Raw genomic sequence first — 57,499 nt, 5'->3', positions numbered from 1 at the left:
TTCAGGCGCTGGTGCATCAGTTTCATTTCGGTGCGCATCTCGACCCGCAGCTTGGCGTCGAGGTTGGACAGCGGTTCGTCGAACAGGTAGATCTTCGGCCGCCGCGCCAGGGCCCGGCCCATGGCCACGCGCTGTTGCTGGCCGCCGGACAGCTGGCCGGGCTTGCGGCTGAGCAGGTGTTCGATCTGCAGCAGCTTGGCCACCCGCGCCACTTCCTCGTCGATCTCTGCGGCCGGCATCTTGCGGATCTTCAGGCCGAAGGCGATGTTGTCGCGCACGCTCATGGTCGGGTACAGCGCGTAGGACTGGAACACCATGGCGATGTCACGGTCCTTCGGGCTCATGCCGCTGATGTCGGCGTCGTCCACCAGGATCGCCCCGCCGCTGATGTTTTCCAGGCCGGCGATGCAGTTCATCAGGGTGGATTTACCGCAGCCCGAGGGCCCCACGAGAATCAGGAACTCACCGTCATCGATCTTCAGTTCGATGTTCTTCAGGGTGTCCGGCAAGCCGCTGCCATAGGTCTTGTTGACGTTGCGTAATTCGAGAGTTGCCATCTTTTACCCCTTGACCGCGCCGGACGTCAGCCCACGCAGGAAATACTTGCCAGCGAATATGTAGACCAGCAGTGTCGGCAGCCCGGCGATCATCGCCGCCGCCATATCAACGTTGTATTCCTTGGTCCCGGTGCTGGTGTTGACCAGGTTGTTCAAGGCCACGGTGATCGGTTGCGCATCGCCGCTGGCGAACACCACGCCGAACAGGAAATCGTTCCAGATCTGGGTGAACTGCCAGATCAGGCAGACCATGACGATCGGCACCGACATCGGCAGCAGGATCTTGCCGAAGATGGTGAAGAAGCCCGCGCCGTCCAGGCGCGCGGCCTTGACCAGGGCATCCGGAATGCTCACGTAGTAGTTGCGGAAGAACAACGTGGTGAACGCCAGCCCGTAGACCACGTGCACCAGCACCAGGCCGCTGGTGGTGTTGGCCAGGCCGAACTTGCCGAGGGTGAAGGACGCCGGCAGCAGCACGGTCTGGAACGGCAGGAAGCAGCCGAACAGCAGCAGGCCGAAGAACAGCTGCGAACCACGGAAGCGCCACATCGACAGCACGTAGCCGTTCATGGCACCGACGAAGGTCGAGATGATCACCGCCGGCACGGTGATCTTCACCGAGTTCCAGAAGTAGCCGCCCACGGTGCCCCAGGCCTTGATCCAGCCGATGCCGTCGATCACGGCCGGCCAGCTCAGCAGGTTGCCGGTGCGGATGTCTTCCGGGGTCTTGAAGCTGGTGAGCAGCATCACCACCAGCGGCACCAGGTACACCGCCGCGGCCAGCAGCAGGGTGGCGTAGATGGCGATGCGGCTGAAGTTCAGCGCAGGTTTTCCGAGCTGGTTAGTCATGGCGTTTGCCTCGCAGTTCGGAGTACAGGTACGGCACCAGGATGGTCAGCACCGCGCCCAGCATCAGCATGGCGCTGGCCGAACCTATGCCCATCTGGCCACGGCTGAAGGTGAAGGAATACATGAACATCGCTGGCAGGTCGGACGAATAGCCAGGGCCGCCGGCGGTCATTGCCGCCACCAGGTCGAAGCTCTTGATCGCGATGTGCGCGAGGATCATGAAGGCGCTGAAGAACACTGGGCGCAGGCTCGGCAGAACGATCTTCAGGTAGATGGTCGGCAGGCTCGCGCCATCGACCTGGGCGGCGCGGATGATCGACTGGTCAACGCCGCGCAAGCCGGCGAGGAACATCGCCATGACAAAGCCGGAGGCCTGCCACACGGCGGCGATCACCAGGCAGTACACCACGCGGTCCTGATCCACCAGCCAGTCCAGGCGAAAGCCTTCCCAGCCCCAGTCACGCAGCATCTTGTCCAGGCCCAGGCCGGGGTTGAGCAGCCATTTCCAGGCGGTGCCGGTGACGATCATCGACAGCGCCATCGGGTACAGGTAGACGGTGCGGATAAAGCCTTCCCTGCGGATGCGCTGGTCCAGCAGCACCGCCAGGAACACGCCGAGCACCAGGCTGATGCCGATGAACATGCCGCCGAACAGCGCCAGGTTCTTGCTCGCCACCCACCAGCGGTCGTTGTCCATCAGGCGCATGTATTGCTGCAGGCCGACCCACTTGTAGCTCGGCATGAAGCTGGAATTGGTGAAGGACAGAATGAATGTCCAGATGATGTAACCGTAAAAACCGACCAGGACGATCAGCATGCTTGGCGCCAGGACCAACTTGGGGAGCCAGCGCTGCAGCGCGTCGAACGGTGAGGCTTTGCTGAAAACCGCCACAGAGCTCATCGGGATAATCCAATTGAAGAAGTGAGGTCCGACACGCCCCCTGTAGGAGCGAGCTTGCTCGCGATAGCGATCCGACTGCCGACACCTCTGTCGAATGTCATGCAGTCATCGCGAGCAAGCTCGCTCCTACAGGGGAAAGAGCCGTCAGATAAATCGCCGCAGGCAGGCCTGCGGCATTCGGAGTTACTGAGCGGCCTTGACCGCCGACGCCAGCTGCGCACTGGCCTTGGCCGGGTCCGCGTCCTTGTCGTTCATGAAGTTGGTCACCACATCGAAGATCGCACCCTGCACGGCCAGGGAGGTGGCCATGTTGTGCGCCATGCTCGGTTGCAGGCCGCCGGTCTTGTCGTCGGCCAGGAAGTCCTTGGCCGCCGCCTGGGCGCAGGAGTCGAAGCCTTGCGCGGCCATGTCGTTGAGCATGTCGGTGCGCACCGGGATCGAACCCTTGTTGATGCTGAAGACCTTCTGGAAGTCCTTGCCCAGGGCCACCTTGGCCAGGTCCTGCTGCGCGGCGATATCGCCTTTGCGATCGGCCTTGAGCTTGAACACCGCCAGGGAGTCGATGTTGTAGGTGAAGGCTTTGTCGGTGCCCGGGAAGGCCACGCACTGGTAGTCCTTGCCGGCGACTTTCTTCGCCGCGGTCCACTCGCTCTTGGCCCAGTCGCCCATCATCTGCATGCCGGCCTTGCCATTGATGACGTCGGCGGCAGCGATGTTCCAGTCACGCCCGGCGCGGTTCGGGTCCATGTAGCCGGTGACTTTCTTCAGCTCGGTGAAGGCCTTGGTCATCTCCGGGCCGGCGAGGGTCTTCTGGTCCAGGTCGACCAGGGCTTTCTTGTAGCCATCGGCGCCCATGACCGAGAGCACCACGTCTTCGAACACGGTGCTGTCCTGCCATGGCTGGCCGCCATGGGCCAGGGCGATGAAGCCGGCGGCCTTGAGCTTGTCGCCGGCGGCATAGAATTCTTCGAGGGTGGTCGGGGCCTTGTCGATCCCGGCCTTCTTGAAGACTTCCGGGTTGATCCACAGCCAGTTGACGCGGTGGATGTTCACCGGCACGGCGACATAGTCACCTTCGTACTTCACGGTGTCGGAGACTTTCTTGGAAAGCAGGCCGTCCCAGTTTTCCGACTTGGCCACGTCTTTCAGCGCGTCGGTGCTGAGCAGGCCGGTGCTGCCCCACTCCTGGATGTCCGGGCCCTTGATCTGGGCAACGCCCGGCGGGTTGCCGGAAACGGCGCGGCTTTTCAGCACGGTCATGGCCGTGGCACCGCCACCGCCGGCGACTGCGCCGTCTTTCCAGGTAAAACCGTCTTTTTCGACTTGGGCCTTGAGCACATCGACCGCCGCTTTTTCACCGCCGGAAGTCCACCAATGGACAACTTCCACGGAACCTTTGGCATCGGCGGCAACGGAAACGAGAGGGAATGCACTGAGGGGAAACAACGAGGCAACGGAAATGACAGCAGCTAGACGAGAAATCGCATTCATCTGAGGTGTACCTTTCTTGTTGTTATGCATGCAAGTCTGGTGCTTGCGCTGCATAGGATTCTAAACAGGGGACCCACCCGCGCAGGTAACGAAGGGATGCGCGAATGTCACCACATGGTTACACAATGCCCAGTCTAGACACTTCGGCCAAGGCCGATGCCATGCTCGGTGCCAGGGGCAGGCGCGGAATCAGCACCGCCTGCCAGGCGTGATACAGGTCCGGCTTGCCGGCCCAGATCTCGGCGCTGGGCCTGTTGCTGCTGTCCAGCTCGTGGTGCCAGCTGCCGTGCAGCGGGTCGATAAAATGCTCGGCAGTGAACTCCCAGAAGCGCCGATACCAGGTTTCGTACTGCGCCTCCCCGGTGCGTTGCAGCAAGGCACTGGCCGCCGCCGCGGCCTCGGCGTGGGTCCAGTGCAGGCGCTGGCGCACCACGGGGCGCTGCTGCCAGTCCAGGGTGTAGACGATGCCCGGCGCGCCATCGACGTCCCAGGCATCACGGCAGGCATTCTCGAAGAGTTTCTGGGCATCCAGCAGCAGCCAGCCGGGGCTGAGCATGCCGGCCTGGCAACGCGCGGCTTCCAGGTGCAGCAGCAGGCGGGCCCACTCGAAGGCGTGCCCAGGGGTGGTGCCATAGGGGCGGAAACCGTCGGCCGGATGCTCCTGGTTGTAATCCGGCAGCGGCTGCCACTGCCGGTCGAAATGCTCGATGACCCGGTAATCACCGGCGGCGGCATGCTCATGGATGACCCGCTCGACAATGTGCAGGGCACGGTTGAGCCAGCGCGGGTCCTGGGTGACATCGGCCAGGGCGAGGAACGCCTCGGTGGCGTGCATGTTGCTGTTGGCGCCGCGATAGGCCTCCTCGCTGCTCCAGTCGCGGTTGAAGGACTCGCGCATCGCGCCCTCCTCCTCACTCCAGAAATGCGTTTCGATGACCCGGATCGCCTCCGCCAGCAAGGCCTCGGCGCCGGGGCGCGCGGCCACCACCGCGGAACTCGCCGCCAGGGCGACGAAGGCATGCAGGTAGGCGGCCTTGCCGCTATTGCCGTCGCCCTGTCCAGGGCTGGCGAACCAGCCGCCGTACTGGCCATCGCGCAGCGCACCGTTGAGCGCGGCGATGCCGTGGTCCACCAGCGCGGCGTAGCCGGGAATGCCCTGGATATGGGCCATGGCGAAACTGTGGGTCATGCGCGCGGTGTTCATGGTGCCGGCGCGGGCACCGCTCGGCAGGCGCCCGTGCTCGTCCAGGTCGCCGAAGCCTTCGGGCAGCCGTGCCGCGCGGGCGAACCCCAGCAGGCGCTGGCCTTCGGCGGCCAGCCATTGATGATGGGCAGGAGCGTTCAGCCAGCTGCTGAACGTCAGTGGAATAGTGTTCATGGCGAACCTGTTGTTGTTCTTATCAAGGCCTTGAGTCTAAACAACGGGTTCGCGCGGGCAGGTAACGAAGGTCACAGGAAATGTCACCAAGCCGTGACAAACAACCTTGTAGCCGCTGCCGCAGGCTGCGCTCGAGACCGCAGGGCTCGCAAAACCGGCGCCTCGGTCATACGGCCAAGCGCGGCATAACGTTTTACGACCGCTACGCGGCCGGGCGCAGGCTTCGCCAGCGGCTACGAAAGCATCAATCCATGGAGCGCGGCAGGTACAGGGTTACGCGCAAACCGCCTTCGCGCAGGTTCTGCAGGCTCACCTCGCCGCCATGGCTGTGGGCGATGTTGCGCGCGATGCCCAGGCCCAGGCCGTAGCCCTGCTGCTGGCCGGACAGGCGAAAGTGCGGCTCGAACACCTGCTCCAGGCGCTGCTCCGGCACGCCCGGGCCTTCGTCGTCGACATGCAGGATGAACGCATTGGCATCGTCGTCGATGTGCAGGTGGGCGTTCTGCCCGTACTTCAGCGCGTTGTCGATCAGGTTGCCCATGCAGCGCTTGAGCGCCAGGGGCTTGCCCGGATAAGGCGCCAGCGCCCGCCCCTGCTGGGTCACGCGGCCGTTGCCGTTGGGCGCCAGGTAAGGCTCCACCAGGCAGTCGAGCACCTGGTTGAGGTCCACCGGCTCGATGTTCTCGTGGATATCGGTGTCCTTGACGCATTGCAGCGCGCCCTTGACCAGCAATTCCAGCTCATCCAGGTCGCGGCCGAACTTGGTTTGCAACTGCTCGTCCTCCAGCAGTTCGACCCGCAGCCGCAGCCGGGTGATGGGCGTGCGCAGGTCGTGGGAAATCGCACTGAACAACTGGCTGCGCTCGGTCAGGTAACGGCTGATGCGCTCGCGCATGGCATTGAAGGCCCGGCCGACCTCCACCACTTCGCTGCCGCCACCTTCGGCCACCGGCTGCACATCGGCGCCCAGGGACATGTCCCGCGCGGCCCGCGCCAGGCGCTTGAGCGGCCGGCTCTGCCAATGCACCAGCAGGCCGATGAACAGCAGCAGGAAACCGCTGGTGAGCACGATGAACCACACCTGCTGCGCCGGCAGCCCCTGCTCTTCGAGGCTGGTGTAGGGCTCGGGCAACAGCGAGGCGATGTACAGCCACTCCCCCGGCGCCATCTGGATCTGGGTGACCAGCACCGGCGGGTTCACCGGTTCCAGGGTCAGGGCGTAGTGGGCCCAGGAACGCGGCAACTCATCGAGTTTCAAGCCGCCGTTGAAAATCCGCAGGTCCTCGGGGCTGACGAAGGTCACCGAGATGTAGGCGTCGTTGCCCAGGGACTGGCGCAGCACTTCCTCCACCGCCTTGAGCACCGCCTGCTTGCGTGGCGTGATGGGCAGCACTTCCATGCCCAGCGGCTTGTCGTTGAGGGTCACGACAAAACGGGTGCCGCCCATGCTGCGCAACTGGTCGAGCACCAGCGGCCGGTACGCCACCGGCAGCGAGCGAAAGTAGCTGACGCTGGCGGTCATCGAATGGGCCAGGCTGCGGGCGCTGGTGACCAGGCCTTCGAGCTGGGTGGCGCGCAATTGCGACACCCAGATCACGCTGGACAAGGTTTGCGCGAACAACACCGCCAGCAGCGTCAGCAGCAACATCCGGCCCAGCAGCGAACGCGGCACCGGCACCCGCGCCAGCAGCTTGCGCGGCCACTCAGTGAGCATTGCCGGCAACCACATTGGCTGCCAACTGGTAACCGCTGCCGCGCACGGTACGGATCAGCCGCGGCGGTTTCTCGGTGTCGCGCAGGCGCTGGCGCAGGCGGCTGACCGCCATGTCGACGATACGGTCCAGGGGCATCAGTTCTCGGCCGCGGGTGGCATTGCCGATGGTGTCGCGGTCGAGGATTTCCTGGGGGTGGTCGAGGAACAGCTTGAGCAGGGCGAAGTCGGCGCCGGAGAGAATCACTTCCTCGCCGTCGTTGTGGAACAGCCGGTGGCTGACCATGTCCAGGCGCCACTCGTCGAAGCACAGCACCTCGCCGCCGGTACGCTCCTGGCCGAACTGCGCACGGCGCAACAGGGCCTTGATCCGCGCCTGCAACTCGCGAGGGCTGAAGGGCTTGCCCAGGTAATCGTCGGCCCCCAGCTCCAGGCCGATCACCCGGTCGGCTTCGTCGGAGCTGGCGGTGAGCATGATGATCGGCACCTGGCCGACCCGCGGATGCTGGCGAATCCAACGGCACAGGCTGAAGCCGTCTTCGTCCGGCAGCATCACGTCGAGAATCACCAGGTCGCTCGGCGCCTCGTTCAGCGCCTGGCGAAAACCGGCGCCGTTGGGCGTGCTGCGGACCTGGAAGCCGGCGCGACTGAGGTAGGTCTCCAACAGCTCGCGGATTTCCTGATCGTCATCAACCAACAAGATCGACTTACTGACTGAACTCACGCGGGCCGTCCTTTGTTGTTATGGATGGGGCCGGATTATGCCTTACCGATCAACGAAACGTAGATACCAAGGCTCTGTAGCCGCTGCCGAGCCCGCGAGGCTGCGATCGACCTGGGCGGCATTCCGACGAAGCGGGCGCAGGGATTTAAAGATCGCTGAAGGCCTTCGGCCTTATCGCAGCCTCGCAGGCTCGGCAGCGGCTACGGATGTAGCGCACTGGATCAGGCGAACGCCTGCTCCAGCGCCACTCCGGCACCGGTCAGGCCCGAGTACGGCGCCGTCACCAGCCACACCGGGATGCCCTTGAAGTAATCGCTCATGCAGCCCTTGTCGGCAAAACAACGGGCAAAACCGCTTTCGACGAAAAAGTCGGCAAACCGCGGGATCACCCCGCCGACGATGTACACGCCACCGCGCCCACCCGTGGTCAACACGTTGTTGCCCGCCACCCGTCCCAGCCAGCAGCAGAACTGCTCGAGCACTTCCAGGGCGATGGGGTCGCCGGCCAGGCCCGCGGCGGTGATGGCTTCCGGGGTCTCGAGCAGCGGCTCGTGCCCGTCCACCGCGCAGATCGCCCGGTACACCCGGGGCAAGCCGCCGCCGCTGAGCGCGGTCTCGGCGCTGACGTGGCCGATCTCGCTGTAGATGTGCTGCCACAACTGGGTTTCCCGCGGGCTGCTCAACGGCAGGTCGACATGCCCGCCCTCGCCCGGCAAGGCGGCCCAGCGGCCTTCGCCCAGATCCAGCAGGGTGCCGACGCCCAGGCCGGTGCCCGGCCCGATCACCACCGCCGGGCGCAACGGCTCGGCGGTGCCTTCGCAAACCACCCGGAACTCGCCGGGCTGCAAGCGGGTCATGCCCAGGGCCATGGCCGAGAAGTCATTGACCAGCAGCAGTTCGTCGACCTGCAAGGTCTGGCAGAAGGCCTTGCGGCTCAGGCGCCAGTGGTTGTTGGTAAAGCGAAATTCGTCGCCGCCGACCGGGCCGGCCACCGACAGGCACACCGCGCCGATCGCACCCGGCGCCAGGCCGAGGCCGCCCAGGTAGACGCCGATGGCTTCTTCCGGGCTGGCGTGGTCCGCCGTCGCCAGCACCTGGATCGATTCCAGGCGCTGGTCTTTCCACAACGCAAAACGCGCATTGGTTCCACCAATGTCACCGACCAGCGCTAACTTCACTTAAGGTTCTCCAGGGCAGAGGTAAAGGCGCTGGCGCCCTGCTCCGCCGAGCTGAAGGCCATGCGCATGAAACCGAACAATTCGCGGCCGCTGCCGACGTTGTTACCCAGCAGGCCCTTGGCCGGCTCGCGGGCAGCGAATTCATCGGCGTCTACCTTAAGCTCCAGCGTGCCCTTTACGCCATCCACGCGAATGATGTCGCCGTCGCGTACTCGCGCCAGCGCGCCGCCGACCTGGGCTTCCGGGCTGACGTGAATCGCCGCCGGGATCTTGCCCGAGGCCCCGGACATGCGCCCGTCGGTGACCAGCGCGACCTTGAAGCCGCGGTCCTGCAACACGCCGAGGAACGGCGTCATCTTGTGCAGTTCCGGCATGCCGTTGGAGCGCGGGCCCTGGAAGCGCATTACCGCCACAAAGTCTTTTTCCAGCTCGCCGGCCTTGAACGCATCGGCCAGGTCCTGCTGGTCCTGGAACACCACCGCCGGCGCTTCGACGATCTGGTGCTGCAGCGCCACGGCGGAGACTTTCATCACCCCGCGACCGAGGTTGCCTTCCATCACCCGCAGGCCGCCTTCCGGCGAGAACGCGCGGGCCACCGGGCGCAGGATGTTTTCGTCGAGGCTTTCGATCGGGCCGTCGCGCCACACCAGCTTGCCGTTGTCCAGGAACGGTTCCTGGGTGTAGCGGCTCAGGCCACGGCCGGCCACGGTATTGACGTCTTCGTGGAGCAGGCCGGCTTCCAGCAGTTCGCGGATCAGGAACGCCATGCCGCCCGCGGCCTGGAAGTGGTTGATGTCGGCCTTGCCGTTCGGATAGACGTGGGACAGGGTCGGCACCACCTCGGAGAGGTCGGCCATGTCCTGCCAGGTCAGCTGGATGCCCGCGGCCTGGGCGATCGCCGGCATGTGCAGGGTGTGGTTGGTCGAACCGCCGGTGGCGTGCAGGGCGACGATGGAGTTGACCAGCGAACGCTCGTCGACGATCTCGCCGATCGGCGTGAAGTTGCCGCTCTGCGCGGTCAGGCGGGTGACCTGCTGCGCCGCCTCATGGGTCAGGGCGTCGCGCAGTGGCGTGTAGGGGTTGACGAAGGACGCGCCCGGCAAGTGCAGGCCCATGACTTCCATCAGCAGCTGGTTGGTGTTGGCGGTGCCGTAGAAGGTGCAGGTGCCCGGGCTGTGGTAGGACTTCATCTCCGATTCCAGCAGCTCTTCGCGGGTCGCCTTGCCCTCGGCGTAACGCTGGCGCACGTCGGCCTTTTCCTTGTTGGAAATGCCCGACGGCATCGGCCCGCCCGGGACGAAGATGGTCGGCAGGTGGCCGAAGCGCAACGCGCCCATCATCAGGCCCGGGACGATCTTGTCGCAGATGCCGAGCATCAGCGCGGCGTCGAACATGTTGTGGGACAAGGCCACCGCGGTGGACAGCGCGATCACCTCGCGGCTCGGCAGGCTCAGCTCCATGCCGGCCTCGCCCTGGGTCACGCCATCGCACATGGCGGGGGTGCCGCCGGCGAACTGGCCGACCGAGCCCATCTCGCGCAGGGCCTTCTTGATCTGTTCGGGAAAGTGCTCATACGGCTGGTGCGCCGAGAGCATGTCGTTATATGACGAAACAATTGCCACGTTGGCGGCATTCATCATGCGCAGGCTGTGCTTGTCTTCCGAGCCGCAGCCGGCAACGCCGTGGGCGAAGTTCGCACACTGCAGCTTGCCCCGTTGCGGGCCATCGCTGGCGGCGCCGCGGATCAGGGCGAGGTAAGCCTCGCGAGTGGCGCGACTGCGGGCGACAAGCCGTTCGGTGACCTCAAGAACGCGGGGATGCATGTGTAGAACTCCAGGCTAACGGATGTGGCGACCTGTTTGTCTATGCTGGTCAAAACGCCCGCGGCACAGGGGATGGCAGAGGGTTTCTTGACCATTTGGACCAGTTGATTCAGGTCACTCGTTGTAGATAAAACAAAATATTGCCATCAAAAAGGCTTGTTTTCTATTTTTTTGCGAATAATCTTGTAATTCCAACAACAAAACTACGGCAGGCGCTTTTCTAATGACTCTACGAATCGCAATCAATGGTTTTGGCCGCATCGGCCGCAACGTCCTGCGCGCACTTTATACCCAAGGCTATCGTCAGGATCTGCAGATCGTCGCCATCAACGATCTGGGTGATAGCTCGATCAATGCCCACCTGCTCAAATACGACACCGTCCACGGCACCTTCGATGCCGAGGTGCAGCACGATCAGGAAAGCCTGACCGTCAACGGCGACCGGATCGCCGTCAGCGCCATCCGCAATCCGGCCGAACTGCCCTGGGCCGCCGAGAAGATTGACGTAGTATTCGAATGCACCGGCCTGTTCACCGACCGTGCCAAGGCCGCCGCCCATCTCAGCGCCGGCGCCCGCAAAGTGATTATTTCCGCCCCGGCCAAAGGCGCCGACGCCACCGTGGTGTATGGCGTGAACCACGACATTCTGCGCCAGTCGCACCAGATCATTTCCAACGCTTCGTGCACCACCAATTGCCTGGCGCCGGTGGCCCAGGTGCTGAACCGCGAGCTGGGCATCGAAAGCGGGCTGATGACCACCATCCACGCCTACACCAACGACCAGAACCTGACCGACGTCTACCACAGCGATCCGTACCGCGCCCGCTCGGCCACCCAGAACATGATCCCGAGCAAGACCGGCGCGGCCGAAGCCGTGGGCCTGGTGCTGCCGGAGCTGGCGGGCAAGCTGACCGGCATGGCGGTGCGCGTCCCGGTGATCAACGTATCGCTGGTGGACCTGACCGTGCAGCTCAAGCGCAACACCACCGCCGAGGAGGTCAACGCCCTGCTCAAGAGCGCCAGCCAGCACTCGAAGATCCTCGGCTACAACAGCCTGCCGCTGGTTTCCAGCGACTTCAACCACAACCCACTGTCGTCGATCTTCGACGCCAATCACACCAAGGTCAGCGGCGGCAAGCTGCTCAAGGTCCTGGCCTGGTACGACAACGAGTGGGGCTTCTCCAACCGCATGCTGGATAACTGCCTGGCCCTGTGCAGCGCCGAGTAAACCCACGGCCTGCGGTGCGGGAGCTGCCGCAGGCTGCGATCTTTTGATCTTCACATTCGAGGTTCAAGCGCGCAAAGATCGCAGCCTCGGCAGCTCCTGCAGACTCTCTCCCTCCCGGAGCCACCACCGATGATCGGTATCAGCTTCACCCAGGCCAGCATGGCGGCGCGCAAGCGCATCGCCCTGGTGGCCCACGACCATTGCAAGAGTTTCCTCCTCGACTGGGCCGAGCGGCAGAAAGACCGGCTCGCCGAGCACGACCTGCTGGCCACCGGCACCACCGGCCAGTTGCTGCACCAGCGCCTCGGCCTGCCGGTGGAAAGCATGATCAGCGGCCCCCTGGGCGGCGACCAGCAACTCGGCGCGCGGATCGCCGAGCAGCGGGTGGACATGCTGGTGTTCTTCTGGGACTCCTTCGAACCCCAGCCCCACGATCCGGACATCAAGGCCCTGCTACGGGTCGCGGCGGTCTGGAACATTCCCGTGGCCTGCAACGAATGCAGCGCCGACTACCTGCTCAGCAGCCCGCTGATGGAGCAGGCGCACAGCTACCGGATTCCGGACTACCCGGCCTACCTCTCCGGGCGTCGATGATTCACTCAGGGCTTGACCTTCGACGTAGATGATAAGCATTATCATCTGCTGAAAAAATCAGCCAGGTCCTGTTGTGAGCCAATCCCGCTTCAATCACGTCTTTCTCACCCAGCGCGTTTCGCTGCTGCGCACGCTGGAGCGGATGGTCAACAACCACAGCACCGCCGAGGACCTGCTGCAGGAAACCTACCTGCGGGTGACCCGGGCCCTGAGCGAACGGGCCATCGAGCACCTCGAACCCTTCGTCTTCCAGACCGCCCGCAACCTGGCGCTCGACCATCTGCGCGCGCGACGCATCCAGGCCCGCACCCTGCTCGAAGACGTGCCGGTGGACGTGGTCGAAAGCGTGGCCGCGCCCCTGAGCAGCGCCGAGGATGCCGCCCATGCCGAACAGTTGCTGGAACGCCTGAACACGAGCCTTGCCCAACTCAGCCCGCGCCAACAGCAGATCTTCATCCTCAGCCGCCTGCACGGCCACAGCTACCTGGAAATCGCCGAGAAACTCGAAGTCTCCCAAAGCACGGTACAAAAGGAACTGAAGCTGATCATGGCCATCTGCATCGGCGTCGCCGAGCGCTTGAACGGTCATTGAGGCCCAGCCGGGCGGGCGTCAGCCGCAGCCCTTTGCTACCCTTGACCGCCCTGCGCTCTCCATCTAAAAAACAGCCGTGCACAGACACAGCCGAGGAACACCCGTGACGGACATCCACCGCACCCAGCCGACCGCCCAGGACGGGGAAACAGCCACTCGCCGTACTGCGGATCAGGCCATGGACCAGGCCCTGGACTGGCTGATCCTGCTGGAGAACCCGAGCCCCGAGCAGACCCGGCAATTCCATGACTGGCTGAACGCCTCGCCCCTGCACAGCGCAGCCTTCGACAAGGCCCAGGCGATCTGGAACGGCCCGCAAGTGGTGCGCTGCGCGCAAAACCTGGACACGCAAAAAACCAAGCTCAGCCTGCTGTCGCGCCTGCGTCCGCACTGGCGCCCCCTGGCAACCGCGGCGGTGCTGATCCTCGGCCTGTTCAGTTTCAGCAACCTGCCCCTGCGCCTGCAGGCCGATCACCTGACCGTGGTCGGCGAGCGCCAGCGTCTGCAATTGGAGGACGGCTCGAAAGTCCTGCTCAACACCAACTCGGCCTTCTCCAGCAGCATCGACGAGCGCCAGCGCGTGGCCCGCCTGTACCAGGGCGAAGCCTTCTTCGAGATCCCCGCCAGCCGCGACCAGCCGCTGGAACTCGACGCCGGCCCGGTACGCGCCAGCGTGCGCAACACCGCCTTCGCCGTGCGTTACCTGGACGGCGTGGCCCAGGTGCGGGTGCAGCGCGGCGATGTCGACCTGCGCGCCACCCACGACGATGCCCGGGTGCGCCTGTCGGCCGGCGAAAGCATCCGCATCGGCCCCAACGGTTTCGACCGCCCGGCCAAGCTCGACCTCGACAAGGACCTGGCCTGGGTCCAGGGCCGGCTGGTGTTCGAGAACTGCCCGCTGAACCAGGTGCTGGCCGAGTTGCGCCGGTATTACCCGGGCTGGATCGTCAACAACAACGAGCGCCTGGCCGATGTCGCGGTCACCGGCAATTACCGCCTCGACCAGCCGCTGGACGTGGTGCGTTCCCTGGCTCACATCACCTCGGCGCGCCTGCAGGAATTCCCGGCGCTGGTCATCCTCAACTAAAGCGCATTTATTTTTACGCGATCGCTGTCGGTCGTTCGTCTCGTTATAGCCAATGCAATTGATTCGCATTAATCATGAGAATCAGCACCTATAAAGATTCGTGCGACACGGAGCGCTATCGATGTCCTCTCGCCTCAACAGCCGGTCCTCTTCATCCTCCCGCCAGGCCCGCCTGCAGAACTGCACGCTGTCCCTGCTGACCGCCGCCATCCTGCTGGCCGGGGCCGCGCCAGTCATGGCCGCCACCGCCGGGGCCAAGACCCTGCCAGCACGCAACATGGGCGACTACAGCTTCGCCATCGACCAGCAACCGCTGGTGTCGGCGCTGAATGCCTTTACCGCCGTCACCGGCTGGCAGGTCGGCCTGCCGGCGGAACTGGGCGAAGGCATCGCTTCCCCGGGCGTGCGCGGTTCGCTGCCACCGGAAAAAGCCCTGGACCGCCTGCTGATGGGCACCAACCTGAGCTACCGCAAGCTGGGCGCCAACAACATCGTCCTGGAAAAACGCGCCAGCGGCGGCGCCCTGAACCTGCAACAGGTGACCATCAGCGCCACGCGCCAGGAACAGGACGTCAGCAGCGTGCCCAGCACCGTGACCGTGCATGACCGCCAGGACCTGGACCGCAACAACGTCAACACCATCAAGGATCTGGTGCGCTACGAGCCGGGCGTTTCGGTCGGCGGCGCCGGCCAGCGCGGCGGCGGCATCAGCGGCTACAACATCCGCGGCATCGACGGCGACCGTATCCTGACCCAGGTCGACGGCGTGGAGATTCCCAACGGCTTCTTCAACGGCCCCTATGCCAAGACCCAGCGCAATTACGTCGACCCGGAAATCATCAAGCGCGTGGAGATCCTCCGCGGCCCGGCCTCGGTGCTGTACGGCAGCAACGCCATCGGCGGCGCGGTCAGCTACTTCACCCTCGACCCGGACGACATCATCAAGCCAGGCCAGGACGTCGGCGCCCGCCTGAAGACCGGCTACAGCTCGGCCGACGACAGCTGGCTGAAATCCGCCACTGTGGCTGGACGCAGTGGTCAGTTCGACGGCCTGCTGCACTTCAGCCAGCGCGACGGCCACGAAACCGACTCCTACGGCAGTCACAACGGCACCGGCCTGGCGCGCACCGCCGCCAACCCGGAAGACGTGCGCACCAGCAACGTGCTGGCCAAGGCCGGCTGGAACTATGCCGACGACGCGCGCCTGGGCCTGACCTACGAGAAGTACAAGGACGACCGCGACACCAACCAGAAGAGCGCCGTGGGCGGCCCGTTCAACGCCGGTCAGCCGCTGGGCATGTACCGCTCGCGCACCGGTAACGACACCATCACCCGCGAACGCTTCGGCCTGGACAACAACTTCGCCCTCGACAGCCTGCTGGCCGACCACGTGAAGTGGAGCCTGAACTACCAGATCGCCAAGACCGACCAGAGCACCCTGGAAAACTACTTCCCGTTCAGCCGCAACGTCATGCGCAGCCGCGAAACCCTCTACCAGGAAAAGCAGTGGGTCTTCGACGCCCAGGCCGACAAGGCCTTCGCCATCGGTGAAACCGAGCACCTGCTGACCTACGGCACCACGATCAAGCAGGAAAAGGTCACCGGCTCGCGCAGCGGCAGCGGCACCTGCCTGGCGGTCGGTCGCGGTTGCACGGCGGTCGGCGCCATCAGCCCGTCCGACGTGCTGAAGAAGTCCAGCGACTTCCCCGACCCGACCATCAACACCTACAGCCTGTTCGCCCAGGACCAGATCAGCTGGAACCAGTGGACCTTCCTGCCGGGCCTGCGCTACGACTACACCCAGCTCAAGCCGCACATCACCCAGGAGTTCCTCAACACCGTGGCCGCCGATGGCAATGGTGAAGTGAGCGACCAGAACAAGACCTGGCACCGGGTATCGCCCAAGTTCGGCCTGACCTACGCCCTGAGCGACCAGTACACCTGGTACGGCCAGTACGCCGAAGGTTTCCGCACCCCGACCGCCAAGGCGCTGTACGGCCGCTTCGAGAACACCACCACCGGTTACCGCGTGGCGCCGAACTCGAACCTCAAGCCGGAGAAAAGCCAGAGCTATGAAACCGGCCTGCGCGGCAACTTCGAGTCCGGCAATTTCGACGTGGCGGTGTTCTATAACAAGTACCGCGACTTCATCAACGAAGACGCGGTGACCCCGGGCTACGACGAACTGACGTTCCAGAGCAACAACATCAAGCACGCCACCATCAAGGGCGTGGAAGTCAAAGGCCGGCTCAACCTCGACGCCCTAGGCACGCCGCAGGGCCTGTACACCCAGGGTTCGGTGGCCTATGCCTACGGTCGCAACAACGACACCGGCGAACCCTTGAACGCGGTCAACCCGCTGACCGGCGTGTTCGGCCTGGGCTACGACCAGGATAACTACGGCGCCCTGCTCAGCTGGACCCTGGTGAAGAAGAAAGACCGCGTCGACAGCAGCAGCTTCAAGACCCCGGACGGCACCAGCAGCCAGTTCAAGACCCCGGGCTACGGCGTGCTCGACCTGACCGGCTTCTACAAGGTCAGCGACGACGTCACCGTCAGCGCCGGCATCTACAACCTGGCCGACAAGAAGTACTGGCTGTGGGATGACGTGCGCGGCTACGACAGCGTCGGCGAAGCCGCCGTGCTCAGCCCGGCCAACCTCGACCGCCTGACCCAGCCGGGTCGCAACTTCGCGGTCAACCTGATCTGGGACATCTGATCCGGTCTGCCTCACTGCGCTTTTCGATGGGGCGCAGTGAGGATTTTTTACTGTGCCGCGTCTTCTTGTTCGTCTAGTTAGCAAGTGCTTCTCATTTCAAGCCGCTCTTATTTTTAAGCAGCTCTCATTTCCATTGACCAAGGACATCGTCATGACCACCCAGGATTCCCCACAGCGCCCGAGCCTGCGCTCCCAGCGCCTGAACCAGATCACCCACGAACCCCATGCCAGGCTCGACGCCCTGGTCAAGGCCCACGCGCCGTTCGAAAGCGCCAGCAGCTTTGCCCGTTTCGTCGTCGCCCAGTATCTGTTCCAGTCGGAACTGGTCGCCCTGTACAACGACCCGGCGCTGATCGCCATCGTCCCGGACCTGGCAGAACGTTGCCGCGCCGAAGCGGCCAAGGCCGACCTGGCGGACCTGGAGACCGAAGTCCCGGCCCCGGTGGCGGGCGCGGTGCAGAACCCGAGCAAGGCCGAAGCCCTGGGCTGGCTGTTCGTCTCCGAGGGCTCCAAGCTCGGCGCGGCGTTCCTGATCAAGCGCGCGGTGGGCCTGGGCCTCGGCGAAACCTTCGGTGCCCGGCACCTGGGCGAGCCGGCCGGTGGTCGCGCCGAAGGCTGGAAAACCTTCACCCGCATCCTCGACGGTCTGGCATTCAGCGCCGAAGAAGAAGCCGCGGCGGAAAAAGGCGCGCTGGATGCCTTCAACCGCTTTACCGTGCTACTGGAAAAGGCCTACGACACGGCGCCTGAACTGGCCTGATTTTTTCGCCGGCACCCTCGTTCCTGTATTGAAGGCGTAGACTCACGCCCGCTGCAGGAACGAACCCGCTGGCGTCAGCCGTTATTCCCACCCCTTGTGGATTGAGCCCCATGCTCGTCACCTCATCATCGAACCCATGACCGGCACAACCCGATCTCCGTCCAAGGCCTCCCGCCTGTTCTTCGGCTGCCTGGCTTACATCAGCCTGGCCATCGGCCTGATCGCCATCGTCGTCCCCGGCCTGCCGACCACCGAGTTCGTGCTCCTCGCCGCCTGGGCCGCGACCAAGAGCTCGCCACGCCTGAGCGCCTGGATGGAAAACCATCGCCTGTTCGGCCCCATCCTGAGCAACTGGCGCAACGGCCGGATCGTCAGCCGCCGGGCCAAGGTCAGCGCCACTGTCAGCATGTTGCTGTGCGCCGGCCTGATGCTGAGCCTGCTCAACCATCACTGGACCCTGTACCTGGCGCTGGCCGGCATGGGCCTGGGCAACCTGTGGATCTGGTCGCGCCCGGAGGCTCTGGCCCAGGCCTCTTGATTCCTCTGCAAGAGCAGCCGGTCGACGTTCGGCTGCTCGCGACATGCCCTCCAGCGAAATCTCCCTCCTCCTCGTTTATGTCAAACACATGACCGCTCGTCGGCTTTTTCTCAGACAAATGCCGCCCAAGCCGATGTTCCGGGCATGGCGCTGAATGGACTTGGCGACCGGAGTCATCCGACTCACCGCTCCCCCCTATCCATTCGCGAGATCGCCCCATGTTCGACTCTCTGTCCATTCGCCTGAAAATCGTGCTGTTGTCCGGACTCTGCCTGCTCGGCGTGGTGGGCCTGATCGTCGGGATGAACATCTACCAGACCAACCAGAACGATCAGTTGGTCAGCAGCTCCAGCTCGCGAATGCTCACCGACAGCGTGCAGAACCTGCTGCAGGCCCGGGCCGCCGAGCAGGCGGTGCGGGTACAGAAAACCTTTGGCGAGAGCCTGCTGGTGATCACCGCCCTGGCCGACCAGATCAACGACCTGCGGGCCATGGCCGGCAAGCGTTCGCTGGAGGCCGCGACGCTGCGTGAAGAGCTCAACCACAGCCTGAAAACCGCCTTCGAACGCAACACCAAGGTGCTGGGCATCTGGCTCGCCTACGAGCCCAACGCCCTCGACGGCAAGGACAGCGAGTTCGCCAACGACGCCGGCCACGCCTCCAACGAAGCCGGGCGCTTCGCCAGTTACTGGAGCCGTGCCGGCGGCACCGGGCTGAACACGGTGATGGTCGAAGAGGACATGAACAAGACCACCCTGAGCGTCAGCGGCACCCCCTATAACAGCTGGTACACCTGCCCGCGCGACAGCAAGCGCACCTGCCTGCTCGACCCGTACGCCGATACCGTGGGCGGCAAGCTGATGCTGATGACCACCATTTCCCTGCCGCTGATCGTCGACGGCAAAGTCATAGGCGTGGTCGGCGTGGACATCGCCCTGGATGCCCTGCAGGCCGCGGCCGCCGACTCCCAGCGCGGGCTGTTCGACGGTGCCGGGCACATGCTGATCGTCGCCGGCAGCGGCATCCTCGCCGCCTACAGCAACGATGCGGCCAAGGTCGGCAAAGGCATCGCCGACACCCTCGGCGCCGAAGGCAGGGATGTCCTGCAACTGCTGGCTGGCAATACCCCGAAAATCCTCAAGCAGGGCGACCTGATCCGCGCCGTGTATCCGGTCAGCCCGATCGCCGATGCCCGCCCCTGGGGCGTGGTGATCGACCTGCCGGAGCAGGTGCTGCTGGCCGACACCGTGAAACTCCAGGGCGTGCTCGACGATGCCCAGGCCCAGGGCACCCTGGTGTCGCTGCTGGTGGCGGCGGTCGCCGGCGTGATCGGCCTGTTGCTGATCTGGCTGACCGCCTCCGGCGTGACCCGGCCGATCAACAGCGTGGCGCAGATGCTCAAGGAAATCGCCAGCGGCGACGGTGACCTGACCCAGCGCCTGAAGTACAGCAAGCAAGACGAACTGGGCGAGCTGGTGGGCTGGTTCAACCGCTTCCTCGACAAGCTGCAACCGACCATCGCGCAGATCAAGCAGAGCATCACCGACGCCCGCGGCACCGCCGACCAGTCCTCGGAGATCGCCCGCCAGACCAGCGAAGGCATGCAGGTACAGTTCCGCGAAATCGACCAGGTGGCCACCGCCTCCAACGAAATGAGCGCCACCGCCCACGACGTCGCCAACAGTGCCTCGAACGCCGCCAATGCCGCCCGTGGCGCCGACCAGTCGGCCAAGGACGGCATGACTATCATCGAGCGCAGCACCCGCGACATCAGCACCCTGGCCGAGGAGGTCAGCAAGGCGGTGGTCGAGGTCGAGGCCCTGGCGGTCAACAGCGAGCAGATCGGCTCGGTGCTGGAAGTGATCCGCAGCATTGCCGAGCAGACCAACCTGCTGGCCCTCAACGCCGCCATCGAAGCGGCGCGCGCCGGGGAAAGCGGCCGCGGCTTTGCCGTGGTCGCCGACGAGGTGCGCAACCTGGCCAAGCGCACCCAGGACTCGGTGGAAGAGATCCGCCTGGTGATCGAGCGCATCCAGAGCGGCACCCGGGGCGTGGTGGCGACCATGCATTCGAGCCAGGCCCAGGCCCAGAGCAACGCCGGGCAGATCCAGCAAGCGGTGCAGGCCCTGGGCAAGATCAGCGACGCGGTCACGGTGATCAGCGACATGAACCTGCAGATCGCCAGCGCCGCCGAACAGCAGAGCGCGGTGGCCGAAGAGGTCAACCGCAACGTCTCGGCGATCCGCAGCGTGACCGAATCCCTCACCGAACAGGCCACCGAATCGGCCCAGGTCAGCAGCCAGCTCAACGCCCTGACCACCCAGCAGATGAAGCTGATGGACCAGTTCCGCGTTTGACCTTGCCCCTGATTCTGTAGGAGCGAAGCTTGCTCGCGATGGTCGCCAACGATGACGCGCACTCACTGGCTCAACGCGGCGCTCTCCGGTTCATCGCGAGCAAGCTTCGCTCCTAAGGGGCGGGGGCTGCGGCGCTTCACTTTTTTGATCTATGCTGCCCCCTCTCTTGCGGAGGGCCTGCAATGACCGATGTGCTGTCGTCTGTTCAAGCCGCGCTGGGCTTGCCTCGTACCCCGATTGCCATGACCTCGAGCGGCGCCCTGCCCTCGGCCTTCGCCGTGACCGAACTGGCCAGCGCCAGCATCGCCGCGGCCGGCCAGGCGGCGGCCGAGCTGTTGCTCAGCCAGACCGGGCGCCTGCCCACCCTGAGCGTCGACCAACGCCTGGCCTCCTTCTGGTTCGCCACCTCCCTGCGCCCGCTGGGCTGGAGCGTGCCGCCGCTGTGGGACCCGGTCGCCGGCGACTACGCCACCCAGGACGGCTGGATTCGCCTGCACACCAACGCGCCGCATCATCGGCGGGCAGCCGAACAGGTGCTCGGCCGGGTCGCGGATCGTCCGGCCATGGCCGCCAAGGTCGCACAGTGGAACAAGAGCGACCTGGAGCAGGCGGTGGTCGCCGCCGGAGGCTGCGCCGCCGAGATGCGCGGCTGGAGCGAGTGGCAAGCCCATCCCCAGGGGCAGGCCGTGAATGCCGAGCCCCTGGTGCATTACCAGACCTGCAACGCCAGCGCCGCCCAGCCCTGGCGCGGATCGCTGGCCCGGCCCCTGGCCGGGATCAAGGTGCTGGACCTGACCCGGGTGCTGGCCGGGCCCATCGCCAGCCGTTTTCTCGCCGGGCTGGGCGCCGACGTGCTGCGCATTGACCCGCCGGACTGGAACGAGCCCGGCGTAGTCCCGGAAGTCACCCTGGGCAAACGCTGCGCCCGGCTGAACCTGCACGATGTCGCCGATCGCCTGGTCTTCGAAGGCCTGTTGGGGGAAGCCGATCTGCTGCTGCACGGCTACCGCGCCGATGCCCTGGAACGCCTCGGCTACGGGGCCGCCGAACGCCAGCGCTGCGCCCCGGGGCTGATCGATGTGTGCCTGAACGCCTATGGCTGGAGCGGCCCCTGGCAGAACCGCCGCGGCTTCGACAGCCTGGTGCAGATGAGCAGCGGCATTGCCGAGGCCGGCCAGCGCTGGCAGCAGGCGGATAAACCCGTGCCACTACCGGTGCAGGCCCTGGACCATGCTACCGGCTACCTGATGGCCGCCGCCGCGATCCGCGCCCTGACCGAACGACTGCAAACCGGGGCCGCCGGCAGCGCACGGCTGTCACTGGCGCGGACCGCCAAGCTGTTGATCGAGCACTCCAATGGCAGCGCTGAGCCCGCCTTGCGCGGCGAAGACCAGGACGATCAAGGACTGCTGGTAGAGCAGACACCCTGGGGCCCGGCCCATCGCCTGCAAGTACCCTTGCAGATCAGCGGCACGCCCCTGCAATGGGCTTACCCCGCCAGCGACCTGGGCGCCCATCGCCCGAAATGGTGAGCCTGTAACGCGTACCCCTGTAGCCGCTGCCGAGCCTGCGAGGCTGCGATCGGCCGCAAAGCGGACGTAAAGCCGCGCATTACGTCATTCATACCGCGTGCGCAGGGTTGGCGAGGACTGCGTCCTCGATCGCAGCCTCGCAGGCTCGGCAGCGGCTACAGAAACGGGGATCAGGGGGCTACAGCGCCGTCCACAAATGCTGCGCCGCGTAGCCGCGCCATGGCCGCCAGGCCTCGGCGCGGGCCAGCAACTGGCTGGCGCTGACCGGTCCGCCTTCGAGCGCCGCCAGGGCGTTGAGCAGGCCCACGTCCGCCGCGGGAAAGGCGTCCGCTTCACGGAACTGGCGCAGGGCCACGTAATGCGCGGTCCAGTCGCCGACACCCCACAGCGCCCGCAAGGCCGACAGGCTGTGTTCGAGGCTGGCCTTGGGGGCAAACAGCTGCGGATCGTCGAGCAGCGCCTGCGCCACGCCGGACAGGGTTCGGCCCCGACTGCGCGGCATGCCCAGGCTCGCCAGATCGGCGCCCGCCATCCGCCCCGGCTCGGGGAACACATGGCTCAACCCCGCTGGCGCCTCCTTGCAGCTCAATGGCTGGCCATACTGCGCCACCAGCTTGCCCGCCAAGCGGATGGCCGCCACCACAGTGATCTGCTGCCCCAGCACCGCGCGCACCGCCAGCTCGAAACCGTCCCAGGCACCGGGTACGCGCAGCCCCGGCCGCGAGGCGATCAAGCGGGCCATCAACGGGTCGGCGGACAGTTGCCGATGGATCGGCGCCAGGTCGGTGTCCAGGTCCAGCAGACGGCGGATGCGCGCAACGATCCGCGCGTGGGCCTGCGGATCGGGAAAGTGCAGGGTCAGCGCCAGCGCATCGCTGTCGCCCGGGCTCACACTGAACCAGCCGTGTACGCCATCGAGGCTGATGCTGCGCGAGTAGCGGTCGCCACTGACGGTCTCCAGCCCCTCGATGGCCCGCGCCCGGAGAAAGGCCAGCATCGCCGGCCAGTCATAGGGCGGCTGGTAAACCAGCCTCACAGCGACAGCACACCGCTGTACAGGCCATAGGCGGCCAGGCTGGCCCCGGCGACCACGCAAGCGAAAATGCCCTTCTCGATACCGGTGAACAACGGCTCGCCCTGCTCGCGCTTGGCCTTGGCGAACAGGATCACCCCGGGGGCATACAGCAGGGCCGACAGCAGCAGGTACTTGACCCCACCGGCGTACAACAGCCAGACCGCGTAACACAGGGCCACGCCACCGATGCACAGGTCTTTCATGCGCTCGGCCGAGGCCCGCTCGTAGGTTTCGCCGCGGCCGCTGAGCAACACCGCATAGGCCGCCGACCACAGGTAAGGCACCAGGATCATCGACGACGCGAGGTAGATCAGGCTGGTGTAGGTCCCGGCGGAGAACAGGGTAATCAGCAGGAACACCTGGATCATGCTGTTGGTCAGCCACAGGGCGTTGACCGGCACATGGTTGGCGTTCTCCTTTTTCAGGAAGGCCGGCATGGTCCGGTCGCGGGCCGTGGCGAACAGGATCTCGGCACACAGCAGCGCCCACGACAGCAAGGCACCGAGCAGGGAAACCGCCAGGCCGACGCTGATCAGCAACGCGCCCCAGGGACCGACGATGCGCTCCAGCACCGCCGCCAGCGACGGGTTCTGCAAGGTCGCCAGTTCCGGCTGGCTCATGATCCCCAGGGACAGCACGTTGACCAGCACCAGCAGGGCCAGCACGCCGATAAAGCCGATCACCGTGGCCCGGCCGACGTCCGCACGCTTCTCGGCCCGGGCCGAATAGACACTGGCGCCTTCGATGCCGATGAACACGAAGACCGTGACCAGCATCATGTTGCGCACCTGGTCCATCACCCCGCCGAAGTTCGGGTTGCCACGGCCCCAGATGTCGCGGGTGAAGATGTCCGCCTTGAACGCCACCGCGGCAATCACGATGAACATCACCAGCGGCACGATCTTGGCCACGGTGGTCAGCAGGTTGATGAACGCCGCTTCCTTGATCCCGCGCAGCACCAGAAAGTGCACCGCCCACAACAGGACCGAGGCGCAGGCGATGGCCACCGGGGTGTTGCCCTGGCCAAACACCGGGAAGAAATAACCCAGGGTGCTGAACAGCAGCACGAAGTAGCCGACGTTGCCCAGCCAGGCACTGATCCAGTAGCCCCAGGCGGACGAAAAACCCATGTAGTCGCCAAACCCGGCCTTGGCGTAGGCGTACACCCCAGAGTCGAGTTCAGGCTTGCGGTTGGCCAGGGTCTGGAACACGAAGGCCAGGGTCAGCATGCCCACGGCGGTGATCGCCCAACCGATAAGGATCGCCCCGGCGTCGGCCCGGGCCGCCATGTTCTGCGGCAAGGAAAAGATCCCGCCGCCAATCATCGAACCCACCACCAGGGCGATCAAGGCGCCGAGTCGCAGTTTTTGTGTGGTTTGTGGCATGCCTACCTCTGCGTCCGGTCCAATTGTCCGACAACAAACTATATGAAATTAATTAACTTCCACAGATTGGAAACGGACTAAAAGAGTCAATTATTGATCTTTTGTGGATCAAGCGATGTGACGAAGATCAGAACATGTTGAATAGTTTGGCTTTTTATTATGCATAAAACCTAAATGCCATCAGCGCGCCGGGCAGCCTTATAACTTTTTAATGAGTTGCGCATTCTTGAAAGCGGGCTAGCTTCAATCTGGCGCCAATGAGAAGACCTTTCATCCGGAACCCGAGGCCTTATGGAATGGCGCTTTCAGGCTTCCCACCGGTTTCCGCAAAGACAGCTTAAGTCGTTCATTCACAATGGAATGTAGCAATGACCTGATCTAAATCAGCTGTTCGGATTTCTCGCAGATTTACTCTGACATCTCTCTTCTCCTGCAATGGAGTCACGCAATGTCTGACACTCCCGGAAAACTACGGCTTGGTGCGTTAGTCGCCTTGGTAGTCGGCTCGATGATTGGCGGCGGGATCTTTTCCTTGCCACAAAACATGGCGGCAAGTGCCGATGTAGGCGCTGTTCTTATTGGCTGGGCTATTACCGCTGTCGGTATGTTGACACTGGCTTTCGTGTTCCAGACCCTGGCCAACCGCAAGCCTGATCTGGACGGTGGTGTCTACGCCTATGCCAAGGCCGGTTTCGGCGATTACATGGGCTTTTCTTCGGCCTGGGGCTACTGGATCAGCGCCTGGCTGGGCAACGTCGGCTACTTCGTGCTGCTGTTCAGTACCCTGGGCTATTTCTTCCCGATCTTCGGCGAGGGCAATACTCCGGCCGCGGTGATCGGCGCCTCGCTGCTGCTGTGGGCCGTGCACTTTCTGGTGCTGCGCGGGATCAAGGAAGCGGCGTTCATCAACCTGGTGACCACGGTCGCCAAGGTGGTGCCGCTGCTGCTGTTCGTGCTGATCGCCCTGTTCGCCTTCAAGCTGGACATCTTCACCGCGGACATCTGGGGCGTGAAGAACCCTGACCTGGGCAGCGTGATGAACCAGGTGCGCAACATGATGCTGGTCACCGTGTGGGTGTTCATCGGCATCGAAGGCGCGAGCATCTTCTCCGCCCGCGCGGAAAAACGCTCGGACGTGGGCAAGGCCACCGTGATCGGCTTCATCACCGTGCTGCTGTTCCTGGTGCTGGTGAACGTGCTGTCGCTGGGCATCATGACCCAGCCGGAGCTGGCGAAGCTGCAGAACCCGTCGATGGCGGCGGTGCTCGAGCATGTGGTCGGCCACTGGGGCGCGGTGTTGATCAGCGTCGGCCTGATCATCTCGCTGCTGGGGGCACTGCTGTCGTGGGTGCTGCTGTGCGCGGAGATCATGTTCGCCGCGGCCAAGGACCACACCATGCCGGAGTTCCTGCGCAAGGAGAACGCCAACCACGTGCCGGTCAACGCCCTGTGGCTGACCAACGCCATGGTGCAGATCTTCCTGGTCATCACCCTGTTCTCGGCCAGTACCTACCTGTCGCTGATCTACCTCGCCACCTCGATGATCCTGGTGCCCTACCTGTGGTCGGCGGCCTATGCCGTGCTGCTGGCGGTGCGCAGCGAAACCTACGAAGCGGCCCTGGCCGAACGCAAGAAAGACCTGCTGATCGGCTCCATCGCCCTGTTCTACGCGATCTGGCTGCTGTACGCCGGCGGGGTCAAGTACCTGCTGCTCTCCGCCCTGCTCTACGCCCCCGGCGCGATCCTGTTCGCCAAGGCCAAGCGGGAGTTGGGCAAACCGATTTTCACCAACGTCGAGAAGCTGATTTTCGCCGCAGTGGTCATAGGCGCCCTGTTGGCCGCCTACGGGCTCTACGACGGCTTCCTGACCCTGTAACCGCACGATTGTTTCTACCTCTGGAGGATCACGGTAATGACCACGGAAAAAGTTAAGTACGGCGTCCATTCCGAAGCCGGCAAACTGCGCAAAGTCATGGTTTGCTCCCCAGGCCTGGCCCATCAGCGGCTGACCCCGAACAACTGCGATGAACTGCTGTTCGATGATGTGATCTGGGTCAACCAGGCCAAGCGCGACCATTTCGACTTCGTCACCAAAATGCGCGAGCGTGGGATCGAAGTCCTGGAAATGCACAACCTGCTGACCGATACGGTGCACAACCCCGAAGCCCTGAAGTGGATTCTGGATCGCAAGATCACCCCCGACACCGTCGGTGTCGGCCTGACCAACGAAGTGCGCAGCTGGCTCGAAAGCCTGGAGCCACGCAAGCTGGCCGAATTCCTGATCGGCGGCGTGGCCGGCGAGGACCTGCCGGAAAGCGAAGGCGCCAGCGTGATCAAGATGTACCGCGACTACCTGGGCCACTCCAGCTTCTTGCTGCCGCCGCTGCCCAACACCCAGTTCACCCGCGACACCACCTGCTGGATCTACGGCGGCGTGACGCTCAACCCGATGTACTGGCCGGCCCGGCGCCAGGAAACCCTGCTGGCCAGCGCCATCTACAAATTCCACCCCGAGTTCGCCAACGCCGACTTCGAAGTCTGGTACGGCGACCCGGACAAGGATCACGGCCAGGCCACCCTCGAAGGCGGCGACGTCATGCCGATCGGCAATGGCGTGGTGCTGATCGGCATGGGCGAGCGGACCTCGCGCCAGGCCATCGGCCAGCTTGCGCAATCCCTGTTCGCCAAGGGCGCGGTGGAAAAAGTCGTGGTCGCCGGCCTGCCGAAATCCCGCGCGGCGATGCACCTGGACACCGTGTTCAGCTTCTGCGACCGCGACCTGGTCACAGTCTTCCCGGAAGTGGTCAAGGAGATCGTGCCGTTCGTCATCCGCCCCGACACCAGCAAGCCCTATGGCATGGACGTGCGACGGGAGAACAAATCGTTCATCGAGGTGGTGGCCGAGTCCCTGAACCTCAAGCAACTGCGCGTGGTGGAAACCGGCGGCAACAGCTTCGCCGCCGAACGCGAGCAGTGGGACGACGGCAACAACGTGGTGGCCCTGGAACCGGGCGTGGTCATCGGCTATGACCGCAACACCTACACCAACACCCTGCTGCGCAAGGCCGGCGTGGAAGTGATCACCATCAGCGCCAGCGAACTCGGCCGCGGCCGTGGCGGCGGCCACTGCATGACCTGCCCGATCGTGCGCGACCCGATCGATTACTAAACGACTTTCCCCCGGCCGCACCTCTGCGGTGCTGGCCGGGCCGATTACAGAATCCCTGGAGAATCATCATGGCGTTCAATATCCACAACCGTAACCTGCTCAGCCTCGAACACCACACCGAGCGCGAGCTGCGCTACCTGCTCGACCTGTCCCGCGACCTCAAGCGCGCCAAGTACACCGGCACCGAGCAGCAGCACCTCAAGGGCAACAACATCGCCCTGATCTTCGAGAAAACCTCGACCCGTACCCGCTGCGCCTTCGAGGTCGCCGCCTATGACCAGGGCGCCAACGTCACCTACATCGACCCGAACTCGTCGCAAATCGGCCACAAGGAAAGCATGAAGGACACCGCCCGCGTGCTCGGGCGCATGTACGACGCCATCGAGTACCGCGGCTTCAAGCAGGAAATCGTCGAAGAACTGGCGAAGTTCGCCGGCGTGCCAGTGTTCAACGGCCTGACCGACGAATACCACCCGACCCAGATGATCGCCGACGTGCTGACCATGCGTGAGCACGCCGACAAGCCGATCCACGACATCAGCTACGCCTACCTGGGCGATGCCCGCAATAACATGGGCAACTCCCTGCTGCTGGTGGGCGCCAAGCTCGGCATGGACGTGCGCATCTGCGCGCCAAAGGCCCTGTGGCCCCATGACGACCTGGTCAGCCGCTGCAAGCAGTACGCGCAAGAAAGCGGTGCCCGCATCACCCTGACCGAAGACCCGAAAGCCGCGGTCAAGGGCGTCGACTTCATCCACACCGACGTCTGGGTATCGATGGGCGAGCCGGTGGAAGCCTGGGCCGAACGTATCCAGCAACTGCTGCCGTACCAGGTCAACGCCGAGCTGATGAAGGCCACCGGCAACCCACGGACCAAGTTCATGCACTGCCTGCCGGCGTTCCACAACAGCGATACCAAGGTCGGCAAGCAGATCGCCGAGCAGTATCCGCACCTGGCCAACGGCATCGAAGTGACTGACGACGTGTTCGAGTCGCCGGCCTGCATCGCCTTCGAGCAAGCGGAAAACCGCATGCACACCATCAAGGCGATCCTGGTCTCGACCCTGGCCGACCTGTAACCCCGACGTCCGTGGCCGACCGCCTGGCGGTCGGCCCTCGACCTGTAGGCGCGAGGCTCGCCCGCGAAGGCGTCCAACCTGACACCCCACCATCGCAGGCAAGCCACGCGCCCACGGGATCACCGAATTCTGGAAGGAATGCATTATGCGTATCGTCGTCGCACTGGGCGGCAACGCCCTGCTCCGCCGGGGCGAACCCATGACCGCGGACAATCAACGCGCCAATATCCGCATCGCCACCGAACAGATCGCCAAGATCCATCCCGGCAACCAGCTGGTGATCGCCCACGGCAATGGTCCGCAGGTCGGCCTGCTGTCGCTGCAGGCGGCGGCCTACACCTCGGTGTCGCCTTACCCGCTGGACGTGCTCGGCGCCGAAACCGAAGGCATGATCGGCTACATCATCGAACAGGAACTGGGCAACCTGCTGGATTTCGAAGTGCCCTTCGCCACCCTGCTGACCCAGGTCGAGGTCGATGCCAAGGACCCGGCGTTCCAGAACCCGAGCAAGCCCATCGGCCCGGTCTACAGCAAGGACGAAGCAGAAAAACTGGCCAAGGAAAAAGGCTGGGCCATCGCCCCCGATGGCGACAAGTACCGCCGCGTGGTGGCTAGCCCGAAACCCAAGCGCATCTTTGAAATCCGCCCGATCAAATGGCTGCTGGAAAAGAGCAGCATCGTGATCTGCGCCGGCGGTGGCGGCATTCCAACCCTGTACGGTGAGGATGGCAAGCTCCGGGGCATCGAGGCGGTGATCGACAAGGACCTGTGCTCGGCACTGCTGGCCGAACAGCTGGAGGCCGATCTGCTGGTGATCGCCACCGACGTCAACGCGGCCTTTATCGACTGGGGCAAGCCGTCGCAGAAAGCCATTGCCCAGGCGCACCCGGACGAAATGGAAAAGCTCGGCTTCGCCGCCGGCTCCATGGGACCGAAGGTCCAGGCGGCCTGCGAGTTCGCCCGCCATACTGGAAAAGTCGCAGTGATCGGTTCACTCTCGGACATCGAAGCGATCGTCCAGGGCAAGGCCGGTACGCGCATCAGCACGGCCCAGCCGGGCATCACTTACCGATAAGAGCAACTCAGGGTGCAGGCCGCTGGCCTGCACCACTCCCCATGCCTTGTAAAGGAGAGAGCCATGGCCCAGTTCGAACCCGGTCATTTACACATCGAGCGACACGCACTGACCAAGGACGATGTCAGCTACAACATCTGTATCGACTATGAAGTCGCACAGGACCCCAAGGAAGGCAAAGGGATGCAGTTCAAGATGCATGGAACGATTCAGGGCAAGGAGCTCGATGAACCGTTCTTTCTGCCCAAGGATCAGGCTTACAACTTCGCCAGCAACGTGACGAAAATCGCCGAGAAGTATGGGATTCCCAAGGCACTGAGCAGCATCGGCTCGCTGCACAAATATTACGACGCGATGTTTGAGGATGTGCGGGTGCAGTTGAATATGAAATCCGGGGATCCAGTCAACCCCGAACACCTCGAGTAACCCCAGCCCGTGGGTCGCGGGCTTCCCCTGCCCGCTTAACCTGTAGGAGCGAGGCTTGCCCGCGATGAACTCAAGGACGCCGCGGTGTATCAGGCCAGGCTTCCCGCGTCATCGTTGAGGCTATCGCGAGCAAGCCTCGCTCCTACAGAAGCCCGTGGCCACGGCGAATTTCACCAAACAGCATCCGCCAAGGCATACTTGCCACCCTCCGTTTTCCAGAACCCTTGACCGCCCCATGCGCATCCACGTCAGCTTTATCGACCGCGTCGGTATCACCCAGGAAGTCCTGGCCCTGCTCGGTGGGCGCAACCTCAACCTGGATGCGGTGGAGATGGTGCCGCCCAACGTCTACATCGACGCCCCGACCCTCAGCCCGCAAGTGCTGGAAGAGCTACGCGACGCGCTGTTCAGCGTGCGCGGCGTGCAGGCGGTGACGGTGGTCGACATCCTGCCCGGCCAGCGCCGCCACCTGCAGCTCGACGCCCTGCTGGCGGCGATGACCGACCCGGTGCTGGCCCTGGACAGCGCCGGCAAGGTGCTGCTGGCCAACCCGGCGCTGATTGCCCTCTATGGCCGCGAGCCGGCCGGGGAAAGCGTGGCCGAGCTGTTCGACGACCCGGCGTTGCTGGAAACCTTGCTGGAACAGGGCTTTCGCTTGCCCCTGCGGGAAATCACTCTCAATGGCCAGACCCTGCTGCTGGACGCCACGCCGATCACCGACGCCGGCGCGCTGCTGACCCTGTATCAGCCCAATCGCATCGGCGAACGCCTGTCGGCCCTGCACCACGACCATGCCGAAGGCTTCGATGCCCTGCTCGGCGACTCCCCGGCCATCCGCACCCTCAAGGCCCGCGCCCAGCGCGTCGCCGCGCTGGATGCGCCGCTGCTGATCCAGGGCGAAACCGGTACCGGCAAGGAACTGGTGGCGCGAGCCTGTCACGCCATCAGTGCGCGGCACGGCGCGCCGTTTCTGGCGCTGAACTGCGCCGCCCTGCCGGAAAACCTCGCCGAGAGCGAGCTGTTCGGCTACGCCCCCGGCGCCTTCACCGGCGCCCAGCGCGGCGGCAAGCCGGGGCTGATGGAGCTGGCTAACCAGGGCACGGTGTTTCTCGACGAGATCGGCGAAATGTCGCCCTACTTGCAGGCCAAGCTGCTGCGTTTTCTCAACGACGGCAGCTTTCGCCGGGTGGGTGGCGACCGTGAGGTCAAGGTCAATGTGCGGATCCTCAGCGCCACCCATCGCGACCTGGAAAAGATGGTCGCCGAGGGCAGCTTTCGCGAAGACCTGTTCTATCGCCTCAACGTGCTGAATGTGGAAGTCCCGCCCCTGCGCGAGCGCGGCCAGGACATCCTGTTGCTGGCGCGCTACTTCATGCAGCAGGCCTGCGCGCAGATCCAGCGCCCGGTCTGCCGCCTGGCGCCCGGCACCTATCCGGCGCTGCTGGGCAACCGCTGGCCGGGCAACGTGCGCCAGTTGCAGAACGTGATCTTCCGCGCGGCGGCGATCTGCGAAAGCAGCCTGGTGGACATCGGCGACCTGGATATCGCCGGCACCTCGGTGGCGCGCCAGAACGACACCGAAGTCGAAAGCCTGGAACAGGCCGTCGAGGAGTTCGAGAAGGCATTGCTCGAAGGCCTCTACGTCAACTACCCCTCGACCCGCCAGTTGGCCAGCCGACTGCAGACCTCCCACACCGCCATCGCCCATCGCCTGCGCAAATACGGCATCCCCAACAAGCCCTGAACCTGCCGCGGCTTTTGATGTTGTAGCCGCTGCCGCAGGCTGCGATCGCTCCCGCAGGGAGCGCAAGCTCTCAAGATCGCCGAAGGCCTTCGGCCTTATCGCAGCCTGCGGCAGCGGCTACAGGTGGCGTAGTCGCATCTGAAAACGACCTCCACCTGTACTGAAAGCGCTACAGCGGAACGATAACGCTACAGCCGGTTGTAATCGGCGCTACGCAAGGCTTTGATCCCCATAGGCTTTTCCCTGGCCCTCCAGCTGTAGCGTTTTCGCTACAGCCGTTAGCTTCCGACCACCATCAATAACTCATAACTCATTGATTAATAACAACTAAAAAACATTGGCCGCATTTTTGCTAAGGGCTTATCCATTCCGCTCGGCCCTGCACGAGCATTCAATCGCGTCCACCAGACGAATCTGGCCCCTTGAGGAGTTTCCATGAGCGAGTTGCGTTTTACTGAAGATCACGAATGGCTGCGTACCGAAGCCGATGGCAGCGTTACCGTCGGCATCACGGCTTTCGCGCAAAACGCCCTGGGCGATGTGGTGTTCGTGCAATTGCCGGAACTGCAGGCCTACGACAAGGGCGCCGAAGCCGCCACCGTGGAATCGGTAAAAGCCGCCAGCGGCGTGTACATGCCCCTGGACGGGGAAGTGGTGGAAACCAACCCGGCCCTGGAAACCAGCCCCGAGCTGGTCAACGAAGACCCGCTGGGCGAAGGCTGGTTCTTCCGCTTCATTCCCGCGAACGCCGCCGCTGTCGGCCAACTGCTGGATCAGGACGCCTACGACCGCCTGATCAAAGCCAACGCCGACGCCTGAGGAACCGCCATGACTCAAGCCAACCTGAGCACCGCCAACGAATTCATCGCGCGCCACATCGGCCCGCGCCAAGGCGACGAGCAAGCCATGCTCAACAGCCTGGGCTTCGACTCCCTGGAAGCCCTGAGCGCCAGCGTGATCCCCGACAGCATCAAGGGCACCAGCGTCCTCGACCTGCCCGCCGGGCAGAGCGAAGCCGACGCACTGGCCTCGATCAAGGCCATCGCCGCCAAGAACCAGCTGTTCAAGACCTACATCGGCCAGGGCTACTACAACTGCCACACGCCGTCGCCGATCCTGCGCAACCTCCTGGAAAACCCGGCCTGGTACACCGCCTACACCCCGTACCAGCCGGAAATTTCCCAGGGCCGCCTGGAAGCGCTGCTGAACTTCCAGACCCTGATCAGCGACCTCACCGGCCTGCCGATCGCCAACGCCTCCCTGCTCGACGAAGCCACCGCCGCCGCCGAAGCCATGACCTTCTGCAAGCGCCTGAGCAAGAACAAGGGCAGCCACGCCTTCTTCGCCTCCAGCCATTGCCACCCGCAGACCCTCGACGTGCTGCGCACCCGTGCCGAGCCGCTGGGCATCGACGTGGTGGTCGGCGACGAGCGCAAGCTGACCGACGTCAGCCCGTTCTTCGGCGCGCTGCTGCAATACCCGGCGAGCAACGGCGACCTGTTCGACTACCGCGAGCTGACCGAGCGCTTCCACGCCGCCAATGCCCTGGTGGCGGTCGCCGCCGACCTGCTGGCGCTGACCGTGCTGACCCCACCAGGCGAATTCGGCGCCGACGTGGCCATCGGCAGCGCCCAGCGCTTCGGTGTGCCGCTGGGCTTCGGTGGCCCGCATGCGGCCTACTTCTCCACCAAGGACGCGTTCAAGCGCGACATGCCGGGCCGTCTGGTCGGAGTGTCCGTGGACCGTTTCGGCAAGCCGGCGCTGCGCCTGGCCATGCAGACCCGCGAGCAACATATCCGTCGCGAGAAAGCCACCAGCAACATCTGCACCGCCCAGGTGCTGCTGGCCAACATCGCCAGCATGTACGCCGTGTACCACGGCCCTCAAGGCCTGAGCCGGATTGCCCGGCGCATCCACCAGCTGACCGCGATCCTGGCCCAGGGCCTGAGCAAGCTGGGGATCAAGGTCGAGCAGGAAAACTTCTTCGACACCCTGACCCTGCACACCGGCGCACGCACCGCGGCTCTGCACGACAAGGCCCGCGCCCAGCGCATCAACCTGCGGGTGATCGACGCCGAGCGCCTGGGTCTGTCGCTGGACGAAACCACCGGCCAGGCCGATGTACAAGCGCTGTGGAGCCTGCTGGCCGACGGTCAGGCGCTGCCGGACTTCGCCGCGCTGGCCAGTACGGTACAGAGCCGTATCCCGGCGCCGCTGGTGCGTCAGTCGGCGATCCTCAGCCATCCGGTGTTCAACCGCTATCACTCGGAAACCGAGCTGATGCGCTACCTGCGCAAGCTGGCCGACAAGGACCTGGCCCTGGACCGCACCATGATCCCGCTGGGCTCGTGCACCATGAAGCTCAACGCCGCCAGCGAAATGATCCCGATCACCTGGGCCGAATTCGGCGCCCTGCACCCGTTCGCCCCAGCCGAGCAAAGCGCCGGCTACCAGCAACTGACCAGCGAGCTGGAAGCCATGCTCTGCGCCGCCACCGGCTACGACGCGGTGTCCCTGCAGCCGAACGCCGGCTCCCAGGGCGAATACGCGGGCCTGCTGGCCATTCGTGCCTATCACCAGAGCCGCGGCGACGACCGTCGCGACATCTGCCTGATCCCTTCGTCCGCCCACGGCACCAATCCGGCCACCGCCAACATGGCCGGCATGCGCGTGGTGGTCACCGCCTGCGACGCCCGTGGCAACGTCGATATCGAAGACCTGCGGGCCAAGGCCATCGAGCACCGCGAGCACCTCGCCGCGCTGATGATCACCTACCCGTCGACCCACGGCGTGTTCGAGGAAGGCATCCGCGAAATCTGCGGCATCATCCATGACAACGGCGGCCAGGTGTACATCGACGGCGCCAACATGAACGCCATGGTCGGCCTCTGCGCCCCGGGCAAGTTCGGCGGCGACGTGTCGCACCTGAACCTGCACAAGACCTTCTGCATTCCCCACGGCGGTGGCGGCCCGGGCGTCGGCCCGATCGGCGTCAAGTCGCACCTGGCGCCGTTCCTGCCTGGCCACGCGGCCATGGAACGCAAGGAAGGCGCGGTCTGCGCCGCACCGTTCGGCAGCGCGAGCATCCTGCCGATCACCTGGATGTACATCCGCATGATGGGCGGCGAAGGCCTCAAGCGTGCCTCGCAGCTGGCGATCCTCAATGCCAACTACATCTCCCGTCGCCTGGAAGAACACTACCCAGTGCTCTACACCGGCAGCAACGGCCTGGTGGCCCACGAGTGCATCCTCGACCTGCGCCCGCTCAAGGACAGCAGCGGCATCAGCGTCGACGACGTCGCCAAGCGCCTGATCGACTTTGGCTTCCACGCCCCGACCATGTCGTTCCCGGTGGCAGGCACCCTGATGATCGAGCCGACCGAAAGCGAATCCAAGGAAGAACTGGACCGCTTCTGCGACGCCATGATCCGCATCCGCGAAGAAATCCGCGCGGTGGAAAACGGCAGCCTGGACAAGGACGACAACCCGCTGAAAAACGCCCCGCACACCGCAGCGGAAATCGTTGGCGAGTGGTCGCACCCCTACAGCCGTGAACAGGCGGTGTACCCCGTGGCCTCGCTGATCGAAGGCAAGTACTGGCCTCCGGTCGGCCGCGTCGACAACGTGTTCGGCGACCGCAACCTGGTGTGCGCCTGCCCGTCGATCGAAAGCTATCAGGACGCCTAAGACGGCATCGCCGTCCATCGCGGGCAAGCCTCGCTCCTACGGTTTCTGCGTATACCTGTAGGAGCGAGGCGGCTGGCGACGAATACCGGCCAGACCGAACCGCAATACCCGCTTCCCCCGTGCGTGCCGATCAACACAATAAGAAACCGGAGAACCAACATGTCCTTGAGCGTGTTCGACCTGTTCAAGATTGGCATCGGCCCCTCCAGCTCCCACACCGTTGGCCCGATGCGCGCGGCCGCGCGCTTCGTCGAAGGCCTGCGGCGCGACGGACTGCTGGGCGCCACCACCTGCGTCAAGGTCGAGCTGTACGGCTCGCTCGGCGCCACCGGCAAGGGCCACGGCAGCGACAAGGCCGTACTCCTGGGCCTGGAAGGTGAACACCCGGATACCGTGAATACCGAAAACATCGCCGCTCGCCTGCAGGAAATACGCAGCAGCGGACGCTTGAACCTGCTCGGCGAACACCTCATCGCGTTCAACGAGAAAGAACACCTGGCCATGATCCGCAAGCCCCTGGCCTACCACCCCAACGGCATGATCTTCCGTGCCTTCGATGCCGCCGGATTGCAGATCCGCAGCCGCGAGTACTACTCGGTGGGCGGCGGCTTCGTGGTCGATGAGGACGCCGCCGGTGCCGACCGCATCGTCGAAGACACCACCAAACTGACCTTCCCCTTCAAGAGCGCCAAGGACTTGCTCGGTCACTGCACCACTTATGGGCTGTCCATCAGCCAGGTGATGCTGACCAACGAAAGTGCCTGGCGACCGGAAGCGGAAACCCGTGCCGGCCTGCTGAAGATCTGGCAAGTGATGCAGGACTGCGTGGATGCTGGCTGTCGCAACGAAGGGATCCTGCCGGGTGGCCTGAAGGTCAAGCGCCGTGCCGCCGCCCTCCACCGCCAGCTGTGCAAGCACCCCGAGGCGGCCTTGCGCGATTCCTTGTCGGTACTGGACTGGGTCAACCTGTATGCCCTGGCGGTCAACGAAGAAAACGCCAACGGCGGGCGCGTCGTCACCGCGCCCACCAATGGCGCCGCCGGCATCATCCCGGCAGTGCTGCACTACTACATGCGCTTCATCCCCGGCGCCAACGAAGACGGAGTGGTGCGTTTCCTGCTGACCGCCGCTGCCATCGGCATTCTCTACAAGGAAAACGCCTCCATCTCCGGCGCCGAAGTCGGCTGCCAGGGCGAGGTCGGCGTGGCCTGTTCGATGGCGGCCGGGGCCTTGTGCGAAGTGCTCGGCGGTACGGTGCAACAAGTGGAAAACGCCGCCGAGATCGGCATGGAACATAACCTCGGCCTGACCTGCGATCCGATCGGCGGCCTGGTGCAGGTGCCCTGCATCGAGCGCAACGCCATGGGCTCGGTCAAGGCGATCAACGCCGTGCGCATGGCCTTGCGTGGCGACGGGCAACACTTCGTCTCCCTCGACAAGGTGATCCGCACCATGCGCCAGACCGGCGCCGACATGAAAAGCAAATACAAGGAAACCGCCCGCGGCGGTTTGGCCGTCAACATCATCGAGTGCTGATGCACGCACATACGCATCTCACGTTTACCCAGGAGCTGAACATGTCCACCGAAACACTGTTGAAGACCCCGCTGCATTCGCTGCATCTCGAACTCGGCGCGCGCATGGTGCCGTTCGCCGGTTACGACATGCCCGTGCAATACCCGCTGGGCGTGATGAAAGAACACCAGCACACCCGCGAGCAGGCCGGCCTGTTCGATGTCTCGCACATGGGCCAGATCCGCCTGACCGGCGCCAAGGCCGCCCAGGCCCTGGAAACCCTGGTGCCGGTGGACATCATCGACCTGCCCGTGGGTATCCAGCGCTACGCCATGTTCACCAATGAAAACGGCGGCATCCTCGACGACCTGATGGTCGCCAACCTGGGCAACGACGAGCTGTTCCTGGTGGTCAACGCCGCCTGCAAGGACCAGGACCTGGCCCATCTGCGCCAGCACATCGGCCATTTGTGCAGCATCGAGCCGCTGTTCGAGGAGCGCGCCCTGCTCGCCCTGCAAGGCCCGGCGGCCGTCACCGTGCTGGCGCGCCTGGCGCCGGAAGTGGCGAAGATGACCTTCATGCAATTCACCCGCGTGAAGCTGCTGGGCGTGGACTGCTTTGTCAGCCGTTCGGGCTACACCGGCGAAGACGGTTTCGAAATCTCGGTACCGGCGGCCGACACCGAAACCCTGGCCCGCGCCCTGCTGGCCGAACCGGAAGTGGCCGCCATCGGCCTCGGCGCCCGGGATTCGCTGCGCCTGGAAGCCGGCCTGTGCCTGTATGGCCATGACATGAACAGCCAGACCACGCCGATCGAAGCCAGCCTGCTGTGGGCCATCTCCAAGCCACGGCGCGCCGATGGCGCGCGGGCTGGCGGCTTCCCTGGCGCGGAACAGGTGTTCGCCCAACAACTCAATGGCGTGAAGCGCAAACGCGTGGGCCTGCTGCCCCAGGAACGCACACCGGTGCGTGAAGGTGCGGAGATCGTCAACGAAGCGGGCGAGGTGATCGGCAGCGTCTGCAGCGGCGGTTTTGGCCCGACCCTGGGTGGTCCGTTGGCCATGGGTTACATCGATAGCGCTTATGTCGCACTCGATACGCCAGTTTGGGCAATTGTTCGTGGGAAAAAGGTGCCAATGCTTGTAAGCAAAATGCCATTCGTTGCACAACGCTACTATCGTGGTTGATCAACTGTTTCTATAAGTAACGCGGTTGCGTTAAAAGTGCACTAATCTGTAACGCAACCGCCATAAAATAGTGCATATCTTCGATATTGAACTTGCCTTATAACAGTTGAAAACAATTGAACGACCCTATCGAATAAGCCCAGATGCCTAGTTCCGGCAAACAGCCACCAAGCTGAGGAAAACCGGGGTTTCGCAGGGCTTGTTTTTTCTCCCATAGTTGGCGTAGAGTTTCCCCACTGTGTTTGCATGGGTCGCTTGGAATCGTGACCTGGGCAGTAGCTAACAAGTTTGCTACAACCCGTTCGACGTCTCTTACTTTCCTGCAACCCAGCCCAGTACTCCTTCATGAGAAAGAGACTGTCATTAATTTTTTAGCGTCAAAGGAAATAAGAAATGTCCCAACGTCAGAGCGGTACCGTCAAGTGGTTTAACGACGAGAAAGGTTTTGGTTTTATCACTCCAGAAAGCGGTCCGGATCTGTTCGTGCATTTCCGCGCTATTCAGGGCAACGGCTTCAAGAGCCTGAAAGAAGGCCAGAAAGTGACCTTCATCGCTGTGCAAGGCCAAAAAGGCATGCAGGCTGACGAAGTTCAAGCCGAAGGCTGATCGTCTGTAACGAAAAAGCCCCTGATGCTGACATCAGGGGCTTTTTTGTGCGCGCAATTCCGTAAAATGGCTTCTTTCTTTCGATCGAGAGGCCTGTGATGCCGAAGCACCTGCTAACCCCCCAGGGCGATTTCCCCGCCGCTGGCCTGGGCCGTCGTCTGGCAGCGATGTTCTACGATTTCCTGCTGTGCACCGCACTGCTGATCGTCACGGGCGGCGTCTACAAGTTCATCCAGTTGCAGATCCTCGGTGAAACCCGGATGCGCACCCTGACCGAATCCGGCGCGCTGGACGGCGATCCGCTCTACTCCACCGTCCTGCTGTTCGTGCTGTTCGCCTTCTTCGCCAAGTTCTGGACCCATTCCGGCCAGACCCTGGGCATGCAGGTCTGGGGCATTCGTGTGCAGAACGCCGACGGCAGCCGCATCAGCCTGTGGCAGGCCCTCCTGCGCTTCATGGTCTCGATCGCTTCCTGGCTGTGCGCCGGGCTGGGTTTCATCTGGATCCTGGTAGACAAGCAGAAGCGCAGCTGGCACGACATCTACTCTTCCAGCCAGATCGTGCGCATTCCCAAGCAGAAAAAATAATCCGCCGCACAGAAAAACGCCCCGAATCTCGGGGCGTTTTTCTGTGCGCTTGTCGAAGGCGATCAGGCATTGCCCGCCAGCTTCATCCGCGCCGCCTGAGTGAAATCCAGCATGCGCTTGAGCGGGCGAATGGCCTGGGGAATCAGTGCCGGGTCGACGAATATCTCGTTGCTGCCCTCACGCAGGCTCTGCAAGGTGCGCTCCAGGGTGTTCATGGCCATCCACGGGCAGTGGGCGCAGCTGCGGCAAGCCGCGCCGTTGCCGGCCGTTGGCGCCTCGATGAACACCTTGTCCGGGCACAGCTGCTGCATCTTGTAGAAGATGCCGCGGTCGGTCGCCACGATCAGCGTCTTGTTCGGCAAGCGTTGCGCGGCAGCAATCAGCTGGCTGGTGGAACCCACCGCATCGGCCAGCTCGATCACCGAGGTCGGCGACTCAGGGTGGACCAGAATGGCCGCATCGGGATACAGCGCCTTCATATCCTCCAGCTGCTTGGACTTGAACTCTTCGTGGACGATGCAGGCACCGTCCCACAGCAGCATATCGGCACCGGTCTGGCGTTGAATATAGGTGCCCAGATGCTTGTCCGGCCCCCAGATGATGGTTTCGCCGTTATCCATCAGGCTTTCGACGATTTCCAGGGCGCAACTGGAGGTCACGACCCAGTCGGCACGGGCTTTGACCGCTGCCGACGTGTTGGCATAGACCACCACGGTGCGTTCCGGATGCTGGTCGCAGAACGCCGAGAACTCTTCCACCGGGCACCCCAGGTCGAGGGAGCAGGTGGCTTCCAGGGTGGGCATCAGCACCCGTTTTTCGGGGTTGAGGATCTTCGCCGTCTCGCCCATGAACCTGACACCGGCGACCACCACGGTCTTGGCCGGGTGAGCGTTGCCGAAACGGGCCATTTCCAGGGAGTCGGACACACAGCCGCCGGTCTCTTCGGCCAGGGCCTGAATCACCGGGTCACAGTAGAAGTGAGCCACCAGCACGGCATCCTGAGCCTTGAGCTCGGCAGCAATCGCGGCACGGTAATGGGCTTCCTCTGCGGCCGTCAGCGGCTTGGGCTGTTTGGCGTCAAGGTGGGCCTGAACCAGAAGGCGTTCGGAAATGTGCGTCATGATCGCAAGACCTGCGGGCGCTTATGCGCGAAAGTCGAGTATACACCCGGCTCCGGACCCGTTGAGGGCACCGCCGGGAGAGTGAGTATTCATCAGGTGGTGCAGCGTTGAAACTGCGCAAGGCTACAGAATATCCCCTTGATGTAAAAGATGATTCTGACCTGTGTCACACGGCTCGCCCCGGCACGGAGCAGGTATCGGTCAAGGGGCACGAAAGCCTGCCAATTGCAGCCCCAACAGCGCAAACGCTTCAGTGACGCGCAACGCGCACTTGCACCATTTATGCGCATTGCATGCAGGCGAGTCTCGGCCTGGCGGTGAATCCCCTCGATCGACCAAGCGTTTTTTTACACTTCATAGCAATTTTACCTTTCTGCGCTAACGTCAGTTACAGAAACAGCTAACTGCTGGTTGGTTGCAGCAACACTTGGCGGGCTCTGGTTCAGATGACGGAGAAATGATCCCTGCTGACCGGCCCTTGCGGTTTCCCCCAGCCCAAACAAGGATGCAGTGCATGAACAGTGATTGTGTACAGGTGCTCAGGAGAGTGGCGTGGACATTGATTGTCGCTGGCCTTCCCACAGGGATGGCCATGGCGGCGTCAAATAACTGCGCTGGATTGCAGCCACTGCCGTCGACGGTGGAAGTGGGAGAGGGTCAGCAGACGATAATGCACTCCCCCGTCGCCATTACCCGGTTGGCCGTGGGCGACCCGAAAATTGCCGATGTGTATCTCAATGGACGGGATTCGTACCTGCTGACGGGTATTGCGCCCGGCGCCACCAGCCTGATGGTCTGGACAGCCTGCGACAAGGAACCTCGCCAGAGCATGGTGTTCGTCCAGGGCAAAGGCCCCCATTCAATGGTGAGCTCGCTATTGCCCCCTTCCGAAGATCCGGCTCTGGCCAGCCAGGTGCAGACCGATATCCGCTTTGTCGAAGTCAGCCGCACCAAGCTGAAAGAGGCCGGCACCTCGATCTTCGGCAAGAGCGGTAACTTTCTGTTCAGCTCCCCGGGCACCGCCCCGGTGGGGACGACGGTGACGCCCGGCAATATCGGTGGCCTCAGGCCGAACATACCGCTCAACAACGGCATGTTTAATATCGGCATTGGCGGCGGTAACGTCCTTGGGCTGATCAACGCCCTGGAAGGCAGTGGGTTTGCCTATACCCTGGCGCGTCCGAGCCTGGTGGCACTGAGCGGACAGAGCGCAAGCTTCCTGGCCGGTGGTGAAGTGCCGATCCCGGTCCCCAGCAGCGGCAGCGACAGTATTACCATCCAGTACAAGGAATTCGGTATTCGCCTGACCCTGACCCCCACAATCGTCGGAAATAACCGCATCGCCTTGAAGGTCGCCCCGGAAGTCAGCGAACTGGACTTCACCAACGGGATTACCGTCAACGATATCTCGGTGCCAGCCCTGGTTGTGCGTCGCACCGACACCAGCATCTCCCTGGCCGACGGCGAGAGTTTCGTGATCAGCGGCCTGATCAGCACCACCAATACCACGGCCGTGAGCAAGTTCCCCGGCCTGGGAGAGATCCCGATCCTGGGGGCATTTTTCCGTGATTCTTCGATCAGGCGCGAAGAGAAAGAACTGCTGATGATCGTCACTCCGCATCTGGTGCAACCGCTGGCGGTCAATGCCAAGCTGCCAACACTGCCTGGCGAGCCACTGCGCAACTACGACCCGAACTGGTTCCGTCTGTACTTCCTGGAAAACGGCAATTTTGACCAGGCCGCCAGCGGGCTTTCGCAATGAACCAGGGACCTGGTTCGTTGCTCGCCACACTCAGGCGCAATGACACCGGACTCGGCAAGTCCGGTGTTGGCCATTCCTCGACAATCGGATTGTTCCAGGAGGGAAAAATGAAAGTAGTCATTGCGGCGTTAGGGCTGCTCATGCTCAGCGGCTGCGCCACGAATGGCGGCGGTAGCTGGTCGAAGCAGGCCTGCAGCAAGCTGGATTCGGATCAGGAACTGTCGCTGAGCCTGGCCGACGACATGATCGACGAAGGCAAGCTGCACGCCGGCCTGGCCAATCTGCAACGCCTGCCGGAAGACCTGCCACAGGTGCGCATGCGCAAGGCCAAGATCTATCGCCAACTCGGCCAAAGCGAGGCCGAACCCCTGTACCGCAGCCTGCTCAGCACCTGCCTGGTCGCCGAAGGCGAGCATGGCCTGGGCCAACTGGCAGCCTCACGCAACGATAACGCTCTGGCCCTGGAACATCTGACGCGAGCGGCACGCCTGTCCCCCACCGACGAGAAAATCCGCAACGATCTGGGGGTGGTCTACCTCAACCAGGGGAATACCAACCAGGCCCGCTTTGAGTTCCTCACGGCCATGGAGCTGAAACAGGACAACCAGCTGGCAACCCTCAACCTGGTGACCTTGCTGATTTATCAAGGCAACTGGAAACAGGCCTCGGACCTGGTCAATCGTGCCGGCCTGAAACCCGAACAAGTCACCAGTGCCAAGGAGCGGGCCGAAAAACTCAGGAACGCGACGAAGAAGGCAGTTAACGATCAGGCAGTCACTGCAACGGATTCGTCGCCATCGAGTGTCAATCAACCAATAACGCAGAGGTAGTGATGAAATACCAAACGCTTAGCTGCCTGGGACTCTTGCTTCTTCCGCTGGTGACCCAGGCTATCGAACCCGGCCCGGCCTCCCTGTCACAACAGTCGACCGAAACCTGGCTGCTGCTGCAGAGTCGTAACCAGGTCAAGTCGCCCATCCCACAGAACGCCTCGCCCAGCGAACGGGAACTGACCCTGCAGCGCTGGCTGGACAACTACAAACACCCGATCCCCGAGTACTACAAGGAGTACGTAGGTTCGGGTGGGTCAGGTGGTTCGAAGTGACAGCAAGTCGCGATGGCGTTCAATTCAGAGGGGGCAATGCCATCCATGCCGATGGCCCTTGCCCCTCCCCTCTTTTATAACTTCCCGAATACTTTGAAGACGCCGATGATCGCCGGTCCTATGGCTACCAGAAAGAAGCTTGGCCACAGGCAGAAGATCAGCGGAAACACCAGCTTGGTGCCGATTTTCGCGGCTTTCTCTTCGGCCTGCTGGGTGCGCCGGTCACGAAACTCCTCGGCATAGACACGCAGGGTCGTCCCCACGCTGGTCCCGAAGCGAATGCTCTGCGCCAGCAGACTCACCAACCCGCGAATGTCTTCCAGCCCAGTACGCTCGGCCAGATGCTTGAGCGCTTCGGTACTGGGAATCCCGGCCCGGATCTCGGAGTTGACCAGTGCCAGCTCCATGGCCAGCTCAGGCTGGCTGACCGCTATCTCTTCCGATACCCGCTCGATCGCCTGGGGCAAGGCAAGGCCTGACTCCACGCAGACCACCATCAAGTCCAACGCATCCGGAAAGGCGACGAGCAAACGGGTCATCCGCGCGTTCCTGCGGCTGTCGACATAGATGGCCGGTACCAGCCAGCCTACCCCCAACGCCAGGATCACCAGCCCCGTCCCCAGAAGCAGCGATACCTTCGGTATCAGCGGCAGCGCCAGGACCGCCAGCGCCACCAATGCCAACGGTGTCAGCAGGCGCACTGCCCAGTACATCTGGACAGCGGCCGGGGAGCGAAAGCCCGCATGGATCAGCAAGGTCCGGGTCGCCGAGGCCTGTTCCTGTTCACCGGAGGCAAAACGCTGGCCGACCTGCTCCAGCATCAATTGCAGGTTGCTCGGCGCCCCCTGCTGCCGGTGACCATCGCCGCCATGACCGCGCTTGATCAGCAGAAGACGGCGGTGCACCGGGTCCTGCAACCCCTGCACCAGCAATATCAGGGTCGCCACGGCCAGCACCACGCTCAGGCCGATGGCCCCGGCGAACAGCAGGCGCGCCAGTTGCTCGCTACCGACCACACTTTTGATCAGACTCAGCAGATACTCCATGACCTCACCCCCTACGAGTGATTGTGCTCACACCTGGATCCGGATGATCTTGCGTATCCAGAAGATTCCCACCAGCATCGCCACAAACGCGCCAAGCACCATCTTCTGCCCCAGTGGCTCATTGATAAGCAGAGGCAGATAGGTCGGGCTCGAAAGCACAATCCCCGCCGCCAGTACAAAAGGCATTGCCACCAGGATCCAGCCCGACATGCGCCCTTCGGCCGAGAGCGTCTTGACCTTGCGCTGAAAGCGAAAGCGGCCGCGAATCAGGCTGCTCAAACGATCCAGTACCTCGGTCAGGTTGCCGCCCGTCTCGCGATGGATCAGCACAGTGGTCACCAGCATCATCACGGTCATGCTCGGCATGCGTTCCAGCAGGCCAAGCATGGCCCGACGCACATCGTTGCCGTAGTTGATGTCGGCAAAGGTCAGGCCAAATTCGTGGGCAACCGGCCCCTTGTGCTCGTCGGCCACCAACTGCAGGGTTTCGTTGAACGGATGTCCGGCACGCAGCGCCCGGCACATGGCATCCAGGGCATCCGGCAATTGCTCCTCGAACAGGGCAAAGCGTTTGTTGCGGTCTCGGGAGATTTTCAACACCGGCAGCCAGAAGGCCATAGCAGCAGCCGTGAGCGCCGCCCACCACAGCTGCGTGAACAGCCACGTCCCCATGCCAGCCACCATCATCAGGACCAGGCTGAGCATCAGCACCCGATAGGCGCGGTACTCATGCCCGGCCTGCTCGATCATCTGCGCCAGGGCCTCCATCGCTGGCAATTGCTCCAGACGCGCCTCCAGCGGGGACAGGCGACGCAGGTATTTCTGGCGCAGTACCGACTGCATGTTCTCCAGGTTACTGGCCCGCTCCAGCAGGTCGAGGCGACTGCGGATACGCTTGCGCACCTTGCCGGCCTCGCCGAACACCGGCACCGCCACGCTCTGACTGAGCAGGAATATGGCGGTGAACACCATGCCGAGAAATGCCAGGATGAACTCGCTGGGGATCTGATGCATGACTAGCCCTCCATCCAGTCTGGCCGGAACAGGCTGAGCGGCAGCTCGATGCCCCGTTTGGCCAGCACATCGCGAAACGCCGGAACCATGCCGGTGGGGCGGAATTCGCCCACAACCTCGCCTTTCTCGCCCAGACCACTGCGCACGAAAGAGAAGATCTCGGTCATGGTGATGATTTCCCCTTCCATGCCGTTGATTTCCTGCACGCTGACCAGCCGCCGCGTGCCGTCCTCCTGCCGCTCCAGCTGGATGACCACACCGATGGCCGAAGCAATCTGCTGACGCAAGGCCTTGATCGGAAAGGTCGCCCCCGTCATCGACACCATGTTCTCGATCCGTCCCAGAGCATCGCGGGCGGTGTTGGCATGGATGGTGGTCAGCGAGCCGTCGTGGCCGGTATTCATCGCCGTCAACATGTCCAGCGCCTCGGCGCCCCGCACCTCGCCGATGACGATGCGGTCCGGGCGCATACGCAGGCTGTTGCGCACCAGCTCCCGCTGGCCCACCTCGCCACGGCCCTCGATGTTCGACGGACGGGTTTCCAGGCGTACCACATGGGGCTGCTGCAGTTGCAGCTCGGCCGAGTCTTCGATGGTCACGATCCGCTCGTTGTGCGGAATGAAACTGGACAACACGTTGAGCATGGTGGTCTTGCCGCTGCCGGTCCCTCCGGAGATCAGGACATTCAGCCGGCCGCGGACGATGGCCTTGAGCATCAGGGCGATACCCGGGGTCAGGGTACCCATCTGCACCAGGCTCTCGGTGTTGAGCAAGTCCACGGCGAAGCGGCGGATCGACATGCTCGGCCCGTCGATGGCCAGCGGTGGAATGATGGCGTTGACCCGTGATCCGTCCTTCAGGCGAGCGTCCACCAGCGGCGAGGACTCATCGATGCGCCGCCCCAGGCTGGAAACGATGCGATCGATGATATTCAGCAGGTGCTGGTCGTCGCGAAAACGCACATCCGTTCTTTGCAGCTTGCCGAAGCGCTCGACGTACACCGAGGCATGACCGTTGACCAGGATGTCGGACACACTCGCATCGTTCAGCAGCGGCTCCAAAGGTCCGAGGCCAAGCACCTCGTCGGCGATCTGCTTGAGGATCAACTGACGGCTGCTGGAATTGACCGGCGCCGAATGCTCGTCGAGCAGGCGCTGGCAGATGTCGCGGATCTGCCGCCCGGCTTCGGCCGGTTCCAGGGAATCGAGGAGCGACAGGTCCATGACCTTGAGCAACTGCTGGTAGATCTTTTCCCGCCACTCGGCCTCCATCGGGCCAAGCTTGGTCCTGGTTTCATAGAGCAGGTCCGGCACACTGGCCTCCCAGGCCATGAGCACGCTGGCGCACTCTTTGCCGTCGAGGGACGCGTCCTGCGTTTCTGCCGGTGCCTGTTTACCGGGTTGCTGACGCAGGCGATTACGAAAGTCGCTGAGCATGGCCTAGCCTCCGAACAGACGATTGAAGGTACGTTTGAACAAACTCTTCTCGGCGACCTCGATTCCGATCAGGTTCTGGGTCAGCTCACGCAGGGCCAGGGTCACCCCCGAACGTGACGCATGCAGCTCAAGCGGCACACCGGTGTTCTGACTCTCGCTGACCACCGCATAGTCATTGGGCACGGCTTGCAGGGTCGTGCAGCGCAGGGCATCGGAAATATCCTTGAGGCTCACTGGCGAGGCCTTGTTGTAGCGGTTGACCACCACTTGTATCCGGTTGCTCTGCACATTCAGGTCATCGCGCAGGATGCGGGTCAGGCGGGTGCCATCCTTCAGGTGGCTCAGGCTCTGCTGCAGCACGACGTAGATGCGATCGGCCTGTTCGAGCGTGACGCCGGTGAGGTGATCGATCTGTCGTGGCAGATCCACCACGACCCAGTCGTAGGTCCCACGGGCCAGGCGCAACAGTTTCTCCAGTTGGTCCAGGTGCACATCCTGCGTCAGGCACAGCTCCCCGGTACGCCCGCCCAGCACATGCAGGGTCGGGCTGAAGTGGTTGCAATAGCCACGCAAGGCGATGCTGTCCAGGGACTCGACCTGCTTCAGCACATCCACATGGCTGTGGGTAGGCACCACATCCAGGCAATGCGCCACGCTGCCGAACTGCAGGTCCAGGTCCAGCAGCAGGGTCCTACCACCGCGGGTGGAAAGCTGATGCGCCAGGTTGCAAGCCAGCATCGAGGCTCCCGAACCGCCTTTGGCGTTCATCACCGCAATCAGCTTGCCTCCGGTTCCCTGCTCCGCATTGGCCTCCATGAGCATACGGCCAATGGCCGCCTGCAGCTCTTCTGCCGCTACCGGCTCGGGAAGAAAGTCCCGGGCACCGGCCTGCATCGCCAGGCGCATGCCCTCGCGCTCATCCAGCGGGCCGCAGACCAATAGCGGTGGGCGCTCCTTGAGCGGATGCTGCAACAGGGCCGCCAGCTCTTCACGCCACAGATGGCTGACACGCAACAGCAGGAAGTCGGGCATCTGCTCCAACCCATACAGCGGATCGGTATGACCGTTGCTCACCAGGCGAGTGGTTACCTGCAAGTTCGGCAGTCCCTGGCTCAACGCTTTCAGGTGATTCAAGGTGGTCACGTCGCGCCCACTGATCAGCAGGCGTTTGCCTTGCTTTTCAGTAGCAGCAGCGACGACGGGCGCTTCTCGGGTACTCAACATGGTGTGATCTCCGGTGTGACTGCTGCCTGGGGCTGCCGACCGAGGCTTTCACGTGGCACGGTCGACCTGAATACCGGTAGGACAAACACCCCGTTGAACCCAGGAATCAGCAGATTGAAACTGAAATTGGATACCTGTAGCTGGACATAACGAATGGCGACAAAGCCGTTGGTGCCGGTCAGATCGTTGGGGCTGGCGACGACCGCGCCGTTGGCGTCCAGATAAACCAGGTTCAGGTTGGCGGCCGTCAGGTTATTGAGCAGGCTGCTCGGACCGCTGTTGGTCGAAGCGTTGAACATCGCCCGGCGCAGAATCACCGGATCGTTGATGTCGCACACTGCCGCCAGACGGGCGCCGCGGCGCACGGTTTCATTCAGGGCATTGACCGTGAAGTACAGCCGGCCCATTTCCAGCACACCGAACAGCACGGTGAACAGCACCAGGCTGGTGATCGCGAACTCGACGGTGTACAGCCCACGCATACCTTTGACGTTCATCACAAAGCCCTCATGACGACAGTGGAAGTCAAGGCCAGGCCCAGCGGCACGTTGCTGCCATACAAGACGGGCAAGGCACTGCCGATCACCGGCACATAGGTGTAGGTAATGCTGACCTGGATATGCTCGGCACCCACCGCGGTGACCGTGACATTCGCCGGCGTCAGCCCCGACACCGCCGCCGGGTAGCCATTGGGATTGGCGGGCACGCCATAGACAGCGATGTTCTTGGCCTGGGTCTGCAGCGTACCGCTCAGTTCGAGCTTGCCGAGGGTGGAGTTCCACGCTTTGTCAGCGACATAACGCCCTGCGTCGCGACTGGCCTGCATCAGGCTGTTGTACTGGAACAACATGCGGCCGAACTCGGCGAAGGTCAGCATCAGCAACAGCAGCAGTGGCAGCGTCAACACCAGCTCCACCATCGCCAAGCCGCTCTGGTTGCGCGGCGACCTGAATCCTCTGCGTCCCATAAAACCTCCTAAGAGTCGGTACTTGGCGTCTGGCTGTTATCGATATAGGTCTTGTACAGCTGGATGATCTGCGGCCCGGTGGTATTGGCCGGGTTGGGACCCGGTACGTTGTCGCCTTCGCACACCTTCTCGAACTGACCGAATATCTGCGCCTCATTGCCCTTTTGCGAAGCGGGCTGCAGGACGAAGTAGCAGCCAAACCCCAGCACCGGTATCGAAGACGACCCATCGTTCTTGCCCGAGCAATCACCGATCACGATCTTGATGATCCGCCGCTCGAACGCCCCACTGCTCTGGCAGCCACCACCGCTACCGGCAACGCAGTTGGCGGAGTCCTGCACCCAGTTGTTGTAGTCGTACAAGGCGCTGCCGCCCGCGGACAAATTGCCGCTGCTCGAGGTAACCGCCTGACTGTTGTACTGAATCTGCTTGAGCGTATCGTCGTAAGTGAATGACTTGGAGTTGGTTGTGATCACCAGGTCCGGTGGATAGTCCGCCGCCTTGAGACCGCCGGAATACTGGTTGAAGCGTGTATTGAGGCCCTGCGAGGCAGGCCCGACAGTGTTCCCCGGCTTGGTCTGGACATTCGAACCGACGTTGTTGCACTGCTTGATCCCGCCAGCCAACCCCTGCCTGACCGTGCTGCCACCCGAACCGAAATCGAGCAGTTGGAAGTTGCCGGGGCCAATCGGCGAGCTATTGCCTGCAGCGGTTTTCAACACCTGCGCATCGCCGAACTGGAACCCCCAGAACATCCCGGTGGACGGGCTGTTTTTTGTCGGGTCGCCGCACACCATCAGCGGCGTGAGGTCGCAAGGGCTGGCGGGGCTTGGCCCGGCGGTAGCGACCGCACTTACAAACTTGTTACCGACCCCATTGCCCAAGGTCTGAAAGACGCCCCAGAAGAATCCGGCCAGGGAATAGTTGGTGACCGTCACCCGCACATAGCTCGCATTGGCCGGCCCCGGGAAAGAGAAAGGCCCATAGACAGTGGACGCCAGTTCCACCGTGGCAAAGCCGCCGACATTGTTGGCGATGGCCGTGGCCAGCTCCTGATTGCCGCTGGCATTGGCATTCAGGGTCAGGGTATTGAGCGCAGCGCTCTGCGCCAGGCTCGCGGCTCCCGTGGTACCCATTACCGTACTGAGGGTCTTGGCACCGCTCAGCGCCGCGGCATCCACCGCATTTTGCAGGCGGGACTTGTTCACCAGCATATGGCCGCCATCCAACGCCAGGGCCCCCATCAGCAGCATCGCGGCCAGGGCAATCACCACCAGGACGAGCATTGCGCCGCGCTGCTGCCGTGGAAATGCACTCAATGGCTGTTGGATACGCGCACTCATCATCAAGCCCTCATTGTTCGTCTATGTCGTACCCGATCATTTACAGCTGGGACTTCACAACGTTGACCTCGATCCCGCGGATCACCGTGATCCCGCTGTCGCCGCTGGCACGACGCCGGACAATCGGCCGCACCACGGGAGGGGCAGGTACTTCCTGGATCATGGCGACCGGTTCGACCATCGCCGGTTGCTTCTGGTTGTCCAGCGGATTGCGCAGGGCCAGTTGCAGCTTGCCGGCCGCCATCCCCTTGACCAATTCCTCGGCCTGCAGGGGGGTCATTTCCAGGGTCACGGCGCGCACGACCACCGGTTGGGTCTTGTCGGTACTGGCCGTCTGGTCCACTGCCAGCACCCGCAGGTCTTCCAGGATGGTCTTGGATTCGGCATCGCCGGCATTGCCGGTCTGCCGGGTAGCCAGCACATCGACCCGGTTACCCGGCAACAGGAAGCCACCCACGCCGACCACGTCGTCCACCCGGACCGAGATCGCACGCTTGGTGGGCTCGATCAGCGACGCCAGTGTGCTGCCGCCTAGGTGTTCGGCCAGACGCGCACCGCGCAGGATGTCGCCGCGCAACATGGAGAAGGTGGCGATCTTGCCCACGACCTTCTCGGTCGCGTCGAAAGCATCCTCGGGTACCGTCTCCTTGGGCATACGGACCAGCGCGACCTGCTGTGGCTCGACCATTTGCCCGAAAGCTATTTCCACGGTCGCCACCACCACGTTCTGCTGGTTATCGTCGGGGGTGGCATTGAGCCGTGCATTGAGCCAGCTGTTGGCCATCCATGCCGCGCCCAGGCCCAGAACCACGGACAGGGTCACCAGAGTGAAAGTACGAGAACTCATGTCGAAATCTCCTTACTCAAAGAAAGTCGAGCTGGACGAAGTAGCTGTGCCATGCCCACTCCAGTTCCAGGGTTGACAGCGGTCCGCTGGCGCCCACATAACGCTGGCGATCGAGCGCCATGCTCAAGAGATCCCGTGGGTGGCAAGGCACCAGCGGCATGTTTTCAGCGCCATAGAGTTCATCCAGGACGTAGCGCAACAGTTGCGGGTCGTATTGGATGTTCAGGCGCTCTGTCTCTTGAATCCAGATACGTTCGTACTCCTCGGGCTTGAGGTAGCCGAACTGCAGCTTGTAGCCAATCCGCCGCAGGAACGCCTCGTCGGCCAGTTCCAACGGGTTCAGGTTGGTGGAAAACACCAGGATCAGGTCGAACGGCAGCTCGCAGTGCCGCCCGCCGCCGAGGTTGAGGAAGTCGCGTTTCTCCTCCATCGGTACGATCCAGCGATTGAGCAATTCCGCGGGCGCCATGCGCTGGCGTCCCATGTCGTCGATGACGAACAGGCCATTGCTGGCCTTGAGCTGCAACGGTGCCTGGTATTGGCGAGTGAAGGGGTCGTAGCGGATATCCAGCTGTTCCATGGTCAGCTCGCCGCCGGTGATGACGATCGGCCGTTCACAGCACAGGAGCCGGCGGTCGATCCCCTCATTGAGCATCAAGCTGTATTGCGGGTCGCCGACATCCAGGCGCCGGTGTACCTGGGGGTCGTAGATCTCGATCACCGCATCGTTGATCGCAATCGCATGGGGCACCCAGATGGATTCGGAAAACAGCCGGATCAAGCGACTGCTGACATAGGTCTTGCCCGTCCCCGCTGGCCCGTAAATCATGATGGCGCGCCCGGAATTCAGGGCCACGCCCAACTGATCGAGCATGTTCTGCGCCAGCACCATGGAGCCGAAGGAAGCCTGCATGTCCCGGGCGCTGATACGGCCATGGTGAATGGTCTGTACCTTGAGCAGCGAGCGGTAGGCGCTCACCGGAAATGGCGCTGCGCCGATATAACCACTGCGCGACAAGGCATCGCGGGCAGCATTGCGGCCGCGCTCGGTCAGCCCGTAGCGCAAGCCCTGGCCACCGGCTTGGCCGAGGATCTCGACCCGGTGATCCTGACGCAGGAAGGTCAGGACTTCTTCAATCACTGCTCCCGTCAGCGCCAGGCGCTCTACCAGTCGGGGCATGTCCAGTACACCCGCATCGTGCAAATGCTTGCAGACCAGGTCTCCCAGGAAATTGTCGGCCAGCCCGGTCTCAAGGATCGTGCGTGGCTGTGGAGCCAGTCGCTGCACTGCTTCCCGGTCATTGCCGGTCGGACGGCTGTTACTGATGGCGTACATAATGTTCTCCTGAGCTACTGGCCAAGGGGCAACCAGAGAAAGCTGGCCAATGTGCCGAGCAGGATCGCAACCGAATAGGGAAAGGGTTTGCCGGCCACTTCATCGTCCGCCGGCGAAAAATAGGCCCTGGCTCTCAAAATCTGCCAGTAGCGCCCCATGGTCTGTTGAACTTGACCACGTACCAACACAATCAGTACCCCGCACGCGCCGCCGGCGATCAGGCTGAAAAACGCAGCCCAGAGGGCGTGCTGCGGAGTGAGAAAAGTGCCAACCATGGCCATGAGCTTGACGTCGCCGGCTGCCATCCCGCCAAAGGCGTACAGCGGGAGAAAAACGGCAAAACCGATCAGCATGCCCAGTAGTCCATAACCAAACCCGATGACGCCTGAGGAGTAGACCTGGCCGGCAATCCCCAGTCCCAGCCCCAACAGCACCAAGAGGTTGGGAATACGGTGGCGACGAAGATCGCTCACCACCGCAATCCCCAGCAGTCCCAGCATCAATGCAACAACGAATAATTGCTCTTTGCCCATGACTGCAGCCCTCGGTGGAAGTTGGCGTTAGCAGACTTGCCCCTGGACAGCGCATCCCAGGCTGGTGATGGCAGTGGCCACGTTGCCGCCCAGGGTGATAAATGCAGCAACAGCGCCCAAAGTGATCAGGCCGCCGGCCACTGCATATTCCACAATGGTCAGGCCGTCTTCGTCTTTGGCGAACTTGATGATCGAAGTCTTGATCGATTGCAGATTCATTTTCCCACCTCACTCAAGTGTTTTTATGTAAGAGCAGCACTGTCGTACTGCCTGGTTGAACATTAGTCAGGGGAGCATTGGAAGGGTTAGGAGATTTTTGCTGATCGTTAGGACTTTATTGCTGTTGTTGAAAGATGCAAAAAAGCACCAGGAACAACACAAGGAACAGATGGTTTATCTAAGGAAGGAATAAATTGAAGAGTCGCCTTGAAACAGTCTCGTCGTCGATGCAAGACCGAGCTGAGCACTGGCCGACAAAGACAAAAGCCCCGGCCATGTTCGCTGCACCCAAACCATAGTGCGAAACGAAGTAAACCGGAGTTTCCATATCAGGATTTGATCTTCACGCGAGCAATACAGCGACGATACTCCTGAAGCTGGAAAGAGAATTTTCAGGCTGCGGCAGAGCGATGGAGCGGTGCTCGGCCAAAGGTCACTTTGACGATTTGAACTCGCTCGTGAGCAAGACGGGAGCCATCCGTCATCTACTGTGCGCTGACTGCACATACCGATTGAGGAAGCTCCATCTGTCCAGGCGAGAGTAGACAGAAAAAGGTGGGAAACACACATGGACCACAGGTACGGCCTCAGCCCGAGGGAAACCGCTCATCGCAGCCAGACCCGAGAAGTCTGGCTGCGTACGAGCGACAAGCGGTTCCAGCCCAGGACCGAGGACTCGGCACAACGGCTGTCGTCAGCACACCTGGCCCTGAACGGCGCAACCCAGGCTGGTAATGGCGGTGCTCACGTTGCCCCCCAGAGTCACGAACGCGGCAACGGCGCCCAGGGTGATCAGGCCACCGGCCACGGCATATTCCACGATGGTCAGACCCTCTTCGTCCTTGATGAATGCCAGCACCGAGGTTTTGATTGTTTGCAGGTTCATCTTGTTCACCTCATATAAGAAAGTTGCTTTAAGGCGATCAGTATTTGTGCCGCCTGACTGAATCCTAGTCAGGGACTAACACAAAGAGTTAGGAGTTTATTGTCGGTTTCTAGGACTTTTTTGCGCCCCTTGGCAAGACAGCAAAGAACACCAATGAAACTAAACCTGGCAGATGGAGTTTTTTCAGAAAAGGAACTGTTCTCATATAACACTAAATTGATTCAGCCGTGGCCGGTGATGCAAGAAAAGGCGATCGCAACAGCAAGGAGCTGTCTGTGACTCTTATCTCGCTGTCAGACATAGAAGGTAATCAAGAAAATTTATGAAGCGTTATCAGAACTTGATCCTTTGCCCGCAAAGCCCAGTGGCGATACTGACAGCCCAGGAAGTGACAGTGAGACACCAGGAAGGAATAAGGAAATGAGACCTGAGTCGGCCCAGAAACCCTCTCTTTTATGGTTCGACCTCACGCGCGACCGATCATCTGAAGAACTGATCGCGCTGTTTCGCCCAACCTGCGATTGCCGGGTGTCGAAAGATGCGTCCCTGCCCGAAAAGGACACCCATCCTCTACCGGACATGATCTGCATGCACTATGACCGCCCGGACATGCCAGGGCTCAATCTGTTGCTGGAGATCAAACACAAGATTCCCTCCATTCCCATCGCCATGTTCACAGTGCAGCACTCCGAAGAACTCGCCGTCTGGGCCATGCGCTCGCGTGTCTGGGAATACATGGTGCTCCCTCTCTCGAGTGCCGAGATCCGGCGCTTCCTGCATGCGCTGAAGCAACTCTACGAACTGCGCCACAGCAGCGGCCCCGGCAACAAGACGCTGCAGATCGAACACGGCCCGTCCCTGCCGGACAGCATCCGACTGACCGTAGAGCACCAGAAACATCAGGCACTCAGCGATGTGCTGCTGTACATCGAGCAGAATTTTCGTGAAAGCATCGACCAGAAAGAGCTGGCTAAGCGTTGCGGCATGACCACGTTTCGCTTCAGCCGGCTGTTCAAGGAGGTCCATGGCCTGGGATTCATGGACTACATCCTGAGCAAACGCATGGATTGCGCCAAGAATCTGCTCGACAACAGCCAGATGCCTATCACCAGCATCGGCTATGAAGTCGGCTTCAAGGACCCGTCCTACTTTGCCCGCGCCTTCAAGCAATTCGCCGGCGCCAGCCCCAGCGAATACCGACAACGCCGAAGAATCCCGGAACGGGTAAAAAAAGAAGAGGTGGAACTGGAGCAAACGCTGTCTCAGGTGATCGACAGCCTGCCGCTGCGTATCGAAGGTCGGTGAACAGGCCAATGCAGTGCGCCATTACATTTTCTGCAGGCAAAAAAAAACCCGAAAATCCTCACTTTCGTGGGCCTTTCGGATTTTAAATACTGCTAGAAAATGGTGGGTCGTGTGGGATTCGAACCTACGACCAATTGGTTAAAAGCCAACTGCTCTACCAACTGAGCTAACGACCCGCTGTGTGGTGGCGCGTATAATACTGATTTATAAAAAGAATTCAACACCCAATATGAAAAAAATCAAAAATAAGGTGTTGGGTCGCTAACACCGGCCGCGGCAAACCCTTCCGCGCGCAGACGGCAGCTGTCGCATTTGCCGCAGGCACGCCCTTGATCATCGGCCTGGTAGCAGGACACGGTCAGGCCGTAATCAACCCCGAGCTTGACGCCCGCCTTGACGATATCGGCCTTGCTCAGGTTCTGCAGCGGTGCCTGGATACGGAACCCCTGCCCCTCTACCCCGGCCTTGGTCGCCAGGTTGGCCATGCGCTCGAAGGCCTCGACAAACTCCGGGCGGCAATCCGGATACCCCGAATAGTCCACGGCGTTGACGCCAATAAAGATGTCCCGCGCCCCCAGCACTTCCGTCCAGCCCAATGCCAGGGACAGGAACACGGTGTTACGTGCCGGTACGTAGGTGACAGGGATCCCTTCGCTCGGGGCCTCGGGCACATCGATGGAGCTGTCGGTCAGCGCGGAGCCGCCGATACCGTTGAGGTTGAGGCCGATCACCTTGTGCTCCACCACACCCAGGTCGCGAGCGACACGTTCAGCCGCCTGCAACTCGGCGCGATGACGCTGGCCGTAATCGAAGCTCATGGTGTAGCAGCGATACCCTTCGGCGCGGGCCATGGCCACCACCGTGGCCGAGTCCAGACCGCCGGACAGCAGGATTACTGCACGCTTTTCAGTGGCAACTTGGCTCTGTGCTTGTTCAGTCATATCAGCGCCCCGGCTCGTCATTCCAAAGGTATTTATGCAGCTGCAATTGCAGGCGCACCGGCAGGTTGTCCGCAACGATCCAGTCGGCCAGATCGCGCGCATTGAGGTCGTGATGGCTCGGCGAGAACAGCACCTCGCCCGCCCGCCGCTCCAGACCATACTGGATCAGCTTGGAAACCGCCCAGTCATAGTCCTCGCGGGAACAGATGACAAACTTGACCTGGTCGTTCGGCGTCAGCAGTTCGATGTTTTCGTAACGATTGCGCTGAGCTTCCTGCGACCCCGGTGTCTTCAGGTCGAGCACTCGACTGACACGCGGATCGACCGCGGAAATATCCAGGGCTCCGCTGGTTTCCAGCGAGACTTCGTAACCGGCGTCACACAGCTGCTTGAGCAAGGGAATGGCATTAGGCTGCGCCAGAGGCTCGCCACCGGTCACACAGACGTAACGCGGGCGGAAACCGGCGACCTGCTCGAGAATGCTCTCGAGGGTGCGGATGCTGCCACCGCTGAAGGCGTAGGCACTGTCGCAGTATTGGCAACGCAGCGGACAACCGGTCAGGCGCACAAATACCGTGGGCAGGCCGGCAGTCCGAGTTTCACCCTGCAACGAGTAGAAAACTTCGGTAATTCTCAATGTGTCTTGCATAGTCGCCACGGGCGTAACAGCTAAACAGGCTGTCCGCCTCCGTCAGGCACCTCGAGGAATCCCGCAAACACGGTAATCCCAGGAAGCGTGTTTCATAAAAAGGGCATGGATTCTAACGAAAAAACCCGCGGCAAGCGCGGGTTTCTTCAAAACAGCTCAAACTCGATTACATGCGTTGCAGATCGCGCTGAGCCAGCTGGGCGGCGGAAGT

Annotated in this window: 52 protein-coding genes, 1 tRNA gene and 1 pseudogene (2 of these 54 running past the window's edge); 26 read left to right on the top strand and 28 right to left on the bottom strand. The window is 62.8% G+C overall.

Annotated features, from left to right (window positions below):
- The 9 genes from J4E58_RS14970 to edd all read right to left on the bottom strand — a co-directional run.
- Positions 1-557, bottom strand: the 5' end (the start) of a protein-coding gene (locus tag J4E58_RS14970) for an ABC transporter ATP-binding protein (RefSeq protein WP_087090312.1). Its footprint begins 604 nt before the window's first position; the window shows 557 of its 1,161 coding nt (coding positions 1-557); its start codon is at positions 555-557; the stop codon falls past the left edge of the window.
- Positions 558-560: 3 nt separating this feature from the next.
- A complete protein-coding gene (locus J4E58_RS14965) occupies positions 561-1,406 on the bottom strand; it encodes a carbohydrate ABC transporter permease (RefSeq protein ID WP_087090310.1) in 846 nt (281 codons plus the stop codon).
- A complete protein-coding gene (locus J4E58_RS14960) occupies positions 1,399-2,307 on the bottom strand; it encodes a carbohydrate ABC transporter permease (protein WP_007926330.1) in 909 nt (302 codons plus the stop codon). The genes J4E58_RS14965 and J4E58_RS14960 overlap by 8 nt, the downstream gene beginning before the upstream one ends.
- A gap of 183 nt (positions 2,308-2,490) precedes the next feature.
- The gene (locus J4E58_RS14955) at positions 2,491-3,798 is read right to left on the bottom strand and encodes an ABC transporter substrate-binding protein (RefSeq protein ID WP_007926323.1); all 1,308 of its coding nucleotides are present in this window, start codon (positions 3,796-3,798) and stop codon (positions 2,491-2,493) included.
- 118 nt (positions 3,799-3,916) lie between these two features.
- Entirely contained in the window at positions 3,917-5,176 is a 1,260-nt protein-coding gene (locus J4E58_RS14950; protein WP_087090308.1) for an AGE family epimerase/isomerase, read from the bottom strand.
- 244 nt (positions 5,177-5,420) lie between these two features.
- Positions 5,421-6,848: an ATP-binding protein gene (locus tag J4E58_RS14945; RefSeq protein WP_202949040.1), complete on the bottom strand. Its 1,428-nt coding sequence runs from the start codon at positions 6,846-6,848 to the stop codon at positions 5,421-5,423.
- Positions 6,849-6,879: 31 nt separating this feature from the next.
- The gene (locus J4E58_RS14940; protein ID WP_087090306.1) at positions 6,880-7,611 is read right to left on the bottom strand and encodes a response regulator; all 732 of its coding nucleotides are present in this window, start codon (positions 7,609-7,611) and stop codon (positions 6,880-6,882) included.
- 221 nt (positions 7,612-7,832) lie between these two features.
- Positions 7,833-8,789 (bottom strand): glucokinase, encoded by a 957-nt coding sequence (locus J4E58_RS14935; protein WP_087090303.1) that lies wholly within the window; start codon positions 8,787-8,789, stop codon positions 7,833-7,835.
- Complete coding sequence (edd, locus tag J4E58_RS14930; RefSeq protein WP_087090301.1) at positions 8,786-10,612, bottom strand: phosphogluconate dehydratase; 1,827 nt, start codon at positions 10,610-10,612, stop codon at positions 8,786-8,788. The genes J4E58_RS14935 and edd overlap by 4 nt, the downstream gene beginning before the upstream one ends.
- Positions 10,613-10,835: 223 nt before the next feature.
- Here edd and gap point away from each other — a divergent pair, with 223 nt between their 5' ends.
- The 10 genes and pseudogenes from gap to J4E58_RS14885 all read left to right on the top strand — a co-directional run bounded on the left by gap (position 10,836) and on the right by J4E58_RS14885 (position 22,019).
- Positions 10,836-11,840, top strand: coding sequence for a type I glyceraldehyde-3-phosphate dehydrogenase (gene gap, locus J4E58_RS14925; protein WP_007926310.1), 1,005 nt, complete (start codon positions 10,836-10,838; stop codon positions 11,838-11,840).
- Positions 11,841-11,969: 129 nt separating this feature from the next.
- Entirely contained in the window at positions 11,970-12,434 is a 465-nt protein-coding gene (locus J4E58_RS14920; protein WP_087090299.1) for a methylglyoxal synthase, read from the top strand.
- Positions 12,435-12,507: 73 nt separating this feature from the next.
- On the top strand, positions 12,508-13,026 hold the full coding sequence (locus J4E58_RS14915; RefSeq protein WP_087090297.1) for an RNA polymerase sigma factor: 519 nt from the start codon (positions 12,508-12,510) through the stop codon (positions 13,024-13,026).
- A gap of 103 nt (positions 13,027-13,129) precedes the next feature.
- Positions 13,130-14,113, top strand: coding sequence for a FecR domain-containing protein (locus tag J4E58_RS14910; RefSeq protein ID WP_087090295.1), 984 nt, complete (start codon positions 13,130-13,132; stop codon positions 14,111-14,113).
- Positions 14,114-14,234: 121 nt separating this feature from the next.
- Positions 14,235-16,832: a TonB-dependent receptor gene (locus J4E58_RS14905; protein ID WP_087090293.1), complete on the top strand. Its 2,598-nt coding sequence runs from the start codon at positions 14,235-14,237 to the stop codon at positions 16,830-16,832.
- A 151-nt stretch (positions 16,833-16,983) separates the two neighbouring features.
- Complete coding sequence (locus J4E58_RS14900) at positions 16,984-17,592, top strand: biliverdin-producing heme oxygenase (RefSeq protein WP_087090291.1); 609 nt, start codon at positions 16,984-16,986, stop codon at positions 17,590-17,592.
- A gap of 136 nt (positions 17,593-17,728) precedes the next feature.
- Positions 17,729-18,130: a YbaN family protein gene (locus J4E58_RS14895; RefSeq protein WP_007926296.1), complete on the top strand. Its 402-nt coding sequence runs from the start codon at positions 17,729-17,731 to the stop codon at positions 18,128-18,130.
- 218 nt (positions 18,131-18,348) lie between these two features.
- Positions 18,349-19,581 (top strand): annotated as a pseudogene (locus J4E58_RS32290) (chemotaxis protein); the annotation flags it as partial.
- A gap of 150 nt (positions 19,582-19,731) precedes the next feature.
- Positions 19,732-20,487: a methyl-accepting chemotaxis protein gene (locus J4E58_RS32285; protein ID WP_370686812.1), complete on the top strand. Its 756-nt coding sequence runs from the start codon at positions 19,732-19,734 to the stop codon at positions 20,485-20,487.
- Between the two features lie 182 nt (positions 20,488-20,669).
- Entirely contained in the window at positions 20,670-22,019 is a 1,350-nt protein-coding gene (locus J4E58_RS14885; RefSeq protein ID WP_087090287.1) for a CoA transferase, read from the top strand.
- Between the two features lie 178 nt (positions 22,020-22,197).
- Here J4E58_RS14885 and J4E58_RS14880 read toward each other — a convergent pair whose 3' ends face one another.
- Together J4E58_RS14880 and arcD (J4E58_RS14875) are read right to left on the bottom strand one after the other, a co-directional pair.
- A complete protein-coding gene (locus tag J4E58_RS14880; protein ID WP_087090284.1) occupies positions 22,198-23,055 on the bottom strand; it encodes a DNA-3-methyladenine glycosylase in 858 nt (285 codons plus the stop codon).
- Positions 23,052-24,479 carry an arginine-ornithine antiporter gene (gene arcD / locus J4E58_RS14875; RefSeq protein WP_087090282.1) on the bottom strand — a complete coding sequence of 476 codons (1,428 nt, stop codon included), beginning with the start codon at positions 24,477-24,479 and terminating at the stop codon, positions 23,052-23,054. The genes J4E58_RS14880 and arcD (J4E58_RS14875) overlap by 4 nt, the downstream gene beginning before the upstream one ends.
- Before the next feature lie 448 nt (positions 24,480-24,927).
- Between arcD (J4E58_RS14875) and arcD (J4E58_RS14870) the strand changes: the two genes are divergently transcribed.
- The 12 genes from arcD (J4E58_RS14870) to J4E58_RS14815 all read left to right on the top strand — a co-directional run bounded on the left by arcD (J4E58_RS14870) (position 24,928) and on the right by J4E58_RS14815 (position 39,554).
- On the top strand, positions 24,928-26,355 hold the full coding sequence (gene arcD, locus J4E58_RS14870) for an arginine-ornithine antiporter (protein ID WP_087090280.1): 1,428 nt from the start codon (positions 24,928-24,930) through the stop codon (positions 26,353-26,355).
- 36 nt (positions 26,356-26,391) lie between these two features.
- On the top strand, positions 26,392-27,648 hold the full coding sequence (gene arcA / locus J4E58_RS14865) for an arginine deiminase (protein ID WP_007926270.1): 1,257 nt from the start codon (positions 26,392-26,394) through the stop codon (positions 27,646-27,648).
- 68 nt (positions 27,649-27,716) lie between these two features.
- Positions 27,717-28,727 (top strand): ornithine carbamoyltransferase, encoded by a 1,011-nt coding sequence (locus tag J4E58_RS14860; protein ID WP_007926269.1) that lies wholly within the window; start codon positions 27,717-27,719, stop codon positions 28,725-28,727.
- A 145-nt stretch (positions 28,728-28,872) separates the two neighbouring features.
- Positions 28,873-29,802 (top strand): carbamate kinase, encoded by a 930-nt coding sequence (arcC, locus tag J4E58_RS14855; RefSeq protein ID WP_009045248.1) that lies wholly within the window; start codon positions 28,873-28,875, stop codon positions 29,800-29,802.
- Between the two features lie 63 nt (positions 29,803-29,865).
- On the top strand, positions 29,866-30,228 hold the full coding sequence (locus tag J4E58_RS14850) for a DUF5064 family protein (protein ID WP_053262373.1): 363 nt from the start codon (positions 29,866-29,868) through the stop codon (positions 30,226-30,228).
- 235 nt (positions 30,229-30,463) lie between these two features.
- Complete coding sequence (locus tag J4E58_RS14845) at positions 30,464-31,972, top strand: sigma-54-dependent transcriptional regulator (RefSeq protein WP_009045250.1); 1,509 nt, start codon at positions 30,464-30,466, stop codon at positions 31,970-31,972.
- Between the two features lie 435 nt (positions 31,973-32,407).
- On the top strand, positions 32,408-32,791 hold the full coding sequence (gcvH, locus tag J4E58_RS14840) for a glycine cleavage system protein GcvH (RefSeq protein WP_009045251.1): 384 nt from the start codon (positions 32,408-32,410) through the stop codon (positions 32,789-32,791).
- A gap of 9 nt (positions 32,792-32,800) precedes the next feature.
- Positions 32,801-35,659 (top strand): aminomethyl-transferring glycine dehydrogenase, encoded by a 2,859-nt coding sequence (gcvP, locus tag J4E58_RS14835; RefSeq protein WP_087090278.1) that lies wholly within the window; start codon positions 32,801-32,803, stop codon positions 35,657-35,659.
- A 159-nt stretch (positions 35,660-35,818) separates the two neighbouring features.
- Entirely contained in the window at positions 35,819-37,195 is a 1,377-nt protein-coding gene (locus tag J4E58_RS14830) for an L-serine ammonia-lyase (protein WP_087090276.1), read from the top strand.
- Between the two features lie 41 nt (positions 37,196-37,236).
- Entirely contained in the window at positions 37,237-38,361 is a 1,125-nt protein-coding gene (gcvT, locus tag J4E58_RS14825; protein ID WP_087090274.1) for a glycine cleavage system aminomethyltransferase GcvT, read from the top strand.
- A 393-nt stretch (positions 38,362-38,754) separates the two neighbouring features.
- Entirely contained in the window at positions 38,755-38,967 is a 213-nt protein-coding gene (locus J4E58_RS14820) for a cold-shock protein (RefSeq protein ID WP_007931076.1), read from the top strand.
- Positions 38,968-39,065: 98 nt separating this feature from the next.
- Positions 39,066-39,554 (top strand): RDD family protein, encoded by a 489-nt coding sequence (locus J4E58_RS14815; protein WP_007931077.1) that lies wholly within the window; start codon positions 39,066-39,068, stop codon positions 39,552-39,554.
- A gap of 62 nt (positions 39,555-39,616) precedes the next feature.
- On the opposite strand, the gene nadA is transcribed toward J4E58_RS14815, so the two are convergent.
- A complete protein-coding gene (nadA, locus tag J4E58_RS14810; protein WP_007931079.1) occupies positions 39,617-40,675 on the bottom strand; it encodes a quinolinate synthase NadA in 1,059 nt (352 codons plus the stop codon).
- A 514-nt stretch (positions 40,676-41,189) separates the two neighbouring features.
- Between nadA and J4E58_RS14805 the strand changes: the two genes are divergently transcribed.
- The 3 genes from J4E58_RS14805 (at position 41,190) to J4E58_RS14795 (ending at position 43,542) form a co-directional block, all read left to right on the top strand.
- A complete protein-coding gene (locus tag J4E58_RS14805) occupies positions 41,190-42,437 on the top strand; it encodes a type II and III secretion system protein family protein (RefSeq protein WP_087090272.1) in 1,248 nt (415 codons plus the stop codon).
- Between the two features lie 107 nt (positions 42,438-42,544).
- Positions 42,545-43,267, top strand: a complete 723-nt coding sequence (locus J4E58_RS14800) for a lipopolysaccharide assembly protein LapB (protein WP_087090270.1) — start codon at positions 42,545-42,547, stop codon at positions 43,265-43,267.
- Between the two features lie 2 nt (positions 43,268-43,269).
- Positions 43,270-43,542 carry a DUF3613 domain-containing protein gene (locus J4E58_RS14795; RefSeq protein WP_062824881.1) on the top strand — a complete coding sequence of 91 codons (273 nt, stop codon included), beginning with the start codon at positions 43,270-43,272 and terminating at the stop codon, positions 43,540-43,542.
- A 74-nt stretch (positions 43,543-43,616) separates the two neighbouring features.
- On the opposite strand, the gene J4E58_RS14790 is transcribed toward J4E58_RS14795, so the two are convergent.
- The 12 genes from J4E58_RS14790 to J4E58_RS14735 all read right to left on the bottom strand — a co-directional run bounded on the left by J4E58_RS14790 (position 43,617) and on the right by J4E58_RS14735 (position 54,393).
- Positions 43,617-44,588: a type II secretion system F family protein gene (locus tag J4E58_RS14790; protein ID WP_007931083.1), complete on the bottom strand. Its 972-nt coding sequence runs from the start codon at positions 44,586-44,588 to the stop codon at positions 43,617-43,619.
- A gap of 27 nt (positions 44,589-44,615) precedes the next feature.
- On the bottom strand, positions 44,616-45,602 hold the full coding sequence (locus J4E58_RS14785; protein WP_087090268.1) for a type II secretion system F family protein: 987 nt from the start codon (positions 45,600-45,602) through the stop codon (positions 44,616-44,618).
- 2 nt (positions 45,603-45,604) lie between these two features.
- Positions 45,605-47,038, bottom strand: a complete 1,434-nt coding sequence (locus J4E58_RS14780) for a CpaF family protein (RefSeq protein WP_087090266.1) — start codon at positions 47,036-47,038, stop codon at positions 45,605-45,607.
- A 3-nt stretch (positions 47,039-47,041) separates the two neighbouring features.
- Entirely contained in the window at positions 47,042-48,262 is a 1,221-nt protein-coding gene (locus J4E58_RS14775) for an AAA family ATPase (protein ID WP_087090264.1), read from the bottom strand.
- Positions 48,256-48,759, bottom strand: coding sequence for a TadE/TadG family type IV pilus assembly protein (locus J4E58_RS14770; protein WP_087090262.1), 504 nt, complete (start codon positions 48,757-48,759; stop codon positions 48,256-48,258). The genes J4E58_RS14775 and J4E58_RS14770 overlap by 7 nt, the downstream gene beginning before the upstream one ends.
- Complete coding sequence (locus J4E58_RS14765) at positions 48,759-49,229, bottom strand: TadE/TadG family type IV pilus assembly protein (RefSeq protein WP_087090260.1); 471 nt, start codon at positions 49,227-49,229, stop codon at positions 48,759-48,761. Before J4E58_RS14765 ends, J4E58_RS14770 begins: the two co-directional genes overlap by 1 nt.
- 8 nt (positions 49,230-49,237) lie before the next feature.
- The gene (locus J4E58_RS14760; RefSeq protein ID WP_087090258.1) at positions 49,238-50,575 is read right to left on the bottom strand and encodes a TadE/TadG family type IV pilus assembly protein; all 1,338 of its coding nucleotides are present in this window, start codon (positions 50,573-50,575) and stop codon (positions 49,238-49,240) included.
- A 37-nt stretch (positions 50,576-50,612) separates the two neighbouring features.
- Positions 50,613-51,419: a Flp pilus assembly protein CpaB gene (cpaB, locus tag J4E58_RS14755; protein WP_087090256.1), complete on the bottom strand. Its 807-nt coding sequence runs from the start codon at positions 51,417-51,419 to the stop codon at positions 50,613-50,615.
- A gap of 16 nt (positions 51,420-51,435) precedes the next feature.
- Positions 51,436-52,755 carry an AAA family ATPase gene (locus J4E58_RS14750; RefSeq protein ID WP_087090254.1) on the bottom strand — a complete coding sequence of 440 codons (1,320 nt, stop codon included), beginning with the start codon at positions 52,753-52,755 and terminating at the stop codon, positions 51,436-51,438.
- Between the two features lie 14 nt (positions 52,756-52,769).
- On the bottom strand, positions 52,770-53,288 hold the full coding sequence (locus J4E58_RS14745; protein ID WP_007931099.1) for a prepilin peptidase: 519 nt from the start codon (positions 53,286-53,288) through the stop codon (positions 52,770-52,772).
- A gap of 27 nt (positions 53,289-53,315) precedes the next feature.
- Complete coding sequence (locus J4E58_RS14740) at positions 53,316-53,507, bottom strand: Flp family type IVb pilin (protein ID WP_025805893.1); 192 nt, start codon at positions 53,505-53,507, stop codon at positions 53,316-53,318.
- Positions 53,508-54,201: 694 nt separating this feature from the next.
- Positions 54,202-54,393 carry a Flp family type IVb pilin gene (locus J4E58_RS14735; RefSeq protein ID WP_053262390.1) on the bottom strand — a complete coding sequence of 64 codons (192 nt, stop codon included), beginning with the start codon at positions 54,391-54,393 and terminating at the stop codon, positions 54,202-54,204.
- Positions 54,394-54,813: 420 nt separating this feature from the next.
- Here J4E58_RS14735 and J4E58_RS14730 point away from each other — a divergent pair, with 420 nt between their 5' ends.
- Positions 54,814-55,698, top strand: a complete 885-nt coding sequence (locus J4E58_RS14730) for an AraC family transcriptional regulator (RefSeq protein WP_087090252.1) — start codon at positions 54,814-54,816, stop codon at positions 55,696-55,698.
- Between the two features lie 100 nt (positions 55,699-55,798).
- On the opposite strand, the gene J4E58_RS14725 is transcribed toward J4E58_RS14730, so the two are convergent.
- The 4 genes from J4E58_RS14725 to ybgF form a co-directional block, all read right to left on the bottom strand.
- A tRNA-Lys gene (locus J4E58_RS14725) sits at positions 55,799-55,874 on the bottom strand.
- A gap of 63 nt (positions 55,875-55,937) precedes the next feature.
- Positions 55,938-56,639, bottom strand: coding sequence for a 7-cyano-7-deazaguanine synthase QueC (queC, locus tag J4E58_RS14720; RefSeq protein WP_087090250.1), 702 nt, complete (start codon positions 56,637-56,639; stop codon positions 55,938-55,940).
- A gap of 1 nt (position 56,640) precedes the next feature.
- Positions 56,641-57,288 (bottom strand): 7-carboxy-7-deazaguanine synthase QueE, encoded by a 648-nt coding sequence (gene queE, locus J4E58_RS14715; RefSeq protein WP_007931105.1) that lies wholly within the window; start codon positions 57,286-57,288, stop codon positions 56,641-56,643.
- Positions 57,289-57,454: 166 nt separating this feature from the next.
- Positions 57,455-57,499, bottom strand: partial view of a tol-pal system protein YbgF gene (ybgF, locus tag J4E58_RS14710; RefSeq protein WP_007931106.1) — the final stretch only. Its footprint extends 780 nt past the window's final position; 45 of the gene's 825 nt are visible here — the last part of the coding sequence; its start codon lies off the right edge, out of view — the gene reads right to left on this strand; it ends in the stop codon at positions 57,455-57,457.

The sequence above is a fragment of the Pseudomonas sp. FW305-25 genome (genome assembly GCF_017351415.1).
Taxonomy (GTDB): Bacteria; Pseudomonadota; Gammaproteobacteria; order Pseudomonadales; family Pseudomonadaceae; genus Aquipseudomonas; species Aquipseudomonas chlororaphis.
This window is presented reverse-complemented; position numbering and strand designations above follow the sequence as displayed.

Bases quoted from the DNA above. Each gene is read 5' to 3' on its own strand.
- J4E58_RS14965 (WP_087090310.1), bottom strand. From the start codon at position 1,406: ATGACTAACCAGCTCGGAAAACCTGCGCTGAACTTCAGCCGCATCGCC.
- J4E58_RS14960 (WP_007926330.1), bottom strand. From the start codon at position 2,307: ATGAGCTCTGTGGCGGTTTTCAGCAAAGCCTCACCGTTCGACGCGCTG.
- J4E58_RS14955 (WP_007926323.1), bottom strand. From the start codon at position 3,798: ATGAATGCGATTTCTCGTCTAGCTGCTGTCATTTCCGTTGCCTCGTTG.
- J4E58_RS14950 (WP_087090308.1), bottom strand. From the start codon at position 5,176: ATGAACACTATTCCACTGACGTTCAGCAGCTGGCTGAACGCTCCTGCC.
- edd (WP_087090301.1), bottom strand. From the start codon at position 10,612: ATGCATCCCCGCGTTCTTGAGGTCACCGAACGGCTTGTCGCCCGCAGT.
- gap (WP_007926310.1), top strand. From the start codon at position 10,836: ATGACTCTACGAATCGCAATCAATGGTTTTGGCCGCATCGGCCGCAAC.
- J4E58_RS14920 (WP_087090299.1), top strand. From the start codon at position 11,970: ATGATCGGTATCAGCTTCACCCAGGCCAGCATGGCGGCGCGCAAGCGC.
- J4E58_RS14905 (WP_087090293.1), top strand. From the start codon at position 14,235: ATGTCCTCTCGCCTCAACAGCCGGTCCTCTTCATCCTCCCGCCAGGCC.
- J4E58_RS14900 (WP_087090291.1), top strand. From the start codon at position 16,984: ATGACCACCCAGGATTCCCCACAGCGCCCGAGCCTGCGCTCCCAGCGC.
- J4E58_RS14895 (WP_007926296.1), top strand. From the start codon at position 17,729: ATGACCGGCACAACCCGATCTCCGTCCAAGGCCTCCCGCCTGTTCTTC.
- J4E58_RS32285 (WP_370686812.1), top strand. From the start codon at position 19,732: ATGCAGGTACAGTTCCGCGAAATCGACCAGGTGGCCACCGCCTCCAAC.
- J4E58_RS14885 (WP_087090287.1), top strand. From the start codon at position 20,670: ATGACCGATGTGCTGTCGTCTGTTCAAGCCGCGCTGGGCTTGCCTCGT.
- arcD (WP_087090282.1), bottom strand. From the start codon at position 24,479: ATGCCACAAACCACACAAAAACTGCGACTCGGCGCCTTGATCGCCCTG.
- arcD (WP_087090280.1), top strand. From the start codon at position 24,928: ATGTCTGACACTCCCGGAAAACTACGGCTTGGTGCGTTAGTCGCCTTG.
- arcA (WP_007926270.1), top strand. From the start codon at position 26,392: ATGACCACGGAAAAAGTTAAGTACGGCGTCCATTCCGAAGCCGGCAAA.
- J4E58_RS14860 (WP_007926269.1), top strand. From the start codon at position 27,717: ATGGCGTTCAATATCCACAACCGTAACCTGCTCAGCCTCGAACACCAC.
- arcC (WP_009045248.1), top strand. From the start codon at position 28,873: ATGCGTATCGTCGTCGCACTGGGCGGCAACGCCCTGCTCCGCCGGGGC.
- J4E58_RS14850 (WP_053262373.1), top strand. From the start codon at position 29,866: ATGGCCCAGTTCGAACCCGGTCATTTACACATCGAGCGACACGCACTG.
- J4E58_RS14845 (WP_009045250.1), top strand. From the start codon at position 30,464: ATGCGCATCCACGTCAGCTTTATCGACCGCGTCGGTATCACCCAGGAA.
- gcvH (WP_009045251.1), top strand. From the start codon at position 32,408: ATGAGCGAGTTGCGTTTTACTGAAGATCACGAATGGCTGCGTACCGAA.
- gcvP (WP_087090278.1), top strand. From the start codon at position 32,801: ATGACTCAAGCCAACCTGAGCACCGCCAACGAATTCATCGCGCGCCAC.
- J4E58_RS14830 (WP_087090276.1), top strand. From the start codon at position 35,819: ATGTCCTTGAGCGTGTTCGACCTGTTCAAGATTGGCATCGGCCCCTCC.
- gcvT (WP_087090274.1), top strand. From the start codon at position 37,237: ATGTCCACCGAAACACTGTTGAAGACCCCGCTGCATTCGCTGCATCTC.
- J4E58_RS14820 (WP_007931076.1), top strand. From the start codon at position 38,755: ATGTCCCAACGTCAGAGCGGTACCGTCAAGTGGTTTAACGACGAGAAA.
- J4E58_RS14815 (WP_007931077.1), top strand. From the start codon at position 39,066: ATGCCGAAGCACCTGCTAACCCCCCAGGGCGATTTCCCCGCCGCTGGC.
- nadA (WP_007931079.1), bottom strand. From the start codon at position 40,675: ATGACGCACATTTCCGAACGCCTTCTGGTTCAGGCCCACCTTGACGCC.
- J4E58_RS14805 (WP_087090272.1), top strand. From the start codon at position 41,190: ATGAACAGTGATTGTGTACAGGTGCTCAGGAGAGTGGCGTGGACATTG.
- J4E58_RS14800 (WP_087090270.1), top strand. From the start codon at position 42,545: ATGAAAGTAGTCATTGCGGCGTTAGGGCTGCTCATGCTCAGCGGCTGC.
- J4E58_RS14795 (WP_062824881.1), top strand. From the start codon at position 43,270: ATGAAATACCAAACGCTTAGCTGCCTGGGACTCTTGCTTCTTCCGCTG.
- J4E58_RS14790 (WP_007931083.1), bottom strand. From the start codon at position 44,588: ATGGAGTATCTGCTGAGTCTGATCAAAAGTGTGGTCGGTAGCGAGCAA.
- J4E58_RS14785 (WP_087090268.1), bottom strand. From the start codon at position 45,602: ATGCATCAGATCCCCAGCGAGTTCATCCTGGCATTTCTCGGCATGGTG.
- J4E58_RS14780 (WP_087090266.1), bottom strand. From the start codon at position 47,038: ATGCTCAGCGACTTTCGTAATCGCCTGCGTCAGCAACCCGGTAAACAG.
- J4E58_RS14775 (WP_087090264.1), bottom strand. From the start codon at position 48,262: ATGTTGAGTACCCGAGAAGCGCCCGTCGTCGCTGCTGCTACTGAAAAG.
- J4E58_RS14770 (WP_087090262.1), bottom strand. From the start codon at position 48,759: ATGAACGTCAAAGGTATGCGTGGGCTGTACACCGTCGAGTTCGCGATC.
- J4E58_RS14765 (WP_087090260.1), bottom strand. From the start codon at position 49,229: ATGGGACGCAGAGGATTCAGGTCGCCGCGCAACCAGAGCGGCTTGGCG.
- J4E58_RS14760 (WP_087090258.1), bottom strand. From the start codon at position 50,575: ATGATGAGTGCGCGTATCCAACAGCCATTGAGTGCATTTCCACGGCAG.
- cpaB (WP_087090256.1), bottom strand. From the start codon at position 51,419: ATGAGTTCTCGTACTTTCACTCTGGTGACCCTGTCCGTGGTTCTGGGC.
- J4E58_RS14750 (WP_087090254.1), bottom strand. From the start codon at position 52,755: ATGTACGCCATCAGTAACAGCCGTCCGACCGGCAATGACCGGGAAGCA.
- J4E58_RS14745 (WP_007931099.1), bottom strand. From the start codon at position 53,288: ATGGGCAAAGAGCAATTATTCGTTGTTGCATTGATGCTGGGACTGCTG.
- J4E58_RS14740 (WP_025805893.1), bottom strand. From the start codon at position 53,507: ATGAATCTGCAATCGATCAAGACTTCGATCATCAAGTTCGCCAAAGAC.
- J4E58_RS14735 (WP_053262390.1), bottom strand. From the start codon at position 54,393: ATGAACCTGCAAACAATCAAAACCTCGGTGCTGGCATTCATCAAGGAC.
- J4E58_RS14730 (WP_087090252.1), top strand. From the start codon at position 54,814: ATGAGACCTGAGTCGGCCCAGAAACCCTCTCTTTTATGGTTCGACCTC.
- queC (WP_087090250.1), bottom strand. From the start codon at position 56,639: ATGACTGAACAAGCACAGAGCCAAGTTGCCACTGAAAAGCGTGCAGTA.
- queE (WP_007931105.1), bottom strand. From the start codon at position 57,288: ATGCAAGACACATTGAGAATTACCGAAGTTTTCTACTCGTTGCAGGGT.